Below are 57,671 nucleotides of genomic sequence, written 5' to 3' on the forward strand. Positions count from 1 at the left end.
CATGGGCCAGAAAGGCTCCCGTTGTTCTATTTCCAAAGGAATCAGCGCGGCTGCAAGTTTCGCAATATCCTGCTCCCTGTACCTCCCCCTATGGTCCTTACGTATGTAGTCCAAGGGGTTGTACTTGCAGCTCTTATGGGGATTTACGAAATCCAGTGTCAGCACCTCATATCCTTTTTGCTTGAGTTCATCCGTGAACATCCTGCACAGCTGTCCTTTGCTATCCGCCACTATCAGGCTTGAATCCTTAAGTGATTTCAGCTGGCTGTATACCAGGCTCCCTGTTTTTGACGATCCCGATGCTCCTACCACCAGATCATTATTGTTGCCCTTCGTGATGCGTGTGTCGTTGCTGACATACACACCATTTCCAAGGACCCTGTAGCCGTATCTTGAGTTTTTATTCATTTAGTTTTTACCTCCTACGATTGTTCCAAAGTTACTGGTGTCTATCACTGCAGAAGCAAGACCGAATTTTATGGCTTCCTCTGCACTGAAATAGGAATCATACTTTGTGACTTCAGAGACTTCTTCAACGGTTTTCCCCGTACGCTCAGCAATTATTGAGACAAGTCTCTCATTTGTGTGTTTAAGCTGGTTTAGCTCCTCTTCAATCTCGAAGGGCTTTAGACCACCTATCTGACGGTTTCCGAAACTGCAATCATGGATCATTATTCTTGAGCTGGGGAGCATGAACCGTTTATCCTTGTCGCAGGCCAGCAGTATTATGCTTCCCATGGATGCAGCTATGCCGGTGACCACACATGTCACAGGACTTTTCATGAGCCTTATGACATCGTAGACAGCAAGACCATCTGAGACTGAGCCACCCGGGGAATCAATGAACAGGATTATGGGCTTCGTGTTATCCTCGGATTCCATATAGACGAGCTGCTTTATTAGCCCGTTGCAGGATTCATCGTTCACCTCACCAACAAGGAACACCTTCCTGTCCCTCAGGAACACGTCATCGATAGGTACGGCTTCGAGTCCTCTTACGGACTCGAAGATTATTTTTGAATTGTGCATAGTTTTTCCTTTCTCATGCTTTGCATGACTGTATTGTTATTGTTTCGAAATATCAGCAGCTTTAAGTATCAGAGCCAAATACATCCGGGAACATGTAACGGATATCCTCCAGGGGCTTATATGGCATCCACTTCACGTATTTGTCATTATCTGCAACCAGGAGATAGGTGATACAGTCAATAAACAGGTAATTTATTGCGATATATGCTTCTGTCACATTCTGTGCGAAATAACTTATCGGTTGCATAAAACAGAACCATTCCTTTCTAGCTCGCTTTATCGCAAGTTCAATGTATTCGCCCAGAGTGAAGCTTACAGGTTCAAATCTATCCGGATATTCTTTTTTGTACATCCTGCAGTAATAGTCCCATATCTGTTCTTCAATATCTTCTATATCTGACCGATGTTTCGCATCCTCTATCGAGCTTTTCAGATAATCGATAAATGAGGTGAAGTCTATCATCCCAAGCCGTTTAAGATTCTTATTAACGGAACGGTTCATATAGTCTATAGCAAGAAAATAGCAGTGCCCCGCTGACCAGTTAGTCTTTAATGCTAATTCTCCATTTTCCTCGGGAACCTTAAAGTAATCTGCACGTCCGAGATCACCATGACCGCGTTCACTCCAGATCAGTGCCAGAATGTCACCATATGCGTATTCATTTAATTCTTCTATAGTGCGGTCAAATCCGTTTGACAGTTCATTTCTAAGGAACCATAAGTTTCGTGAATTCTCTCTTTTGTTACTTATGGTGCTGCCAAAACTCTGCGAAAGATAGTTGTCTATGACTTCGCCAATCTGAGCAGTATCAGTTATCACCCTCTGGCCTGCCTGTCTTTCGATTTCTTCAAGCATTGAACTCATTTAAGTCTCCTTCCTGCAAAAAAGACGGATATGTGATCCGTCTTTTTTGCAAATAAAAAAATTTGCAGTAACAATAATGACAATAAAAAAAGCTCCGGGCTCTGATAATGCCGCCTATGCAGTATGGGTTGTACCCATACTGCAGGGAAGTGACATTACCGAAAGGAGTGCATCGAAAGTGTTTTAGACGGGATTATCAGAACCCAGATCATAGTTACATTTTTAGATAAGACCAGGCAGAACCGCATCTGTCCGCCGAAGCGGACCCAAATGCCGCCCTCCTGGTCTTTATACCACAATTGGACCGGCGAGAGCCGGTCGGGAACACATTCTTAGAATGCTGCATATGCTCTAAGGATATAGCTGCTCCCAAAGCCAAACTTCCACTTAGTCGTGATTTCGCTAAAGGGTTTATCGCGGTACTGTCTGAGTGCATATTTCATCTCTTCAATACCCTGCTCAGTCTCTTCACTGTCTTCGTTCTTCATGAACCCCAGGCTAAAAGCCGGGGTAACACGATCGTCGTCCGAATACAGCTCGAGAGTGAAATGGACGTTATCTGGAAGCGTATTGTAAGCGCTCCAGATAGCGTATGTTGTAGGTATGTTATCTCTGTGTTTACAGGTTTTGATATTTGTAATGTTGTTTTTCATCATTTTCTATCTCCTTTACATAAATTGATTATTGATTTTCATCACTACCACAATAGAAGTGGCAAAGCCACTCACGGATCTAGGAGGAACTCCCTGGCAATTTTTTATACAGTAAAAGGTAGCTTTTACTGATTTCGTATGAATCTGGCAACCAATGTTGCCACATTTAATTAACATTAGAAGTTTTAAATAGCTTGTTATTAGATGCTTTTTTCGGTTAGGTGGTGTATAATTTTTATATCCGTTTAGAATAGTTCAAATCTTCAGTAATTATGCGGCTCAATCATGTTTCAGAGGTTAAATATGCGAAAAATTATAAATGATCCTGCCACCCACATTAAAGCAACTCTCGGAATAGAAAATTTTTTAAAATACTCTTCTTCTCCTCATGAGGATGATTTCTCTCAGGAAGATATTATTATGCATATATTATCCGGAAAGGATACTTTTGCCATTCTACAGACTGGCGGAGGAAAATCTCTTTGTTTTCAGGGAGCCGCCCTGTGCATGGAAGGACTTACTATCGTTATATCTCCTCTTGTTGCCCTGATTGCAGATCAGGTTAATGAATTCAATCAGACTACCCTAAAAACATATACAGACAGGACTATTAGTGGAAACGCCCCGGCCAAACTCTTTAAAGCAATATATCCAGGGATGTCCAACATGTCTGATGAGGCTCTTTTCGAAGAAATTCTCAATCCATCAGATCCTGATACCGAATACAAATTGCTGTATCTGACACCTGAACGTTTATCGAGTCCCATGTTCATGAGACTTCTTTCAGATAATGAAACATGTTGCCCTGAATCATCTTATCTTCACATTGACCATATAGTAATTGATGAAGTCCATTGTCTGTCACAATGGGGTTTCAGTTTCAGGGAAAGTTATCTCAGAATAATAAGTTTTATTAAACAGCGGCCTTCAAGACCCGTGATAAGTGCCTTTACTGCCACTGCAACACCGCTTGATATAGAATGTATCGAAAGACTGCTTGGATTTAACCGCCATGGTTACAGACGATTCAAAAGTACCGACATCAGAAAAAACCTGAATTTTCATATTATCAGATGCAAAGATGATTCTGAGCGTTTTGATCTTCTTTCCAAATACCTTAGCATAGTACATGCGGAAGAATCTGTCATAGTCTATTGTTCTACAACTGAGCAGGTGGACTGGCTGTATAAAAATCTCACTCAGAATAATGATTCTCTTTCAGTAAGAACTGACCGCTATCATGCAAAAATGAATGCCTCTGCCAGAGATGCCAGTCTGCACCGTTTTTTAAAACACAATAATGTAATGATAGCAACCAAGGCTTTTGGCATGGGTGTAAACAAAAAAAATATACGTGCAGTAATTCATTATGACATCCCACTAAGCCTTGAGGAATACTATCAGGAAGCAGGAAGAGCCGGGAGGGATGGAAATGAAGCCCATTGCTATTTACTTTATTCCCCAGGCAGTCCGGAAAACCCTTCAAGAGGATCCATGTATTTCAGCAAAATATGGGTTAACAGCGATGCAGAAAGCATTCTTGACCTTGAATGCAAACCTATAGAATCACGATTGTCAGTCGTTGAGAAGTTCGCAATAGTCTATCTTGCAAAATATCGTATGACTAAAGTCGCAGAGTTTTGCAATGCGCAAATGACAGAACGTGTAGATGCACAGATTTTTATCAGAAAATATCTTAACACCAAAATCAAAGACTCGGTCTTTAAAAAAATGGACCGTTTCTTTTATGTGCGTAAAAGTTTTTTAAATGCCGTTGAAAATCTTAACGACTCTGTCTCATCTGATAAAGCACAAAATGATGGAACGTACATTTTTGATATGCTCATTGATGATGTGAAGAAAAAGCTTACACTGGTAAATGACCTGCATATAAATAATACTCTCATAGCCAATACACTTAGATGGCATCCGGAATCATACTGTCTGATCAGTGATCCGGAATCTGACGAATTATCATGCAGGCTTAACATTACAGAATGGAAACGAAACAACAGAAAGATGAGGGGTGAAAATCCCATTTACAGAGAAATCCTTTCAACTGACATAGCTGTTGACTCTGTTTTTATACGTTCCGATAATCCTCTGTCTTCCGATACCATCCTAAAGATAAATAGCATTTGGGATTCAGAAAGAAAAACACACTCCTCCAATCCCGAATATCTTTTCATTGTTGACAGCGGATCTACAAACTCACAGGATACCAATATGATCCGGGTTGCGCTACGCTTTTCGGACAATGAAGGTTTATGGACAAAGTGCAGTGAGGATGATCCGATAAAAAAGAAACTGATTGATATTCCATCCACCACAAACGGCCTGTTCACCAAATTTAAATACCCTGGATGGAGAGAAATGACTCTGGAAACATTTTCAGAATCAAAGAATAAGGAAAAAACGTCTTCTCCGTTTGCTTTTATCCGTGGCAAACGTTCGCGTGATATTTCCTTTTCCATATATGCGCATGAAAAACTGTCATACTTTGATATGTGTGTTGCCGATGCAATATACTCCATAGCTTCTACAGGCAGAACAATAATATATACAAAAACCATATGGGAAGTATTATCCGGTGATGAAACAGTAAAATTCTCCCGTGCAGGTTCAAGAATTAAAACTGCCATTGAAAGCAGTATTGAAAAAATGATGCACACCTTAATTTCAATAAATGATGACAACGCTCCGGGATTTACAAAAGAACAGTTTCTTCCCTTGAAAAAGCGGGTTGACGGGCAACTTGGCTATGATTATCTATGCACTCCTCCGCTCTACAGATATGCCGAAATCATTGGCGGTGAAATAATACGTATCCCGGTATCTTTAATGGACGTGCACCGCTATAAACAAAATTGGTTTAAACCGGGAACAATACCTGATACCAGTGCTCCTAAGGGCATTGAATTTAAGGCAACCATTGAAAATTCCGTACTGTGCCATTATCTTCTTCATCGTGCATCAATAGCAAAAAATAAGAAAACAGCTCAGTTCCTGTCATTTGAAACCCTCAGGACAGTCCTTTCCGGTTATCTTGATGAAAGTCTGTTTTACGGAACCGGATTTCTATATAAACGAATAATTACTATTCTGCTATATTACAAGACTATTGGGTATCTGAAATTTGACGGATATGCTGAAAATGCATATCAGAAGAACAAAATACCAAATGCTGGTATTTATTCTATATATCAGGGTCAGTATCTGTTTGTGCGTAATGAAAAAATCATAATGGATTTAGGTTCAGATCATGATGACACTTCGCCAGCAAAAGGCAATATCGATGTCCCACATGCAAAAAAATTTGACGAAAAATTATTTTTACGGCAGGCAACAAGAATAATAGGGCAGTCAGATATCATAGAAGGTGTATGCAGGGAACTCCTGCTTTTCAAAAAGCGCCTGAGCAAGAGCAAAAAGCCCTTATCCTTTCTCTTTGTTGGACCCTGCCCTGGATTAAAAGAACGGCTTTCTATTATTATCACTCAGCGCTATAGTACAGAAAAAATTATTGCTCTTGACATGAGCCAATATATACAGCCGCCCCTTGATTATTCTCTCTGGGAGATACTATCCAAATTGTTAGAGAAAAATCCATTCTCGGTTGTCATTCTTGACTCATTTGAAAAATGTGATAAATCTATTCAGGCAATGTTTCTATCTGCTATTGAAAATGGATCTTTATCGTTCGGGAACGATCTGGTAATCGATTTTTCAAAAGCAATTGTCATTGCTACAGCGTATGTATCAGGAATAAAAAAACTCGCATCATCCAGATTTGATGAGGATAACAGTACAATGCCTATGCTTACTGAATGTTTTGATATAGACACAATCAGAAAATTCACAAAAAGATATACGTTTCACAAGATTCAGCAGGATGAGACTTTTTTTATAACACACAAAAACCCAAGAAACGAACAGTACTATGGGCTGCCACCATATATTTCATCATTAGATGGAATTAGATTCTATTGACTGTTTTAAAACATCCCCTTATACCTAGAGCATTATAAATATTTGCTCTGAAGATATAGACATGATAACGCTATCCCTGTTTCCACTTTACTATCACGAATGGAAACAGGGACATTTTTAAAGAAAAATACGCTGCTCCATTTCACATTCTTTTCTACAAATTTAGAGTCTCGTTAAAGTTTTGAACGCTAAGAATATAATTATCTCTTTGTAGCCAGCGTTTATCATTTTCAACAAAACCCGGATCAACTGGAACTTGTTGCCCCGAACTTATACTATCAAAATTACTTTTTATAGCCCGAATTCCTCTTTGTGCAACGCTCTTCATTCTCCAAAACTCTTCATGAGGAATAAACCCCCTTAAATGACAATAAAACTTCCTCGCTTCAGGAGTCCATTCATTTCCATTAATTCGCAGAAATCTCCTCATAAAGTCTTGTTTCTCAGTTGTAATATAGTCCATAAACCTTATTCTGGGAACTGCGTTATCTCTCTCTTCTTCCTCCCCCTCCATATACACATTAACAAATGCATATTCGTTTATAATAATAGGCTCATTATTATCATTTTGATATCTGTAATTACCATTATCGTCAAATCTATCTTTCTCTATCATCAAATAACTAGACCTGATGCCAGAAGACTTTACACTCACATGAATATTTCCATCAACTACAACATCATCCTTGTCCCATTGTCCAAGTGGATATACTTCAAAATCCAAATCACCTACCCTATGTTCGTTACGATATTTTTTTTCCAGATATCTCTTTACTACTATTTCCGCAAGTTTACCTCGTAAATCATCAATAAAGATCTGTTCATCCGTTCTCCCCATAATAAGATCATTATTATGATTACCACGCATATCTGTAGCAAATTTATAGCATTTCCAGACATCCTCAGGACTAACACCTACTTTTTTGTACATCGTAGCATTCACCTCCTCTTAAGATTATTCATCAATCCTTTTCTAATATCTTCTTTATTTCGGATTTCATTCCTAGTTAGAGCACACTTTCAATATCAACTAATACCTTTTTATATTGACACTTCTCTGATACAAAAATTTGATATTTGCTCGAGCTTACCCAATATAGTCAAAAGGTAAATTCTCGCGCTCAATCCATATAAAATGAAGATGGATGTTACCCTCCTGATCCTTAGATAAACGTATCCCGTTTATTCCTACTTCATTTAACCTCTTTTCGGTTAATGGCTCATAGTCTTCCAGCTGAAATACTTCTTTTAATATCCATTCCCCCAAATAGGTTTGCTTCTCAAAGGATTCAATGGCTTTACCAAAGTCCTGTGTAATAAATGACTCAATGGTTTTTCCTGATGGCTCAAACACCAAATTAAATTTTCGCAAATTTTTATCCTTAATAAGCTCATTAGTTGTCGAATTCCATATTTTTTTTGCAAAAAAATCAGGATGTTGTGTATGAAATTCACGTGAATTGGGAAGCGGTATATATAATTCTGTTTTCGGACGAAATAGTAATTTAGTTATCTCGCTCTGGAACTCATTATTACCAGACCTCTTAACTAATTCTAATATCTCTTTCCTTATCCTTACTTTTTCCAAGCGCTCATCCTTATTAGATGCTGTAGTCAATAGGTAGTCATTAAGCAAGTCTATTATCTTTCCCAATAATTCTGAACTTACTTCTCCCTCAAATTCCTCCTTAATTGAACTAATTCGTTTTTTACGCATGTCTCCAGACATTTTCGATCCCACCCCAAAAAAACTGTTAAATCCAGAAAATAATTCAACCTCGTCATTATCATTTGTTATAAGCCAAGAATATGACTCCGTTTTTTCATGATCAGTAGAGCTGGCATATTCAGATCTTTTTTCTGAACTTAATACGACCGGTTTTACTATTTCTTCTTCACTGTCATTGTATATCTTGTCAGCAAGATCTGAGAAAAAACCATATGCATCATCTACATATTTTACATCCCACTTTTCTTTGACAATATTATAATTATCGAAACTCATTAATAATTGGCTATCAGCAGAGGTAAACTTATACTTATGATTTCCATCGCTAAATTCGAAATTTGTAGGATTTTTTTCTCCTGTACACCCTAATATTTCAATATTATCAATATCTATCTGCGTATAATCTGTCTCACCTACATAAATACAAGGATCATCTCCTTTCTTTGACGGCATCAGCACATGATAAACCGCTTTAACTGAATCCCCCTCTGAAATATTAAATCCTTGAATATTAGCTTCAGAAGACTTAATACGCATGTTTCTCAGATAGGCAATCTGACGAGCAAGACTTTTATATAGTGGAGCATTGATTTTATCAACCTCTTCTTTGTTTCTTTGTTTTCCATTTTCATCCTTCGCATTTTTTCGCATCTCTTCAATAATGTTAGACCATTCATCATGATTAGCCTTAAACTGAGCTATTTTTTGATCTCCTGATGCAATTCCAAAAGTCTTAATTCCAATAAGATACTTTTCTATACTACCATCCTGATGTTGTTTGCATAATGCAGCATCATACGATGTATTACCTATATCTTCAGCTGACGCTCCAAAAGCCTTTTGAAAAACCGTTTCCTGATATTTGGAATTAATTATCGGACTCAGCATTTCTGGCTCATTATTATCCGCTTTTTGCGCAAAAGCATTCGTTAAACTCGCAAAAGCAAGAATCAATTTTTTATACTCTGCTCTCTCTTCTACAGATAAATTATTCCACATATTATTAGCCCTCCCTTGCAAAACCTTCGCTTTACTAATCACTGCATTAGATCTCACACAAAAAACCCTTTTTTATAGTAACTGTTTATATATATGCAGTAAGATTATTCATTTGATTTCTTTAATTTATTCCATTTGCTTCCACGAAATCATCATATGAATCCACTGGTCTAAATTCAATCTTATATAAACCAGCTCTCATTCTGATAATTTCTACAGAATCAATGTTTATTTCTAGCAATTTATCATATGTTAGCAACTGCCCCTCTTCCAAGTGCATTACCTCTCTCAATAACCACTCTCCCAGTGCAGAATTAGGATTAGACATTAATGCTTTTCCATTGTCCTGGCATATTTTTGCTGATAATTCCCTGCCATCAGGTAAAACAAGCCGAAAAGGCTCATCTCGTCCAGGAAAGAAATCTGGATATTTTTGCTTCACCCAACTTGGAACCGGAATATATATTTCATTTGGATTCCTTAATCTACCAGCAGCATTCCATTGATTCAGCCCGCTCTTAACCGGTACGTTTCTCCCACCCCTATCTGAAAAAAGAGGCAAGATAATACTCTCTCTTTTTTCAGGTCTTATACTATCGTTTCCATCACGTAATGATAAAAGAGCATCAAAAGGGTTATCCAGAATAGATACGTTAAACATCAATTCCGGATTAGATGTATCGAAGTTCATATACAAAGTATTCTTACTTAAATTGAACGAATACTCATGCAATCCATCCGAAAATGCAATAACTCGCGAATTACTTTTTAATTTGATATCTCTTAAAGTCTCAACAGATATAAAATCCATATCAAATTCACAAATTTTTATATATCCTTCTCCTCTAACCACACAGTGGTATATCATCTCGTTTAAGTTGTGAATATCTTTTGTTACTCTAAGCCTTTCGTTACGAAGCTTACACACCTCTTCAACTATACGGTCCTCTGTTAATCCTCTAAATCTGCCAGAATCCTTATTAAATTCAGCTATCTTTTGAGATGAATAATCATTCCCCTCCAAGAATGTCTTTACCCCAACTCCTATCTGATCCTTTTTTGCATCGACAGAGCAGTCCTCCCTTCCAAGATTCTCTGCCCCAGTTGCTAAACAAAATATATTTTCTGCAACTCTGGAATTTATATATGGACAATTACTTTCACTTGACATTCTCGAAAGCATTCCAGCTATTCTCAGATATCTTTTATAGATTTCTTCATTATTTGAATTAACTAATTTCATTTTATACTTCCTTTCTGAATAAGACTTTTTGCATAAGCTATCAATCTCTTTCTCGACTTTTTATCCATATTGCTCCAAGCCCTGATCAAAATCAGATAGTCATTATCTGTAGGATCGTACTTATCTGGTATGATTCCAAACAAATAATCAAAGGAAACTTTTTCGTATTCTTGCACCGCCGTCAGAAGCTTAATTGAAGGATTTCTATTTCCCGCTTCTACACTAGCAAGAGTAGACCTGGATATTCCCCTTATCTTAAGCTTCTCAACGAGATATTTTTCTTGTGATATCAACTCTGCTCCCGGATTTTTATCATAGTCCCCTTTGCGAAGCTCTTTTATTCTCGCTCCTATCTTTATCAACTTATGCATATCATTTCCTCCATGAAACGAGTATATATCAATCGTCTTTTTAATAGTTTTTTTGTTACATATAGTGACATTATATATCCATAAACCAGCATATATTCTATTACTTATGCCAGCATACATGCTTAATTAATCGCAATTTCGCAACAAAAAAAGCAGGACTAACTCCTGCTTTTCTACGCATGCATTAACAACTTAATATTTCTTCTATCCGTTTATTATCTGTATGATATTCATATTCTAATTCACAAAGAAAATCCTCTACGGTCATCCCTTTTTTATATATTATTTTTCCAACTGTCTCTGCTATCTTTTTCCCGCATATTAGCATAATAGGATATTGATCATCCATCACTTCAAGCTGCACATTATCCGAAAAATATGAAGTAGTAACATAAACTCCAAACCATCCTCTTTTTAATCTTGCTACTGTCCTTGCAATATGTACGCCATTAGTTGGATTATCAAGTTTCTCACATTTAGCCTGCCCTAGTATTATTATTTTTAAAGCAGATAATTGGGAACTCACATCCATTCTTGCGACAAAATCTATCCCCCGGTCACCGCTTTTACTTGTAATCCATCCGGGATAGAATTTAGCGCCAGAATCTTCAAAGATTTCTTGAGTAACCCTCATTGCTAAGAGTTCAAATATATGTTTTTTTCCAGAATAGAAGTCATATATCCTTTTTAAAGTATCCTCTTCTTTACTCCCTCTTTCAGGTATCTGCTCGCTTTTCTTTATTATTTTGGGAACAGAAATATTCCTTCTTACTTTATATAATCCAGTTGTGCCCTCTTTTATCCATTTTCTCCATGCTTTCGGTGCATATTTTAAGGTTTCTTTTGTGCTGAGATTTTTATTACGTCTTGCTTCTATCCACTCCCATGAGAAGAATTCATTTTCATCACGAATTGAGAATACACACATATTAAAAACATAATTTGAGAAATAAGGATTCGAAAGTTTAGGATCAAATTGAGTAATCAATTCTACAGATTCAATTATACCAAACCCTTCAAATTCTAAATTCCCTTTTTTCCTTCCATCAACCTCAACCCTTTTAAAGAATACTAATGGCACCGCCCTCAACATCCTTTCAGCTTCCTCAGGTGATGAATAAATAGTAAACATCTCCAAAAGAAGCTCATTTCCAGGCCACTCAGATGCCTTTTTTTCTTTATTTTTAGCATCTCCGTAATATTTTATGTGCCCATAATCTGGATCAAACACGTCTTCCCATGGCGTAATGTCTGTCCTGGCTTTATGGGGACTACTGGAAATAATAATAGCAGGAACACGTGTTGTGCCATCCTCTAACTTTACACTTTTTATCTGATGGATACCTTTTTGGAATACAATATTACTGTCACCACGATCATTTCTTGTCTCATAAAAAAAATTAGGCAATCCATCTACTATTGGTTCTATACAATCACTCTTCTGATTTGAATATCTATATACTTTACCTATTTCAAACATGTAGCTTGTCTCCTCAGAAAAACATTAGTCCAGCAAAGCGTCCATAACAGCTTCATCAATAACCTTTAGACATTGATCCAAATTGTATTTTATATCTTTGCCCCAAAATCGCAGAACAGTCCATCCCTCACCATGAAGTTTTGTATTTACCTCTTTATCTCTTTCAATATTACGTCTTATCTTCCCATACCAATATGAACTATTATTTCCATTCAATATGCGTTTTTCTAATTCAGCCCAATCTTTTCCATGGAAAAATTCTCCGTCACAAAAGATTGCTATCCTATATTTTGTAAGGACAATATCTGGTTTCCCCTCAATTCTTGCATAGTTTTTCCTATATCTATAGCCTTTTCTCCATAGCGCTTTTCTAAGGATGCATTCTATGCTTGTATCAGTCGCCTTGATTGCCTGCATATTTTTTTTTCTTTGATCTTTGGTCAAATTATCCATTTATCAGACACCAAAAATGAAAAAAATTGATACTCAAATCATCATTTGATACCTATGACATGGTTATAATATTTTATAAGCATATTTACAGCTTTTTCTATCTCTGCGACAACCATTTCATCAGTCGTATCGTTATCAATATCAATCAAATAAGAAACCTGTGCTTTCTTATAAGTTCCATCAGAAATATACTTCCTAACCTTTTGAGTATCTGTACCAAAATTTTTCAGGTCTTTAGCAGCTCTATTATTTACAAGATATACTAAACCTTTATCTAATTTCATAGAAATCAAGTCACTATGTCTTAACATCTCATCATTTGACGCATTATCTTCATCTATATCTATTGAAACGCGGTATCTAATGCCACTGCCTTCTTCAACAGCCTCACAGAAAACAGAAATACTCTCTGCAAAAGACATATGGGTTACATATTTTAACTTGCCCCAAAAATAACTTCTTATGTGACACATTGTCCCATCCAAGAAATTTTTATTTTTAAAATCCACAAGACCTGTCGTTTCTGCTAAATGATTCAAAAAAGTATTAAATTCATAATTAGCAAATTTTGCATCTTCATATAGCTGAGTCATTTCTGCTTTTTTTATTTCATCAACAATTCTTTTGGGTGACGAATAGTCCCTTGAATGATTTTTTTCGATGAAACGTGCCACATCAACAAGTTTATACCCCATAACATCCTCCTAAATATCATTTTTACATACATTATATAACAAAATCATATATAAAAATATTTGAATCTAAATTATTTGCGGCGCGCCGCGATTTTTGTTATAATCAATTTTACATAATAAATGGTGGAGGATAAGTATGTATACTGTTGCATCTTTTTTTGCCGGTGTAGGTGGCATAGATCTTGGTTTTGAGCAAACCACACATTTTAAAACAGTTTATGCCAACGAATTTGATAGTTATGCCGCCCAAACATTTGAGGCAAACTTTACTAATGTGAAAGTCGATCAGAGAGATATACATCTCGTACCTACTGAAGAAGTACCTAATACTGATGTTATTATTGGAGGATTTCCATGTCAGGCGTTTTCAATAGCTGGATATAGACAGGGATTTGATGATGAAAAGGGTCGTGGCGAACTATTTTTTGAACTTGTCAGAATGCTTGAAAACAAAAGGCCTAGAGTTGCCTTATTCGAAAATGTCAAAAATTTAGTCGGACATGATAACGGGAATACTTTCAGGGTAATATGTGAACAGCTTGATTTACTAGGCTATAAATACACATATCAAGTATTAAATGCTATGTACTATGGAAATCTCGCTCAAAATCGTGAACGCATCTATATTGTTGCCTTCAGAGATGAAGAAGATTATAAAAAATTCGTTTGGCCCTCAACTATAAAGAGAACAAATACCGTCAAAGACCTTATTGACTTTAACACAAAAGTCGATGACAAATATTACTATACCGAGGGCAAATATAAAGGTGATATATATAAACTCCTTGTAGAAGCTACAAAGGATGACGATATAAATGATCCTGCCATATATCAATGGCGCAGAAAATATGTACGTCAGAATAAAAGTGGTGTCGTTCCAACATTAACTGCTAATCAAGGAGAAGGTGGCCATAATGTTTGTATTATAAAAACTAAAACTGGCCTGCGTAAAATGACACCAAGAGAATGTTTTAATACCCAAGGCTATCCTGAACAGTATGTCTTACCTAAACAAAGTGACAGTCGGCTATATAAACAAGCTGGTAATTCTGTATGTGTACCGGTAATCAAACGAATAGCAGAGAAAATCTATGACGCTATTAGATAGTAAAACATGACTCGTCGAAACATATAAGGTTTCGGCGAGTCCTCTTATTATTTATCAACAACTCTTCTTTTACAGAATCAACTACCCATAAATTGACTATATCATTAGTTATCATATATACCCGTTCTGCACTTACTAATGTATAAGCAATGTAATATAATTCTATTTGTTACTTGTCTCATAAATTCTTATGGAGGAGACAATAAAACAATGGCTAATACTGGAGATAATTATACTATTGAGCTTAAAGAAGCTCAGCTGGATTGGGGCGGATACAGAAACACTAATACCAGGGATTATATACCTGGTGAAGCATATCTCCCCATTCCAAGACAAATTGCGCAAAAATATGATATAGTCAATAGCAATGCCACCGATCGCAAAGATATATATGGGAAGAACTTATTTAGATTTCATACTGATGATAACTTTCTCGAAGGCACCCTTAAAGCACAAGGCTGCAATAAAGCTGGCGATATTTATGCAAAACAGTTTTCAGTTAAAGGTAACTTAAAACCACTTGGGACTTGGTATGACCATATACAAGCAACCACAGGAACACGCATTCATGTTAAATGGATTGCCCCTGACGAGATAGAATTATCTGTAATATAAGAAAGTACTTTGAGGCAAGTAACACTCTTCTCGCACCAAAAATCACTTTTCTTAGGGGCATTGATTATCCAACAGAATGATATAATAATATGCTCTCATACCCTATTCTTAATGTCATTGTTTTCAACAAATTCGATAAATTCGTTGATAGCCTTTGAATTGAAGCCTTTTCCCTTCAACGCTATACGAATATTTTCTTTCTGCCGAGAAGTTAACCCTTCTTTGACCTCATCCCCCTCTTCATCCCACAAAAACCAGGTTTTTTCCATTATTTCATCTAATGTATCCTTGCCAATAGCTCGCAAATTTCTAATATTCTCTTGTCCTAAATATAAAATATCCTCAAGTGTATTAATACCATTTCTCAAAAAAGCCCTTTCTGCTCTTGTGGATAACCCCAACGATTCGATTGTTGCTATTGCTAAGTATCTGTCATACCCCATAAGCATCTCTGATAAGTTGCTATTCACCAATTTTTTTAAAGTGGTTTGTACTATCTGCCCAGCACGAGAACTTGTGAAATCATATTCTTTAGCAATTTCATCATATGTTCTACAATATAGATATCTTTCCAGCAAAATAATCCGATATCGTTTATTGGGAATACTATCCACGAGTACATTTAACCCTTTTATCTGATCTTCAGTTATTTCATCCGGCATGGTTTTCCCTGTCTTGGAGCACAACTCTCTATATAAATTTAATGGAAATGGATATGTACTGATTGATTCATTCATTATATACATTCCTAAATAACACTACAAAATAACTGCTGAATAATAAATATATTATAGCATTTGCCATGAAGGCCATATATCAAAATCAACTATTATTCCACTAAATCATAATTCCAAGAGGAACTACATCTTTAAGACATAGTTCCTTTTTATTATGATGCATCCCGCTCCACCTGAGCTTCCTCATCATATTCCTTACTACCTTTATTCTCTTTTTTCTTGTTTCCTGTAGCTTTCACCGAATACAACTTATTCCACTGCAGCCCCGGTTTCATGCGCTTGTTATATACAACAAGCATAGCTTCCGCAAATCCTAGTGATCCAGGCCGTCGTTCCTTAGCATTCTTCGTAAGCTCCTTTATAGATACAACTCCCAGCTTTTCCTTAAAGGTATTCTCCTTGATTTCATCACCAAAGCTGTTCAGGAGCCTTGCCACACCATTCATCATATTCCCAGAGAAGGATTTCTGCTCGCCTTCCCAGGTGATAATGATAAGACGAAGAACTCGATCCAGCACATCATATCCATATTTATCATAGATGCTTTCAAGAGCTCCGACTGCACATATGCCTCCAGGTCCAGCTGAGGGAAGTATTTTCAGCTCATAAGATTCCACAAGCCCCCGTATCAACAGTTCCTTATCGTTACCGGCCTCACAGTTTGCGTTGAATATCTCATAGGGCGACAAGGCTTTTACGTTTTTCATCTGATTAGCGAAGATATCCGCCTCTTCGTTGTAATCCAGGTCATCGTAAATCATGCACCATACCGGTGTTTCACGGCTTTCAGATACCAATGCTATAATCTCTGCTGTGTGCTGGCCATTAAAAACATAGTTAATACCATCTCTCCTGCTGACCTTTATTGGATTGACCTGGTTGATATCGAAGTTGGCAGCTGCTTTTCTGACATGTTGCATTGAGAGATTTCTCTGATATTCCTGATTTGACACGAGATCCTTTATCGGAATCAGCTCAAAATGCACGTTTGGCACAAATTCATTATATTCTTCACTCATATTAGCCTGTCCTTTCTTCCAGAGAACCTTTAATCTCTTTTATCGAATTATCAAGTGACAACAGTTCCTTAGATAATCTGATTCTCGCCTTGGTTGTTATTTTTGAAAAATCCGCCGTGCTGTTCACTCTTTTTATGGACGATACCCAGGATCCTATTGTCATGCATAAGCTGTTCACTTCAGAATCCGGATCATATGCCGGCATCTGCCTTATGGTTCCTGCTTTCGGTGGTCTCTTTACAACTTCCTTTTTCACTTTACTTACAGAGCTTTGATATCTGAGATAGCTCCACTTCACTTCATTTCTTATATCCTGAAGCGTCAGCTTTTCAAGCCGGTCCGTTTCTACTGCCTGCGCAATTATACGAACCTCTTCCTTTCTGAGTCTCGACAATTCCACCACGTTCTCATGGGATACTTTCACCTTACCCATCAATATTTTCTTTGCAAAATCCGCATCAGTATCAAAAATAATATCCATGGCACCTGCATATACACTGTATTTTTTCACTGTGGCAGCTGCAACACCCAGTTTGGCACTTAACTCATCACTAAGCCTTCCTTTGATCATGGCTCTTCTAAATTTATCTCTTTTCTCAATTAATTCCTTGTGATGATACAGCTCTCCTATAAGGTATTTCCTATATTCTTCGCACAAATCCGGTCTCTCCAATTCTTTGGTGCAGATATAGTAGGCAGCACTGTTTCTCCCATTAAAGCAATAGATTTTCATGGTTGCGTTTATCCCATGCTGCTGGCAAAGTTCATATCGTTCCTTATCATTAAGATGCATTTGCTTCCATACATGCACCACCCTCCCGTCTCTTTTCTCCAGGATTGATGTAAGAAGCTGCTGTTTAGCTTCTTTTGAATAAGGCTGTATATATCTCTCAAATATAGGATCTATACTATATTCCTTCAAATTGTTATCCATACATTTTCCCTTTACAGGTCATCCTGCCTTTCTATAGCTTCAGCATTTTCCAATTTAAAAATCACCACGTATCCGTTATAGCAGACTCCCGGAATCGCATAGGTAGAATCATCATCAGACCCTATCATTTTCGACAACCTCTTCACAAGTTCCTTGCTATAAAACTCGCAATCACCCTCATCGTCATAATCTATTTTCTGAACGTCCTTCATGAACTTGTGGTATTTCCTTATGGCGATAATTCCCTGTGTAGGATTCACAAGTATTTGTATATATTCAGGCTTCCCAAGGCTCCGCAGTGTCTGCTTGTGTATTCTGATTCTTCCCTTCCTCAGATCCAGCGATATCGCTATCGGCAGTGTCCTCATGAGGCGTTCCTCCCTTCTCTTCCTCATCACGGTTAATACGGAAAACTGTGTATTCATCAAAGATGCTTATCTGTACAGTATCCTGGTGCTCGGTAGCAGGGATGCCGAACTGATTCTCCCAGCTCTCCGGATATAATGCTTCTCTGGTATTAACCTCTTCTCCGGCTTTCTTTTTCCTGTAGGTCTCTGCACAGTTTAAGTCAAATACAAAAATCTGGTCTGTATCTGTTCTTATAAGTTTGCCGAGTACTTTATATTTATAATTTGAACTCCACCCCATTAGCCTTAATACTTTTGCAAAGAATATCCTGCAGGTTATCTGCTTAGGTTTCCTTTTGGAAGCATCTTCTCCAGTGGCCCATTTGAAGGAATCCTTTGTATCCTCGCTGCAGGGTTTTACTGCAAGTTTCTTTTTCTCAGGATTCACTAGAAACTGCACGTACTCTACTTCCGGTAGTTTTCTGAGGCAGGCAACATTGACATATACCTTTTCATCCTTGAACGTCACTGAAGGTTCAAACAGATGGGCAAAAAATTCGCCCCTTACAACTTCATATCCCTCATAGGAAAACTCCTCTACTGTTTCCTCATTCGGCTGTATCATCTCTGTTAGCGGTAATGTTTCCTGGTTTAGAACTGTAATCTCTTCACTCATCACTTGCTCCCATATCTCCAAGAATCTTTGTTATGTTTTTAGCTGCATCCTCCTGCGAAGTAACATTTTCTCCTGTTGCTTTAAACAGCTGTCCATCCTTGTCTACAGCCCACTCCTGTTCCTGAGGCGCCTCCTCTACAAATAAGGCCGTACTCTTGTAATAATCCTCTCCAAAACTGTCCACCCACTTTGAAGGATATGCGGCAATCTTCTTAGCCTTTTTCTTTGGCGCATCTTCATATCCATAGTCTTTTTCTGATTCTTCAGAAGTCAGCTCATCATTCTCATCAACAGCGTCCTCATCTACATATAAAACGGCCTCATTAGCGTTAAATATCAGAACCGTTTCATTTCCTTTACGGTGAAGGTGGCCGATTATCTTGTATCTGGCATCTTTCCTCCAGCCGAAGATTCTAAATAGCACCGGCAAAAAGGATGCTCCGCTTATTGGTTTTCTTACAAGCTCTCCATCTCTCTGCTTGCACCATACAAAGCGGTTATGCGTATCACTAACTGCCTTTCTTACTGCCAGCAACTTTTTACCCGGATGTACAAAAAGTTCAATATTGCTCACATTAGCCATTTTCTCTATCGCACTTTTATTGAAGGTCATATGTGATATGGTCACGGATAATATAGATTGACCGGTCTCTGTCATAAACTGCGTCCTTACAAGCTCATAACCCCTTAAATCAAAGTTGCCCTTTTTAGCCTTAACCTCAATAGGTGCCGCTGGAATTGTATACATCCCGCCATCAATACTGTCGCTCGCCATGTAGTAATCTTCTTCTGCAAAACCTGCCCATCTGGGATGAATTGACACAAAGCCTTTAAGTATTCCGGTATCTATAACCCTCATCTCAGGAAAATAACCCTTATTCCCATACTTTGCATTTCTCAGGAGCTTTTGTACCGCAAAGAAGTCCTCCCTTGTGATAATGGCCTCATGATGATTTTTATGTCTGTACTGATTTCGGTTATGTCTGTTCTTCTTACTCTTATGGTCCAGGTAATTAGGCGTATAAGTCTTTCTTGCAAGTACGTCACCACAGTACCGCTCATTTGTCAGAACCTGATAAATTACACTTGCTGACCAGGTCTGATTTCCTTTTTTGGTAAGCCTCTCAAGCTGAGTCAGCGCATCTGCTATCTGCTGCGTTGAATATCCATACAGATATGAGAAAAATATAAGTCTTACGGTCTTGGCCTCTTCTTCATTTACTATGAGATTGCCCTCCTCATCATGGTCATATCCCAGCAGTACCGGTGTCAGGAATATTCCTCTCTTAAATCTGGCTTCTATGGATGCATTTCCAATTTCAGATTTTGTATGACTCTCTTCCTGAGCAAGTGTAGCTATAAATGACAGTGCCATTTCCGAATTCTCATCCAATGTAAAAATATTCTCTGTTTCAAAAAACACTCCAACGGGAGGATCCAATGTCTTGAGCATTCTCACCTGGCTGATGCAGTCCACTATGTTCCTGGCAAATCGTGAAACACTTTTGGTAACGATAATGTCTATCTCGCCGTTATTGCAGTGCTCGATCATTCTGTTAAAACTGTCCCTGTGAAGCAGCGATGTCCCTGAGATTCCTTCATCTGCATATATATCAACCAGATCCCAGTTGGGCTTTTCATTAACCATGTCCTCATAGTGATTCTTCTGAAGTTCATAGGAAGAGGTCTGATGCGGATCATCCGTTGAAACTCTCGCATATACTGCAACTCTTTTATGTACTTCTGACTGATAGAAATCTTCTTTGGGATTGGCCGGAATAACATCGATAAGATCTTCATCTACTCCTTTATAGCGATCCCTGATTTTCTTTTTTACAAGGTCATCATTTTTGCCCTGCTTGTCATTTCCCAAAATCCATACCTCCCCACGTCTTTTTGTCCACAGCATTTAAGTCCCTGTAATATGAAAATAATGTTTTTAATATTTTTTCACCATACGCCAGAGGTTTAGATTTGCTTAACCTATAGGTTTAGTTGCAAAAAAATAAGAGGCAGCACACGGCTGCCATCTACTTGGTACTGACTATATTTACAATTGAGTCCAGGTTATCAAGAAGTATGCTCTGTTCATCAAGTGTGTATCTTGAGATTCTTTTTAGAAGTCCTGACTTCAATCCTGCAATTATGCTGTCATTGATTGCCGCAGGATATATAAAATCATTAACTGTTACCCCAAGAACTTCACCCATTTCATATAGCTTTTCAAGGCTTGGTTTCTTCACAGCTCTCTCCATTTCACTTACATAAGCTGCAGATGTGCCAATTGCAAATGCAAGATCCTCCTGAGTCAGATCAAGCTTCTCCCGAAATTCCCTTATGCGTTTTCCAACTTCTACATAATCGATTTTCATTGCGCTCTCCACTTCATCCCGTGAATAAAACTGTTATGATCGAATTCTTTGAAAAGCATATTTGCAAATCTGTTTTCAGACAATGATGTCGATTATGTATAGGAGCTGCTTTTAAATTACAGCTCCACGATAAAACTATTTTTTGTGATATCTCTCATCGTTCATTTTCTTCATGCGCTCACTTGCAGCCCTTCTTGCACTTTCAGAATTCTGAGCAGGTGAATAGAACTTCACGTACTCTTTTGGCATTCTGTAATACTTGTCTCTCCCGGTCTGCTTCATAAGTACATAGCGGTCCGGATACTTCTTACATAAGGCATCCAGTTTATCCATTACATCCTTGTCTCTGGTATAAACAACCGCAAAAGAATCCGCTCTGTTAAAGTTCACGATGGTCTCACACTCAGCCTTTAATAATCTCCCCATGGCACCTCCAGAATGCTGTTTTTTGTTTCAAAAGTGTCATCCTCAGACGACGATATTGCATCTAAAGAATTCATAGTGTATAGATATAGCTCCCCATACTCTTCGGATCAGAAATCTCATCTACAGACGAGATTTTAGATAGCCACTTCCATGTCCCTCTTATGCTTAGCTGTGTCCCTGGCATTATCTTTTGAAGATTGTTCCATAGCTGTCTTTTCAGAATGCTTCTCCATAAAGTTATGTTTCTCCTTACCGATCTCCTCAATGCCAAGTTCAGCATTGATCTCCTTTATCAGTTTTGAAGAAGTTGTTCGTATCTCTTCCATTGATGCTTTCAGTTCCTTTGTATCCTTACCCTCACTCCAGGAAGCGATATATCCGAATGAATAGTCAGAAGTATCAATTCCAAAGTGCTGGCAGACAGTAAACGCCACAGATTCTGCAATGCATTCTGAATCATTACGTGATTTCTGCTCTATGCCATTTGCAGCATTGATATCCCTGTCGTCCAGAAGACTGTGAGTAATCTCATGAATCAGAGTTTTGATAGTCTGGACTTCAGACATATTTTCATTCACGGCAATCTTCTTCTCAGCCATGTTGTAATGGCCCTTGACCTCACCCGGGATATCGTGGAATTCTACAGGGACCTTTGAAACAGCTTTCAGAGCATTTATCATTTTCTCATAGTCCTGAACATTTCCCGACAGTTCTTTCACACCTATGGTGGGAAGCTCTTTACCATCAGTATCAGAAACATCAAACACACTGGTTACTTTAAAACCGGCGTTGACATACTCAGGCTTCTTTTCCGCCTGAGCTTTTTTGTAATCCTCCATGGTCTGTCCCGGAGCAAGGATTGGGATCATGTCATCCCTCTGTGGTTCTTCCTTCTTTTTCACGACTGGCTGGATGATCCTGATACCCTTTGAACCTTTTTTTACATAACGTCCAAAGTTCCGGTTCCATGCCTGATAGCCTGCAACCAGTGTTGCATCCGGTCTCTGCATCGCAATGAGCAGAGTGTTATTGAAGCTGTAGGTATGAAACTTTGCCATGGTGCTGAGATAGGTTTTGTAATTCTCTGAATTGAAAAGGTTCCTAACGCCTTCCTCCAGTTTGTTCATCACCTGGTCCATTTTGGCTTTTTCATATTCTTCGTTCATGGCAGCGCCTCCTTTCTGTCAGAAATCAGTCTGCTGATCACACCTCAAAAGTCACATCCTCACCACTCTCATAGCTCTTAAGAATGTTCTCCTGAAGCATCTCCCTGAACTCCTTGTTTACGGGATATGCGATATCCTTGTACTGAGGCTTTCCATTTTCATCAGTTGTCTTCATCTTATAGCTGGGCATTGACATGAAAAGATTTCCTGTCTTGCTCTCCACAATGGAAATATTTCTGACAGCAAAGTTGCTGCCAAAGGTTACTGTTGCAACTCCCTTTACTCCGTTTGATGCGTTCTCAAGTGCCTTTGTTCTAATGTCTACTCTCATAGTTGTTTTCTCCCCTCAAATTGAAAAATTGTTTTTTGCTATATTGATCTGTTTTCTGTAGCTCTTTTTCTTCAGGTCATAATCCCGGGTCGACCCTTGCCCACGGCAAGGTCGCATGCAAGCAGTGCATTTGTCGGGCAAATGCGATTTCTGCTTTTACAACGAGGTCTCCGACCTCGAGCTGCGGCTCTGCTTCGCCTTCGCCTTTTCTCTCTCTTCTGCCTTCTCACGCTCCAGCAGAAGTTCGAGGTTCTTCCTTGCAATAAGGAAGTCCTTTTTCTCTTTCCGCATGCGTACATACTCCTGAAAATCAGTTTTATTGACAGCAAGGAGCTCGCCGTATTCATCGCGGAGTTCCTTCATTTTGGGAAGCTTTCCGCTGGAAACAGTATCAAAGATCTTCTTCGCTGCTTTGTGTCTTTCGATCTCATCCTCATGTTCGGCATAGAACTTTTTACTGTATCCGCACTTCCTGTATTCGGTATAAACTGACCTGGTCTTGGAATAGTCTATGATGGCTTTCTGTAATTCCTTGTTTTCCTTCATGGCAGTGTTACGGGCTTTTATCTTTTCATTCAGGACATCGATATCTGCTTCCATGGAATCCGTCTTTTTTACAAGTTCCTCATAAGAGGAAATGCCATGTTCTTCCAAAAACAGAAGCACCTTGGCACGCTGCTTTAGGTTGAACTTCCTCGCCCAGTTTTCATATCCCCTGCCTTTTCCCTCGCGCATCTTTTTCTCGATATCAACAAGGAAGCTTAGGCTGTTCTGATCAAGGGCGCGATTCCCGAAACGATGCCTTTTACTGTTTTTGTTTCTGATATTTTCTTCATATCTGCTCTGGATCACTGAGAGATTATTCTCCAGACAGAGAATGTCGGATATTCTTGAAAGTGCCAGTCCTGAATAATAAAAATTCCTGAACCTGCTTTTTCCATCGATGGATACGGAGTTGAAAACGATGTGATTATGGATATGGTGTTTATCCGTATGCGTGGCAACCATGAAAGCATGCCTTCCTTTTGTGAAGCGCATTGCGAGATCGTACCCTATCTCATTTGCCTTTTCAGGAGTGATCTCCCCCGGCTTAAATGACTGTCTTATCTGATAGGCGATAACATCTTTTTTATGCGGTCTTCTTACATTGTCCTCATAGATTTTTCTTGAAAGAAGGAATTCACCGACGATTGTTTTGGGATCACAGCCGTAGGTGCTGATATACTTTTCATCCTCAGTCTTCTTCTCATCCCTGACATAATCAATGCAGCGCTTAAGGCACTGGGCAACAGATTTTGTCTTAACATGATGAAGTGAAATAAGCCTGGTTGCTGCCATAATCGGTCCCCCTTCTTTCGTTTTCCCGGCAATAGAAAAAGCAGCCCATATTTATGAAAAATACAGACTGCCTTTATAGTCATATCCATTGTCTTCAGTTATCAGAAATCCTGGTAAAGCTCCACCGCCATCTCGATCAGATGCTCACAAAGTCCAATGGCGAGCATCGCTGCCATTACCATCATCCCTGCAATGAAGGTCATCACCACTCCAAAGATGCAGTGGTTCGCAAAGCAGTAGATGATAAGGAGTGTCCCGACAAGGAACATCATCCCTGCAACAAATCCAGAGATATTCACAAACATCTTTGCAAACATGTTTGCCGTGAGCACCATAAGGAATAACGGAAAAAGCAGAACCTTTAAAACAATTCTCATCATACCCATCGCTTTACCTCCAGTCTTTAAATCATGCCACCTGCGATTTCATAGAAAACAAGTATCCGTTCCTGATATGATAATGATAGATTTGAAAAACGTATCTGCCAAGTTTGTCATTTAGGAAGTTCTTACATATCCATGCTTTATGTCATTTATCTGATCTGAGAAAAAGCTATCATCATGTTTTTTGTATGCTCCCAGATTTCATCAAGTCTCTTTTTCAGATCTTCCATATCTGCAGCATATACATCACCGAAAGCATTTGCCTTCTTTGCATACTGGTTAAGATTGTTGGAACACATGCGAAGGAGATACACGATCTCACTAAAGTCATCCGTCTTTAATCTCACACAGTACCCGTCCAGCATCATCTTCCTGATATACATGCTCATGCTGCTGACACCGACCTCATCCATCTTGGCGATAAGTCTTGCATATTCCTCATCTGTCAATCTGACAGTAACTTTGTGCGTGCGCTCTTGCATGTCTTCTCTCCCCTGCAATCCTCTCAGCCTCTTCAGCTTTTGCCTTTGCTTCCTCATACTCCCTGGCTTTTCTTCCGGACAGCTCCGTGTCATCACCTTCCAGGATCCTGTCCAGATCTTCCAAAAATTCCAAAGCCCAGGCAGGCACAACTCTCAGATCATCCTCTTTTATTTCAGGAACCGAGTTGATCACTCCGTCAAAGTTATTGTCATTACCTTCGACTGCATCCTCCACAGTTTTGAGATAATTCTTTTTCGAATGGATAGTATGCTGTTCAAGGATGGACTCTTCTTTTTCTGTAAGTTCCTCTTCCTTGTTCAGCCTGTCGTTTGCTATATCAAGTCCGCTCATGCCAGCACTCCTTTCGCTTTTTTGTAGTTCTCCAGTTTCTGAAGAACTGATTCCCTGCCATCCTTTTTACCGTGTTTTATCAGCTGTTTCTTTTTTGCCGCTGCTTTCTTTCTGGCATCAATAACCTCACCCATCCTGAAGCTGTAGCTTGAAAGACGGTTTGAGATGATGTCCACTTTTTCCTCTGCAGTCATCGGCATTCTTACATCTGCTTCCACCATGATGATTCCCTCCTCTCATGAAAACAGCTGCAGATCAAAGCATCTGCAGCCGCATTTTTTTTCAGGACAATTCATGGATTCTTATGAATCTCTAATGGCACTGCCCTTTTAATATCCTGATTACTCTTCAGAGTCCTCATGCTCATCTGGCATACTGTCGAGTACACTCTTTTCCTCTTCCTCCTGGAAATCCTCATCAGGATCTTCCTTTTCCTTCTTTATGAACTCGTCCTTATTGGAGTAAATATAAAAGCCACCTGCACCAGCCATGAGTATCAGTATCACAATGAGAGCCGCTTTGGATCCTCCCTTCTTAGGCTCCTCAGGTTCGGGCTCAGGCTCCTCTTCTTTAGGCTCTTCCACCACAGGAGCAGGTGTGACCTCTTCATCAGTTTCACCCTTCAGTTCCTTTATCTCATCCTCATCAAGAAGTGACAGGATATCCCTCTCATCAACAAGATTAAGGAAATGAACTGTATTCTCACCCTGATCATCACGGTCGATGATGATATAAAAGATATTTCCGTTCTTCGTCGTGACAGTGATGAACTGCTTTCCGCTCTTTTCAGGACTGCCATAGTCATCAACTATGGTAAGGTTTCCCTCGGGAGTAAGAGGTCCCATCTCCTCTTCCGGTTCCTCTGCAGGCGGATCGGGTTTCTCTTCCTCAGCTTCTACAGCCTCCGGATCAGCAAAGGCTTTTGCAGTGATGTTATTGCCTGTAATACAGAACGCTGTCAGCGCAAACACCGCTGCGCCAAGTATAAGTATTTTAGTCTTCAGTTTCATCTGTGATCTCCTCCTCATCGTTATTAACTATCTCTCCCACACTCTTATCCCCGGGCATGTTCCCCTTTGTGTAGGCGATAAGCTTCTGTAATTCCGCAGGAGTGATGTCGGCTGCCTTCATCATTTCATGGACGGCAGTCTTTTCCTCCTCCTGACATTTCTTTTCAAGAGCCCTGACCTTTGCATCAGCCTCGGCTCTTTTCTCTTTGGCCTTCGCAAGTTCGGCCTTGTATCTGTCTAATCTCTCAAACATATCTCCCCCTTCTGGCAGCTTTTTTCTTCTTATGGCAAACGTCCGTAACAAAGGAAGTGATTCTGCCAGTACTTTGTATTTACCGACGCATAGGAAATGGGATTCCCGCAGTGTATCATCATGCCGTCCCCGACATAGATTCCCACGTGGCTTGCACCGGGTGTATCATAGGTTCCCTGGAAAAAAATAAGATCCCCCGGCTTTGCTTCTTCCGGTGAGATCTGTGTACAGAATTTCCTCAGTCCCTGTGCAGTTGTCCTTCCCACGTGCCATCCCGTGTGATTGAGCACCCAGCATACAAATCCCGAACAGTCAAAGCCTGTCGTGGGATTGCTGCCTCCCCAGACATACGCTCTTCCAAGATACTTTTCAGCTTCAGCTATCATCGCTGCAAACTGCTGGTCAGTGAGTGCTTCTCCCGGAACATGATACTCATCATCATCTCCGTCTCCGTAGATATCCTCAAAGAGATATTCCTTGTTACCACGGGTATACATGAGAAGTTCGTAATGCTTTTTCTGTTTATCCGTCATACCCGAGTGCTCAATGACATGATCAAGTCCCTTGTTATCGAGCTTTACCTTCAGGATCTTTACTGTGTACTGCTCATCAACCTCATAGGTATACTGCTCATAGTACCCGCCATCAGCGTGGTTTTGATCCTCCACCCACCTTAGTCCAATCTTCTGGACTTTCCTGGTCCTTGTCTCCTGTCTCTCCGAATAGGTGAGCTTGTACTGCTTTTTGAAGATCTCCTTAATGATGTTCTTCATGTCCTTCCGTTTGTAATCGTCATACTTGGCGGTAAGGAAAGCTGCAAGCTGATAGGGATCATGTCCTGTCTCATCAAGCTCGTACTCGTATTCATCATATCCGGGATAAAGCTCCGGGGTCTTTGAAATGGTATCTTCAAGATCTTCCTCGAGTTTCCGGTAATCCTTTTCAACGCCTTTGATATCCTCATCGTAGGCACTGTAGGATGATGTCGCACCACCATCGTTCATGGCAGGCATAACAAGTGCGCAGCTGGACATAAGGGTACACAGCATGATTATCATGAGCATTATGATGATTATCGCCACAAAAAGCTTGGGATTTTCCTCAACAAAGGCAACAATCGCTGCTGCAATGTCACTGAGTTTTTCTGAGATCTTCTCAGCTATCTCTTCCAGCGTTGTAAGACCGCCTCTTGCTGCCTCACGCTCCTTCTCCCTCTCATAATAGGATTTCCTTCTCTTCTTTTTCTGTGCTGCCCTGGACTTTGGATTTGACCCGTCCTTCGGATTCTGCTCGTTGGAATTCTTCCTTTCTTCCCTGTGCTCACGCTTAAGCTTCCTGCGGTATACGCTCTCATTAAACCTTCTTCCGGCTTCTTCCGTGGCCCGAATTCCTTCACGGATTGCATCATCACCTGAATTGTCATCGTCTGTTCCGTCAGGTGTACAGGCACTTCCAACAACACTTGTGGCTACAGACGCTGCAAGACCGGCTGCTCCGATAACACCATGAGATATGCCCGAGGTAGTTCTCCTCATAGCATCAAGCCTTGATCCAGGAGTGCCTGAAGTGCTCTTGCCAAATACATGGCTCGCCACAACCTCAGCCTGATATACATTGGACTTCTCAGCTTCAGATGAATTCATGAATGATATATGCTCAGCGAATTCTTTATGGGATTCGTCTGTAATCTGTGACATATTTCTGGAATAGTTATCCTCCTGTATATGTCTGTTCTCCTCAATCATCTGCGCCTTTACACCAAGAAGCTCCTCAGACTCTTTTCTTCCTTCAAGAACTTTCTTCCTATGCCTTGCACGGAGTCTTCGTTTTTTAAGGTCCTCTTTGGATATACCGGTCGCATCCATCTCGGTAATTTTGATCGGATCACCTATGATATCACCATCCTGACTCCTCTGGCCGTTACTGCCATAAATGCGCCTTGCTTTTTTCTTTTCATCGCTGTCCAGAATGTTCCTGCCATCCCTGCCGCTTTTAAGCTTTTTCCCATACTCAGCCTTCAGGGAGGACTTCGTGCGAAACTTACTCCTGTAATACTTTCTGTCATTCAAGTTTTTATGCTCCCTTCTCTTCCTTATACTGTGCAATCTCATTCGGTTTGGTTGTAAGTATTCGGTACAGCTCTATGTCTGTAGGGAAATGGTCTGCAAACGGCAGTATCACGTTTCCAAAAAATAACAGCCCTTCACCTTCACCCGCCTGGGTTACGTATGAGAGCTGATGGTCACTGATGCCAAGTTTTCTGGCAAGTATATTTCTGTCTCCTGTCGCCTGGTTCAGCATATATATGAATTCGCAGTTCTCCAGGATATTCTCTATCTCAGGAGATGACAGGAGGTCCTTGACGTTCTGCGTGATTGCTGTCGGTATTCCGCCCCACTTACGGAATCGCTTGTAGATTTCCACGCTGTAGCTTGCGGTCTGCTTCTCCCTCAGGAGTAGGTGGAACTCGTCCATATAGTAACGTGTACTCTTTCCGGATTCACGGTTTGCTGAAACCCTGCCCCAGACCTGATCCTCAACGATCAGCATTCCAAGCTTCTTAAGCTGTTTTCCAAGCTCCTTGATGTCATAGCAGATGAATCTGTTATGGATATCAACGTTTGTCCTGTGATTGAATACGTTGAGGGAACCCTTTACATAGATCTCAAGTGCAGTAGCAACATTCCTGGCTTCAGGTTCACTCTGCTTTAACAGCTCATTGTACAGATCCTCCAGAATCGGCATGTTCTCAGGCCTTGGATCCTCAAAGTATCTGTTGTATATCTTATGGACGCATCTGTCTATGACGGTTATCTCTATTGGCATGAGGCCGTCCCTTCCTCCAAGGACAAGTTCGCAGAGGGACAGGATAAACTCAGCCTTCAGTGCTATGGGATTGTCATCGTCGGAATAGTTCTGGTTGATGTCCATGGGATTGATATACTGTGTGGAATTGGCACTTATCTTGATTACCTGGCCGTTGAATTTATGGACAAGCGGGGAATACTCTCCCTCAGGATCGCATACTATAATATCATCGTCCGTTGCGAGCATGACGTTTGCCATCTCACGCTTTGCTGAGAAGGACTTTCCCGCACCCGGTGTCCCAAGGATAAGTCCGTTGGGATTCTTCAGCTTCTTTCTGTCAGCCATGATAAGGTTATTTGAAAGGGCATTAAGTCCGTAATATAGTGACTCCTCACCCTCCTGGAAAAGCTCCTGGGTCGTGAACGGGATCATGATCGCTGAGCTTGATGTTGTCATGCCGCGCTGTATCTGGATATGGTTACGTGCAAGCGGAAGGCTGCTCATAAGTCCCATCTCCTGCTGGTAATCAAGTCTTACCAGAATGCAGTTATGCTTCTGTGCTATGCTCTTTGCCTGGAAAACATTATTCTCAAGCTCCCTCTCAGTCTTACCCGTATTCATGATAAGGAAGGTTATTAGGAACATTCTCTCGTTCTGTGACTGCAGCTCGCGAAGAAGTGCCTTTGCATCCTTACCATAGGTGGCAAGATCTGAGGGAATTATGTCCATGTCATACCCGGCTCTTACAGCCTTTTTCTGCTCCTCGATCTTGTTCCTGTCTAGCTCCGTTATCTTACGCTTGACGTTCTTTATGGCCTGATTCTGGTCAATTGACTGCATGTGTATACTGAGCACCTGCGATGAATCCATTGAAAGGAAATCTGCCAGCATCTCATCATTTATCTCGGATGCCGTTATCGAAAGGAAGCTCATCGCACAGTACATGTCTCCCATCTCAAAACTCTTTTTCTTCTGGAATGCAAAGCTGCTTGGAACGATGAAGTCCTTGGGACCAAGTCCTCTTTCACTGCACCACTTCCAGTCAAACATGAACCTGTCATCATCTCCCATATGGAAAATGTCATGCATGAGCTTAAGACGCTCCTTGCCGTTTAGGGTATTTGCCATGACACCGAGATGCTTGAAGTTATTCATTATATCTATCTCGATATGGTTGAGCCTTGGCTTTGCCTCCCTTATGGATGATGCATGGATTCCGAATGTCAGGTACTTGGTCTTTGTAAGACCGTTGTTACCTTTTTCAAGCTGCCTCTTCAGTACATTTGAATACTGATCCCTTGTGACGTTGAATCCGTCCTTCCTTAAGGGTATCCTGATACTCTTTTCAAAAGCTGTTGCATCCGTACTTACGTTAAGAAATGTCAGCACGAATTCCACTGAACTGTCAAAGAAGTTCAGGAAACTGCACCACTCCTCAAACATGATTGTCTTGTCCTCATCCTGGGCGAGCTTGTAGTTGATGTCCTGGAACTGGATCGTCTTTGAATAGAAATCCCCTTCCTCCCTGCATATGCCGCTGGGAAACATCCTCTCAAAGGTCACGGATTCCTGGGCGGAGTGGGGAACATCGTCCGATTTCTTCGCATTATCAATGACCTTCTTTATCTGCTTCTTCTCCTCGGATGAGAGGCGTGCCGGAACCTTAAGGTTTCTTTTCTTTTTCTTTCTGAACAAATGAAACAACAATGTCCTCTACCTCCTCCTTTAGTTTTCTCTGCCTCATGAGGGCAGCGTAGTAATTCTCTGTCCTGTATGGTCTTATCCTGGGTCTTTTGAATCTCCAGACGATCATGTGCCGAAGGATGGTCTCACAGTTCATGCCGTCCTTTTCATAAAGAGCCACAAAAAAGAAGGGCATCATCACCGCCATCATCGCAAGTGTTGATGCACTTATGTTTTCCGTCATCTTCTTTGTAACAAAAAACAGGGGAACTCCCACGAGTGCCCCAAGCGAAAAGCATATAATCTGTCTTTTGGTAAGACCGAATACTATCTTTTCCTTGACCCTTGTAAGATCCCTGGGTACTGATACGAAATTTGCCATTTTTTCTGTTACCCCCCTACCTTGCACTGAAAATACTCTTTGAAAGGGAACTTGTTTTCAAAAGGGAAAAGCACAGAAGCACCGTATATCCCAACACTCCCCACATGGATCCGACTATGTCATCCGTAAAGGCAACAGACTGTATAAGGGCTGCGTAAATCCCCATGCACACCATGATAAGGAAACCCTGGAATCCAAGTGCGATAAGTCCCCTTAAATAATTCTGTCCAATCTGGCTCTGCTCCCTGTTGCCGAATGTAGCAAAGGGTATGGGGGCAAGGCTGATCATGAGATATATTTCCACCATTCTTCCGTAGACGACCACGAAGATGAATGCAGCAAGTATCTGCGTTGCCAGATTAACAAACAGCACCTGGAAGAACAGTCCAAATATGGCTGCCAGATCCATCGCTTCAATCGTAGCCCTCATACCAGCAAGAGCTGAATCATCAACAGCCGTCGACCCCTGTATCAGAGCACCACTACTGTTTACAACATGCTGAGCCACATCAAACACTGCCATGCTTATGTCGAAACAGTTACTGATGAGCATTACTGCTATGAATGTCTTGAAGATCCATTTAAAGAATATCCATGTCTCAAAATTTGCCAGGTTATTATGCGCTATGATGAGCTGGATCAGTTCATAGCAGGCGATGAATGTCAGTACCATACCTGCTATTGGCATGATCACGCCTTCCGACAGTTCCTTTATCAGGTTGAAGACATTTGCCTGAAACGCCGCGGGTGTTGTCGCAACCTGTGTGGTCACTTCACCCACCTGGTTATTGACACTGTCGAACATGCCCTGTAAAACGCTCATAACCCCGTCAACAAGTAAAGACTTAAGCCAGGAGGTCAGTTCTTCTATAACTCTGTCCATAGATTATGCTCCTTTGCTTATTTTTAAAGACCAGAGTCAAGACTCGGAAATGCCCTTTACCGGCATCTCCGCCTGGCTCTGTATGATTACCATATGAAATTTTCAGTCCTGCCACTTGCTATAGCGCGGCAGGCCGCGCTTTCCTGCAAATCAGAAAAGGTTTGCAAGAAGAGGAATAAGCTGGGTTCCGATGAGGGCAACACCACCGCCCGCCATGAGCTGCTTCATACCCTGAGACTTCGCGCCCGGATTGTCATTTCCGTAACCTTCAAGAAGGTTAACCACGCCCCATGCTCCAAGACCTGCACCAAGGGCAACTACTACTGTCTGTAATGATGTTACTGCGCTCTGAAAAAATTCCATTATGTTCACCGGGATCCCCTGTGACAGAACAATCGCAAAAGCTATTAATACCAGGTGATAGCCCGCTTTATAGAAAATAAGCGGATCACTTGGTCCTTCTCTGAACTGTTCTATCGGGATTCCCACGCCCGAAACCCACGCCTCGTACTCTATTTTCATAATCTCATCTTCATCCGTACCTCTTTCTTCATCTTCCTATCTTCATCCAAAAACCGCGCCGGCTTTCGGACTACTCTCCTTTCTCGATTTAAAATATGATTGATAGTTTCGTTATGCCTTCCTCCCTGTGCACCTGAATTTGGGCATAAAAACAGACCAGTAAGTACCGGACGTCTCCGGCCTTTGCTGGCCTATGTAAAATTCTATATACAACAAAAGACATCCCATATCTGGAATGCCCTTCTAACAAAAACGCTGGACCGGACAGCTTACATCTGCCTTACATCCTCATGCGGTTTGCAACGATTTACTTTGCTGATTTAATATTAACATTAAATAGGATTTTAGTCAAAAATTTAGTTTGATATCATGCGCCTCAGAAAAGTCAAAAATATCATCACCACATAAAGAATCCATCCATAATTTGAAATTTTCAGCGCTATTCTCATCTTTCTTTTCAATATTTCTGTAAAAAGTATTTGCTACAAAGTCTGCTAATTGAACAAGTTTTTCATTCTTGGAATCTGTATAATTTGCGGCAAACGAATCACAAATTGGGTTGGACATAGTCAGCTGCTGATTCAGGTATTCCTCCAAGTTATACTTTGCTCCAGTTGCAACATTCTGTTCATCAAGGAGTATCTCAATTTTACCTGATCCTGTCATATATTTGCTATGCTTTCTATAGCAACTATCTAAATATACCTGAACAAGATAATTAAATGCCCTAGCATGATTTTCAATGAATTTGTCAGTTGCATAATTATTGTCTAAAACGATTATTCCTAGCTCAAGAGTATCTTTTCCGTGTGTTAACACATGCTGATATATCTGTAATTTTTTGCTCTCAGATATATCAGATCCCTTAATCTCTTTGTTCTTAATCAGTGTCTCTTTTCTTTTGCTATCATTCTTTATTAGTTGTGAAATTTTCTTCTTAAACAGCCTACGTATTGCGGTAGGATTATCCGTAAATAGCATGGCAATAATAAAATATCTATTATTGCTTATATTTGTTTTAGTAATACTACCTGACTCATCCACATACACATAAACTGTATTTTTTACTTCTTCCATTTAGTCCTCGCAAGCGTAAAAATTCATGTCCCTAAAGTATATAATCATTCATTTATAAACTCAATACATTTTTGATAAGGCAGAATGCTACAAAGAATGATACTTCATAGCCAACTTCTGCCTCATCACTATCTTTACACCTCTACTACATCATATAAATCCTCATCCCTAAGTGACATCTTTGGAATGAGATTCTTCTCTATGTCATATTTGTTCTTGGGGTTATACTCCGCTGTCTCCTTATAGTGCGGATGCTGCGTTACATCGTATTTATCCGACAAGAACGGTCTCACACCTCTAAGTTGCAAGATGCACTTTCCACCATCCATTACTGCTATCTCATCTATGGACATGAGATCCTTACCTGTCTTCTGGTAATTCATGGAGTACGATGGATTGTTACCCTTACTCTCACCGGTGTTGTACATGTCTATAGTTTCCTTGCCAAGAATCTGGTTAAGATCTTTCAGAGTGGTCTGCTCTGTACCGCCAAGGAATAGCTGTGAATCCATATTGCCGACTATGGTATCAGCATTATCTTTGTATATAGCTTTTAGCTGTGACTTTGCCTGAAGGAACAGGCATGCGCTTATTTCACGGCTTCGAATGGTCGCCACAAGCTTCTCAAGGTGCGGTATCTGCCCGATATTCGCTGTCTCATCGATAAGACATCTCACATGAACAGGGAGTTTACCACCATAAACATCATCTGCTTTTTCACAGAGCAGATTAAACATCTGACTGTAGATCATAGCAATAAGGAAATTGAAGGTCGGATCTGTATCACTCATGATAAGAAATAGAGCTGTTTTCCTATCTCCCAACATATCAAGGTCGAGTTCATCATACCTTGTTATTTCACGAAGCTCCTCGATATCAAAAGCAGCAAGTCTTGCGCCGCAGCTTATAAGCACTGATTTCATGGTCTTGCCCGCCGCCATCTTGAACTTTTTATACTGTCTTACTGCAAAATGATTTGGCTCCTTCCGCTCAAGATCCCTGAAAAGCATATCCACCGGACTCATATAATCTTCATCGTCCTCTCTCACATCCGATGCATTAAGAAGCTCAAGCAGTGTATTGAAGTTCTGCTCCTCATAAGGAGCAACATAATAGATATAACCGATCAGAGCCGTATAGAGCAGCGTCTCCGCTTTCGTCCAGAATTCATCACCGGACTTTCCTTCACCCTTTGTATTTGAAATAAGGGTATTGACCAGCTTCAGGATATCCTTTTCGGAATGGATATAATGCAGCGGGTTATAATGCATACTCTTTTTGAAATTGATGGTATTGAACACTTTAATATCGTACCCATGCTTCTTAAGGCAGTTGCCAGTTTTGATAATGAGGTCCCCCTTGGGATCGGTTATTACATATGAACTGTGCATCTGAAGCAGATTAGGCAACAGGAAGAATCGTGTTTTACCTGAACCGGAACCTCCGACAACAAGAACATTTTTATTTCTTGCGTACTTGGGGTTCTTGGGTCTGCTCTCCATGGATAAGCGTTCAGTCTGAGTCAGTATGACATTATCCTCAAACTTTTGAGCTATATATGGCTCAATATCCTGAGCTGTTCCCCATCTTGCTGTACCATATTCAGCACCTTGTCTGTATTTCTTTGCATGCTTACTTCTGTATATCACAACCAGCTTGAAGCCTGCACCAACTGCTGCGCCAATCATCATATCAAAAGGATGAAGACTGGGCAAAAAGTTCGCCATGGCAACCGGTATTTCCTGTATCAGCGAATTGATTCTGTCAGTAGCATTTGTCCCTGAAGAAAGTCTCCAGGCTTCTCCAAGATTTGTGGCAACAAGCCCGATAAGCAGATACGGAAGATTAAGAAGGATAATACGTTTCTGTTTACGTGTCATCTGATCATCTCCTTTACTTTAACTTTGGCTTTTATGATCTGCTCCTTTGCCTTTTCCTTGTAGATGCCAAGCTGCCTTATTACGCTGGGTCTGTCTTTCTTGAATGCTCTTGTTTTTTCGAATTCATCCATGACTGCTTCAAGTGCATCCATGTCCTTTGCCTTAAAGAACGCTGTATATACAGGTGGATCAGCAAATTTATCCTTCGTTATTGCAAAATCTACCCCATATCTTTTGGCGATACGCTGAAATTCCCTTATGCCCTCATCTCCTATAACCATACTGGTGGCACCCTGATCCTGACTAAGGAGCTGCTTTACTGTCTGCTTGCCCCTGTATCTTTTGGGTCCCATCATCTGCTTTCGCCTTTTATGATTAATAAATCCCCTGACTGCCCCCACCAGACATCTCATAGAAAGTTTGCCTGTCCTGATAGCCAGGTTTACGGTTTTCTCTTCAACCGTCTCCTGCATAAAAATCTCCCCCTCTCAAACTATCAGCTGGCTTTATCCGTGGTCACAGGTGTTTTTCATGCATTCTCTTTTTCTGCCACTGATCAAGCAGCTTCACAATTGTATCCTCCATCTGTTTTGGAGTATATGACTTCGGAAAATATTTCCTTAGGACATCGTTCTTTATCGTAACTCTGTCCACATCTGACTTTTTCTCTTCTGACATGATTACATTCATAGCCTCCTGCGTTATTCCTTCTTCAAGTGCCTGCTTCTTTATGCGCTGTGCCTGAGACAGCGATGGTGTAGACTGTGAAAAGTCCATTGCTTCAAGGAGCTGGCGTTGTTGTGATTCATTCAGGAAAGAAATCTCAACTGCCGGATTGAAACCAATCTGTTTGTTATCGACCATATCCAGGATTTCCGGAAGAAGATTGGTAAGACTGATATATCTCTGTACTTGTCTTGGACTATCTTCTGAGTTTTTCGCAACAACATGGTCCGCGCGATAATTCGTGCCAATTTGGCACGAATTTTCTTTCGTAGGTCTTCCCGCTTTTCTACGCACAGCATCCAACTTCATTTTGTATGCCCACGCTTTCTCACTTGGCAAAAGCGATTCTCTTTGCAGATTGGCATCTACCATCAAAATCGTAGCGGCATCATCATCCAGGTCTCTTACAATACAGGGTATTGTTTCCTTTCCAGCAATTTCAGAAGCATGACATCTTCTATGTCCTGACACAATCTCATACCCGCCTTCACTTCTTGGTCTAACAATTGCCGGAGTGAGTACCCCGAACTCTTTGATGCTATCAACAGTTTTAGCCATCTCCTCATCATCCAGAACCTTAAAGGGATGGTTCTTAAATGGATGGAGATCCGATATAGAAATATCAACAACCTGTTCTCCCCCTTTATCAAACTGTTCTTTGGCCTTATCGTCTCCCTGGCTATTATTCAGGCCATCCCCATCCGTCTTGAAAATGTCATCATAACTCGTAAGCTGAATGTTTCCGCGCAATTTCTGCATTTTTCAGCACCTCCTTCGTTAGCTGCCTGTATGCCACAGCCACTTTTCCCTTCGGATCATGCTTATAAATACTCTTTCCAGCTGCACTTATCTCTGCAGCCCTCACTGAATGCGGAATCTCCGTAGCATAGACATTGATTTTTCCGCCATAAACATTTCTCACAAGTTCACTGATCTGTTTGGAATAATTGGTTCTCCCATCAACCATGGTAAGAAGAATGCCATCAATCTTCAGTCCCGGATTCATCTGCCTCTTCACCTTGTTTACAGTCTGAAGAAGCGCCTCCAGTCCTTTTGCTGAAAGATACTGAGCCTGCATCGGAATAATCAGTTTATCTGCAGCTGTCATGGCATTTATGGTCAGCATTCCAAGTGATGGGCTGCAGTCCAACAGAACAGCATCATAATTGTGTTTTACAGAATCGATATATTCCTTGAGGATTCTCTCCCTGCCCATGGCATTTACAAGTGACACCTCCATTCCGGCCAGAGAAATATTTGCAGGCATGAGATCCACTCCTTCTGTATGATGGATTATTCCCTCACCCGGTTCTATCGGTATTTCCTGGAGAATGTTTGCCATGATGTCTGTTATGGTCACTGGAATATCATCCGTCATTGGATATCCCAGGCTAATAGTCAGGGAGCCCTGCGGATCCATATCAACCAGCAGAACCTTCTTGCCTTCATCAGCCAGTCCGATCCCGATATTCTCTGCACTCTGGGTCTTCCCCGTTCCTCCCTTTTGGTTTACCAGGGCATATACTGTGCCTTTACTCATTTGTTTTTCTCCTAAACTAAAAATCGCCCCTGTATAAGTCATGGTTAACCTGTGACTCATAGTGGGCGTCAATCGTTAATGGTGCGTTATAAAGTGCTGCAATCAGATACTGTCTTATATTTCGAATGTCATTAGTGACGGTCTTAAGTGAATCAATCACATATGCAACATGCCTGTATTCAAGGTTTCTAAACTGATCTTTTACGAGCTCAGGTTTCTTCCTGGCTCCACCAATGATGTAATAATCAACATCATCGGATAGAACATCTACTATCAGGTTAGCCGTCTGATCAATAAGGTCTTTACTATACGGGAATCGTTGCTTAAGAGTGTCAGCATCTATTTTCTCCATAACAGACTTTTTTAATTCTGTTATATCAGACATGTTATCTTCTCTTATCTCATCGCATCGTATCTTATCTGCTTCATCCTCAGCCTTATATCCCGGAGGGTATATTCTGATGAGATTGGATGAGATAAGATTATTATTCTCAGTATTACTAAAATCAGTATTATTAATCTCAGTATTATTACATTGCGATTTTCGCATGTCTTGAGATTCGATTTTCACATCCCTAGAAGTGCGATTTTCGCATGTCTTGGAATGCGATTTTGACATGTCTGAAAGAATTTTCTTCACATAAAGAAGTGCTGCTTTGCCCTGTCCCTGATAAGTCCTGTCAACAAGTCCAATATCGACTAACTGTTTCAGGGTTTTACCGGCTTTACCATTAGCACAGCCAATAGTTTTCTCGATTTCCTCTATCGTGTAGATAATATACACTCTTCCTTTTTCATCAAACCACTTATTATCTGCAGATAGACTCATTCTATCGAGCAATAGGCCATACAGAATTTTCGCATCACTGCTTAATCTCTTAAACCTGTCATCTGTAAACAAAAGCTTTGGTACCCTTATAAAACTGAAAAGATCAGCTTCCTGTCCGTAAAAATATTCAAAATCAGCCATTTTAGATTATTTCCCCTTTTCCTCAAGCATCTTACGTGTACACCAGCCGATACACGGCTGGCCTACACTGTAAGGACAATTATCTTTGCACTTAAAACGCGGTTTCTTCCTGGGCTTCACAAGGTAATAACAGACATCCCTTGTACATTCGCCCTTATTGGTGCCCCAGTAGCAGTATTTACAGCTCAAAGGCTTATCTTCCGCGTATTTATCCATTAGAGAGCTTCGCCTCCACGATCCTTGTGAGGCTTTGATATTCCTTTGGACTTTTCCTCCTTTGAAATATCAGTTTCCTTAGCAGCTACTCTGTCCTCGAACTTCTCTGCAAGTTCAAAAACTTTCTCATCTGCATCGTAGTGATAGACATTGTCTGTGAGCTGATCTTCGATATCCACTGTTGTGGCATTAACCTCTCTGACCATGTTCTCAAGGCTCGCTGTATCGAATTTTCCATTATCAGGAATAATAAGGACCTCATGGATGCTGCTGGGCAAAATGAAAAAGCTTCCTCCGGCTCTTTCAGCAGCCTTATCCATGAAGTCCTGATAAGCAAGTACTCCTGCACCGTGAACATTTCCTTCCACGGATGCTACAAACATCTGCTCCTGTTCTGACGGGATATTGAGCCCCATCAACTCAAGGTCTTCAACACCCATCTGCTTTGCTAAAACCTCTGCCATACCCTCAATAACGAGAGGTCTGATTTCCGGTGCATTTTTAATTGCATCCTCATGAAGCTGATCTGCAGTGATACCGTAGTTCTCAAGCATCTGATTTGTCACGAGAATTGAGCTGCTTGAGCCCGAACCTGTATCCCCCAGGACAAATCTGTAAACAACTGCCATATCCTCCATATCTCTGTGAGGCACGTTCTCAAGATTTGTCTTGTTTCTCTCAGCTGATACAACCTCAATCGCCAGCGTATTCTTCATCTTGTCGTAATCTGTAATGGATGCAAGATCGAAATCTGGACGATTTTCGATAGCCTCTGCTGCAAGATCAGCAGATTTTGAAACGAGAACTCCGTAATCTGCACCATTCTCCAATTCCTTGTAGATATCTGTGAGATTAAGATTAACGCCGATGACGCTTCCCTCAGGTTTTACTGTAAGTGCCTCGTAGGTTGAATTCATCTTTTCGACTGTCCTGGCATCCACCTCGTACTCAATACCGTTTCTTCTCTCCAATGTGTCTTTTACATCGCTTGAAAAGTTTTCTTTGAAATCTTCGAAATTCATCTTTTTCCTCCTGTGAAATGAAATAGTGGTTAAACCCGATTTTCGGGCAAGAAAAAAGAGCAATTCTCCGAAGCTGGAAAATTGCTCTATGTAAAAATCACTATTAAATTCACAGGAGATCATCCTCTATTTTCGTTCACAAATTGTCTCATGAGTTCTCTGATAAAATTGGTCCGATTTTGGAGGATTTTCTCACTTTGTTAACTGATAAAACCTTTTAAATATCACAGAATATCTGATTAACGAATACACCCACGATCTAAAGTTCAATTTGAACGGGTGTAAATTGGGTGTGGTGACACCCCTCATGGTTACTGCATCCTCAGTATTTATCAATCTTTTACTTGTCTAAGCTCTTAAGTGTCGGGAAGAGCAAAACTTCCCTTATATTAGCGCTGTTCGTGAGAAGCATACAAAGTCTGTCGATGCCGTAACCGATGCCGCCGGTGGGGGGCATGCCGATTTCAAGGGCATTCAAGAAGTCTTCATCTGTGTGCTCGGCTTCTTCGTCGCCTGCTGCCGCATTGGCATCCTGCGCTGCGAAACGCTCTCTCTGATCGATAGGATCGTTGAGCTCTGAGTATGCATTGCACATCTCCCATGTATTGATGAAGAGTTCGAAACGCTCTACCTTGTCAGGATCTGAAGGCTTCTTCTTGGTAAGAGGTGATATTGCAAGAGGATGATCCATGATGAATGTAGGCTGGATCAGCTTCTCTTCGCAGAACTCCTCGAAGAAGAGGTTGATGATGTCGCCCTTTGTGTGACGATCCTCAAATTCAACTCCGCGCTCCTTAGCGATTGCCTTAGCTTCCTCGTCAGTCTTAACCTGATCAAAGTCAATGCCTGCGTACTTCTTAATAGCATCGTTCATTGTGAGGCGCTCGAAAGGCTTGCCAAGGTCGATGATGTGATCACCGTAAGGAACCTGTGTTGTGCCGCAAACCTTCTCAGCAAGATAGCGGAACATGCTCTCTGTGAGCTCCATCATTCCTTCATAATCTGTATATGCCTGATAGAGTTCCATAAGTGTGAACTCAGGGTTGTGTCTTGTGTCTGTACCTTCGTTTCTGAATACGCGACCAATCTCGTATACTCTCTCAAGTCCGCCTACGATAAGTCTCTTAAGATAGAGCTCAAGTGAGATACGAAGCTTTCTCTCCTCATCAAGTGCATTGTAGTGAGTAAGGAAAGGTCTTGCTGCTGCACCACCTGCATTCTCTACAAGCATAGGTGTCTCAACTTCCATGAAGTCTCTTGCAGACAGGAAGTTACGGATCTCCTGAATGATCTGAGATCTCTTTATGAATGTATCCTTAACCTCTTCGTTCATGATAAGGTCTACATATCTTTGTCTGAAACGGATCTCTGTATCTGTAAGGCCGTGGAATTTCTCCGGAAGAGGCTGCAGTGACTTGGACAAAAGTGTGAGCTCCTTAACGTGAACTGAGATCTCACCTGTCTTTGTGCGGAATGCAAATCCCTTAACACCGATGATGTCACCGATATCCATCTTCTTAAAAGCTGCATAAGAATCATCACCAAGGTCATTACGTGATACGTACAGCTGCATACGACCTGATTTATCCTGAAGATTTGCAAAGGAAGCTTTACCCATTACACGCTTGCTCATCATACGTCCTGCAAGAGATACAAGTTTTTCTGCAGGTATATCTGATAATTCAGGTGTTATCTGTTTTCCTTCTTCGTCTGTCTGAGGTACAACTTCAAGCTCTTCAAATCTGTCGCGGATCTCCTGTGCGTGATGTGTCTGATCATACTTTACAATCTGAAAAGGATCTTTTCCGTTTGCCTGAAGATCTGCAAGCTTTTCACGTCTTACCTTCTTAAGCTGATTGATATCTTCTGTCTTCTGATTTTTCTGGTTGTTCTGCTGATTCTCTGCCACTTCTTTTCGCCCTTCTAAATTCAATAAAAAATTAATTGTTACATAGTTATGGGGACAATAATTATGTCCCCACAAAGATAATCACTATTACTTACGAACGATCTCCAGGATCTTGTACTGGAATACGCCCATCTGTGTCTCAGCGTCTACTACGTCGCCAACCCTTGCTCCGATAAGAGCCTTACCTACGGGTGACTCGTTACTGATCTTACCCTTAAGGCTGTTAGCCTCTGAAGAACCAACGATTGAGTATTCGATTTCTTCATTTACTTCCATATCAAGGACTTTAACCTTACATCCAACGCTTACCTTGTTGAGATCTACGTCTTCGTCTACAACTACTTCTGCGTTCTTAAGGATTTTCTCAAGTTCTTCGATACGAGCTTCGATATCTCTTTGCTCATCTTTTGCTGCATCATACTCAGCATTCTCTGAAAGGTCACCCTGTTCACGGGCTTCTTTGATCTTCTCAGCTACTTCTGAACGTCTTACTACCTTGAGTTCATGAAGCTCATCTTCATAAGCCTTAAGACCTTCATATGTTAATATGTTCTTTTTCTCTTCCATTGTTGTTTACCCCTTCTCTTTGTTAAAACAGTTATCATATTATATATGCATAGAGTGCAAAAGTCAAAATTCTTATTATTCCTTGATTTTGAATATCTCCGCACATGCTTTTTTTAGCGCTTCCATATCATCCATAGTGTTGACCATAGCCCTGAATCTTGCTGATCCGGGAAGGCCTGTGGTATACCAGGATACATGTTTTCTCATCTCTCTGATGCCGATGTATTCGCCCTTATATTTGAGCTGCAGATCCGCATGCCTGATTATTGTATCATACATCTCCTGCATTGTGGGTCTTTGTACTTCTTCGCCTTCTAGATAGCCTATGACCTCTCTGAAAATCCAGGGATTTCCTTCAGCGGCCCTTCCTATCATGATGCCGTCGCACCCTGTTTCTTCCATAAGGCGCTTTGCGCTTTCTCCGTCTGTAACATCACCGTTACCAAGAACCGGAATTCCCACCGCTTCTTTGACCTTCTTTATAATACTCCAGTCTGCTTTTCCGCTGTAGTACTGTTCTCTTGTCCTTCCATGGACTGCTACGGCACTTGCGCCGCCTGCTTCTGCGGCTTTGGCACATTCAACGGCATTTACGCTGTTGTCATTAAAGCCTTTTCTAATCTTTACGGTAACCGGTCTGTCAGTCTCATTTACCATAGCTCTTACTATTTCTTCGATGAGCTGCGGATTTTTCATTAGAGCTGATCCCTCTCCGTTTCCTACAACCTTGGGAACCGGGCATCCCATGTTTATATCAAGGATGTCGTAGGGCTTATTACTTATCATCGCTGTTGCTTTTGCCATGATCTGAGGATCACATCCAAAAAGCTGCAAAGATACCGGTCTTTCCGAAGGATGTATATCCATGAGGCTGTCAGTATTCTTGTTTTTATAAGTGATAGCCTTGGCACTTACCATTTCCATGCACACAAGGCCCGCCCCGTTTTCCCTGCATAAAAGCCTAAACGGCAGGTCAGATACCCCCGCCATGGGAGCAAGTATTATATTATTCGGAAGCTCCACATCGCCTATCCTTAAGGGATGCAGATATTCGTTGTACTTCAATTTGTCATTACCAAAGGCATTTTTTGCCCTATACATCACTCATCATCCTCACTTAAAATATGGCTCATGTCTTCGTGAAGGATCATAGCTCTGTAATACATCTGAAGTGCCTCGAAGAGATCCTGTCTCTGTCTTCTGACTTCTCCTATAAGAAGACCTGCGCTTATCTCATCATAGGTGATATCCTCATCGCTGCTGTTGGTCTCCATTGTTATGGTTCCGTCATCTTCGAATTCTATTGTAAAAACGCCGCCCGCTTCCTGAGTAAAGAGAACGCAGATAATGTGAAGCTCCCTCTGAATGCTCTCGGGAATCTTTTTAAAAAGCGGATTAAAGTAGTATTTCATCTCATAAGCATTGGCGCCACAAAGGATTATCCTTCCGCCTGCAGAGATACTTCCAAGAGATCCGTCTTCTGTAACAACCTGAATATCAGAAACTTCTTCGCCTGTTTCAGCGTTTGTTATTTTTCCTGTTTCCTTATTTATGATAAGGCGTCTTCCCTGCTTGTTGGCATTTAAGGTATCTGAGTGGATTTTCTCTTCTTCGCCAACGCTACCTTCTTCGCTGTATACGTTTTCAGTGCGCTTCTCAATTTCAGGATTTTCATTTTTTTCATCAAAACTGCTCATTATAAAAACTCCAAACTAAATAATTACTCCGTATCTCCAAAGCCTTCGAGGTGAGGCTTGTTTTTTCTGTTCTTTTCATAGATGAGGCGAAGTCCGGTGAGAATGAGGTTCGGATCATACACATCTATCTCTTCGACTTCCTCACAGATTATTCTGCCAAGACCACCTGTAGCTATAACCTTCATGTCGCTATAGCCTGATTCTCTCTTCATCTCATTTATTATGTACTTGCTCTGACCTATCTGCCCGTAAACAAGTCCTGCCTGCATGGAGCTGATAGTTTCCTGGGCAAGAATGGAATCAGGTTTTTTGATCTCGATTTCGGGAAGCTTGGCTGTATCTTCCCAAAGTGCCTTTGCGGAAATCCTAATTCCGGGGCTTACAACGCCTGATGTGAATTCGCCCTTGTCATTTACCAGTACGTATGTGGTTGCTGTTCCGAAATCAACTACAAGGACCGGCCCGCCCATTATCTCGTATCCTGCAACCGCGCCTACAACAAGGTCTGGTCCTATTTCAGAAGGATTCTTTGTTTTTATCTGGATACCTGTTTTAATTCCGGGTCCTACTATGTAAGGCTTATGTCCAAGGTATTTTATCATTGAATTAACAAGTGCGTGCATGACATTGGGAACAACACTTGCGATTATAATTCCTTCTATTTCATTTTTATCGATGCCGTTGTTCCTTAGCATGGCTATAAGGTTATTACCATACTCATCCGATGTGTGCGCTGTTCTGGACATCATTCGAAAGCTGGCAACAATCTTGTCATTATTAAAAACGCCAAAATTTATATTTGTATTTCCCACATCAACTACAAGTAACATAGAAACCTCCATTTATGTGTAGCCGTAAAGTCCTCTGATACTGACTTCTCCGGCATTTATATTTTTGACCTCTCCATCATCTGATCTCACAATAAGGCATCCCTCATCGCTTATGCCTAGAGCCGTGGCCTCGTACTCTCCGAGCGGATCAAGCACGCGAACCTGCTTATTTATGTTTAGAAGCCTTTTTTCATAAGTATCCTTTAAAAGTGACAGGTTCATGGTCTTTTCATATTTTTCAAAATTATCTTCAAAGTGCTTCATGCATAAAGCTATGAGCTTTGATCTGTCAGTCTTTTTCCCTGTCTCTGAAAAAACAGATCCAGCCATGTCCTTTATTTCATCTGAAAAAAGGTCGCCCGGCTGATTAACATTTATTCCTACGCCTATAACCACGTAGTAGCTGCCGTCAGCCTCGGGATGAAGCTCTGTGAGGATTCCGCATATCTTGCGGCCATTTAACACAACGTCATTTGGCCATTTGATACCGGGCAATTTCTCGCTGTATGAAAAATCATAAAGTATATCTTCCACAGCTTCTGAAACAGATATCGCCATAACAAGCGTAAGTCCTGAGACCTTATCCATAGGTATCTGTGGTCTTATCATCAGGCTCATGAAAATGTTGTGCCCTGCAGGAGATATCCAGTTTCTTCCCCTGCTGCCTCTTCCGGCATCCTGCCTGTCTGCAACAACAAGGTATCCTGAATCTTTTCCGCTTTTTCCCGCATCATCAGCTGCGTTGTTCGTTGAGCCTATAATGTCGTGATATTCAACTTCACTTCCCATGACCTTTGTGGTCAGATATTTTTTTATCTCTTCGCTGTTCATCTTGCGGTCATTCTATTGTCGCATACATAACTGCCTTTATGGTGTGCATGCGATTTTCAGCCTCCTGAAATACGATGGACTTTTCAGACTCAAATACCTCATCGGTTACTTCCATCTCGCTAAGTCCGAATTTGTCTTTTATCTGTCTTCCTATGCCTGTTCCCTGATCGTGAAAAGCGGGGAGGCAGTGCATAAATACTGCATTTTCTCCTGCATTATCCATGACAGCTTTGGTAACTGCATAGGGCTTTAAGTCATTTATTCTCTCTTCCCAGATTTCATCGGGTTCTCCCATGGATACCCATACATCTGTGGAAATGACGTCGCAGTTCTTTGTTCCCTCATTTACATCTTCTGTGAGGTCTATAACTGCGCCTGTCTTTTTAGCAATCTCTTTGCTGGTATTTATCAGTTCCTCATTCTGCCAGTACTTCTTTGGTGCACATGTTGTAAAATGCATGCCCATCTTTGCACAGGCAACCATAAGGGAATTACCGGTGTTATATCTTGCATCACCCATATATACAAGGTGTATTCCTTCGAGCTTTCCAAAATGCTCTCTTATTGTAAGCAGATCAGCGAGCATCTGTGTAGGATGAAACTCATTGGTAAGACCGTTCCACACGGGAACCTTGGAATATTTTGCAAGCTCTTCTACGATGTCCTGTCCAAAGCCTCTGTATTCTATGCCGTCATACATGCTTGAAAGAACTCTTGCCGTATCTGCAATGCTTTCTTTTTTGCCTATCTGTGATCCGGTAGGATCAAGGTATGTTGTTCCCATACCCATGTCATGCGCTGCAACTTCAAAAGAGCATCTGGTTCTTGTACTTGTCTTTTCAAAAATAAGCGCAACATTTCTTCCCCTGAAATTGTCGTGAAGAATATGCTTTTTCTTCTCATCCTTAAGCTTTGCTGCCAGGTCCAGAAGATACGTGATCTCCTCAGGTTCAAAATCAAGTAGCTTTAAAAAATCTCTGCCCTTTAAGTTTACTGCCATAATCTATCCTCCCTTAATTGCCAAAAATACAAATACGGTGAACAATGCTGTAAAACAAATATATCCGGAAATTTACTACCTATAGAGCCTGAATAAAAAAGCAAGCCCGATTGCGGCTATAAACCACAATCAGGCTATATTTTAACATATTATTGCAAACAATCGTACCCCTTGTTATTACCAGAATACGTGTGCTCCGATAACAAGACCGTCATGGCCGCCTGCACGTCTGAAGTGAGTTGCTGTTCCGCATGTAGTCTCACCTGCAAGTGCTGCCTGCGCTGCCTGCATGCAGCTATCTGAAACGCTGCTGTTGTAAACTCTGTCAACAGTTCCGTTAAGTGCGGGAGTAAACTGTCCTGATGCATAGATAACACCGGAAATAGTGTTTGCATAAGCTCCGCTCTTAACACGGTTCATAACAACCGCACCTACTGCTACCTTACCTTCATAAGGCTGGTTTCCTGCTTCACACTGGATAAGTGCTGCAAGAAGTCTTGTCTCATCAGCGCCTGCTGCTACAGCTCCTGTATTCTTGGTGAGCTTAGCTTTCTTAGTAGCTTCTTCTGCTTTTCTCTTGGCTTCCTCTTCTTCACGAGCCTGGATCTGAGCCATTGTCTCGCCTTCATCTATGCGGAAGTCCTTATCTACATATTCAGCCTGAACATAACCTGTTTCGTCGTTATAGTCAACTTCGATCCAGCCATTGCCCAGATCTTCGATCATATCTACAAATCCATAACCGGTTATAACGCCTAAGACATCTGCGTCTTCACTTGCCTCAGCTCTTACTCTGAGAGCATCTTCCTTACTAGTTACAAGCTGAACGCCAACTTCCTGTGCGATCTCTTCAGCTTCTTCTCCAAAGTAAAGGTATTCGTCCTTGGCCCAACCGACCACTTCACCTGACTGGATCTTGGTCCAGCCATCTTCCTGCTCTAATATCTTACCGCCGCAGTCCTTGTATAAAACTCCGACCTTCTCTGCATCCTCTTCGGGAGCAATTCTGATATTCATGACCTGTGAAACATTTGCCATAACAAGAGAACTGTTATCTTCGTCCTCTGATTCATCCTCGTCATCTGCGACATCAACCTGGTTGTTGATCTCTGAAGCTACGTCAGCTGCCTTTGCAACCTCTTCATCTGATATCTCTGCAACATCTGTAGGATTAAGTATGTTACCGATTCCTACATCGTTACTGTTCAAAATGCTAGTTGTTCTCGCCTGTACCTTGATGCTACCGGAAGTTCCGAACAGAACCATCGCAAGTGCAAATGCAATAATACTGCGCATCATCGTGCCTGCTGTTTTCATATTTTTTCTTCCTTTTTTCAATTGTTACGTATTTGTTACCACAAAACATTGATTATTGTAACAAATGATTGTTATGATGTCAACTTTTGAACGGAAACGCCAAAAAATAAGGGCTTTCAAATCCTTGAAAGCCCTGCAAAATCGCCATTTTAAAATTATTGCATTTTTGTAATCTTTGTATTTTTAAAGTTCTTTGCTTCTCAAAATAGCTGCTTCAACAGCATCCATTATCGTGCCTCTGAAACCACTTTCCTCGAGAACTTTTACAGCTTCGATTGTGGTTCCGGCGGGAGAACATACCATATCCTTTAATTCCCCGGGGTGCTTGCCTGTTTCAAGGACCATCTTGGCACTTCCAAGAACTGCCTGAGCTGCAAATTCATAAGCCTGTTTTCTGGGCATTCCGCCAAGGACTGCCGCATCTGCCATAGCTTCTATGAAAAGAAATACGTATGCGGGTGATGAGCCCGAAACTCCTGTAACAACGTCCATCAAATTCTCAGTTACAACATTAGCAGTACCGCAGCTTCTGAGAATATCCAGTGCGATATTAAGGTCATCTTCGCTGCACAGATTATTGGGGCAGACTGCAGCGCAGCCCTCGCCTACAAGTGCAGGTGTATTTGGCATTACGCGGATCACCTTTACTTCTTTTTCGAATTCTTTAGCGATCCACTCAAGGCTCTTTCCTGCGGCAATGCTGATCACAAGCTTTTGGTCATCGATTTCATCCATTATGTCTGCGATAGCAACCTTAAGAAACTGAGGCTTGACCGCAAGGAGGATAATGTCCGCTTCCTTTGCAACATCTGCGTTGTTATTAAGTACCCTGATCCCGAATTTCTTTGCAGCACTCTCTCTTGCTGCCTCCATAGGATCAGATCCGATAATGTCAGCAGGATCAAAAACACCCTTTGAAATAATTCCGCCCATAAGGGCCTTTGCCATATTTCCAAGTCCGATAAAACCTATTGTCATACCTATACCTCCTTTTATTTCCTGGTTATTTCCTGTTTCTTCCAGTTATTTCGTCATATTTCTTCTTTGCCTTGCTGCCTCAAAAGTCAGGATTGCAGCTGCTGTTGCGGCGTTCATAGACTCAACCTCTCCAAGCATCGGTATAAGAAGATACTCACCTGCTGCATCCGCAGCTTCTTTTGTAAGGCCGTTCCCCTCATTTCCTATAAGAAATGCAGAGCCCCTTGTAAGCTCTACCTCATCATAGTTTTTGGTTCCCTTTAGATGAGCCGCATAGCTTACTATATTATACTTTTCATGGAGTTCTTTGACTATACCGGGGACAGAGTCAGTATAGCAAAACGGAACGCGGAAAATCGCTCCCATTGTTGATCTTACAACCTTTGGATTATACACATCAGCCATATCACTGCTCATGATTATTCCGGTTACGCCAGCGCCCTCTCCAGTTCTGAACATATTCCCCAGGTTTCCGGGGTCCTGTATATTTTCAAGGATCAAAAGAAGAGGCTCTCTTCCATCGCTCGTCTTTGCAGTCATATCATCAAGTGTCCATTTTTTCTGTCTCACAACTGCAAGTATTCCCTGGGGAGTCTGGGTGTCAGCCATCTTCTTCATGACATCATCAGAAACCTCTTCAAAAAATATGTCTTTGTTATTCATGATCTCAAAAACCAGGTCTCTGTCTTTTCCCTTTGCATTATCAAGGAAATGGGTCGTGACATACACTTCCCTGATATCAGAAAGCTTTGCCTCTCTGACCATCCTTATTCCTTCAACAAGAAAAACCTTATCTTCTCTTCTTGCCTTTACTTTTTTTGCGTATTCGCAGACCTTCTTAACGCGGGCATTATTTGTGCTTGAAATCATAAAAACAGTCCTCTTCAAAATAAAATGTGCAATATATCACAAAACCCCCTCTCGCTGCGGGCGAAGAGGGGGTCAAAAATTCACTGATCACAGTATTTTGCTTATCTCATACTGATACTCGTTGATAGACTTCTTCATTGCAAGAGCCTCATCGATATCATAATCAACAAACTGACCGTTTCTGTAAGCAACAACTCTGTTTGTCTTACCTGCTGTAAGGATATCAGCTGCATAGCATCCCATCATTGAAGCATATACACGGTCTTTACAGGTCGGGCTACCACCACGCTGCATGTAACCAAGGATAGAAGCTCTGGTCTCAAGACCTGTAGCAGCCTCGATACGGCGAGCCATAGAAGCTGAGTGGCCGATACCTTCTGCGTTAAGGATGATGTGGTGTGTCTTACCTTTCTTACGGTTATCGATGATGTTATCGATAATACGCTGTTCGTTGTAATCATACTTCTCAGGAAGAAGGATGTCGTCAGCACCGTTAGCGATTGCGCACCAAAGTGCGATATATCCTGCATGTCTGCCCATAACCTCAACGATACTTACACGCTCATGTGAAGATGAAGTATCTCTGATCTTGTCAATAGCATTCATTGCTGTGTTAATAGCTGTATCAAATCCGATAGTATAGTCAGTACAAGCAATATCAAGGTCGATAGTTCCGGGAAGTCCGATAGTATTGATTCCCTGTGCTGAAAGCTTCTGAGCACCTCTATATGAACCGTCACCGCCTATTACAACCATTCCGTCGATGCCGTGCTTTCTGCAGATCTCAGCACCCTTCTTCTGACCTTCCTCAGTTGTAAACTCCATACATCTTGCTGTTCCAAGAATTGTACCACCTCGCTGAATGATATCAGCAACGCTTCTGCGGTCCATGTCATAGATTTCTTCATTAAGAAGACCCATGTAGCCTTTTTTAATACCCTTTACTTTAAGTCCATTTGCAAGAGCCTTACGTACAACAGCACGGATAGCTGCGTTCATTCCGGGTGCATCACCACCACTTGTAAGTACTCCAATAGTTTTTATTTCCTTTGCCATAACCGGTACTACCTCGTAATCATATTTATTATCAGTTTTACGCCTACTATATTATATCAAAAAAAGTCAATCTGCAATTATGTTCGCCAATATTTTAACGATAAATTTTCGATTAGATAATTATTATCATACGATTTTTACATTTTCGGCGCCAAAAATTTCGGACAGTTTTGCGAGATTGTTGTCATCAGCATGGATTTTCATCGAAGAAGGAAGGTTTTTGACCTGCTTCGTTTCCTTGATATAGATGGCGACAATATCCCTTGCGGGAGCTGTTTTTTCAAGTCCAAGCAGCGTATCATTAAGGAGCTTTTCGTTATCTGAATAACTCTTCATATCGGAAAACTGTATCCACACTTTCCTCGGGACTTCGTCAAAGAGCTGGATCTTACTTGCAATAAGCTTGGCATCCTTGTCTTCTTCGCAGGATACGCGTCCCTGGATGAAGACTCTCGCATCTTCGCTTAGCCTTCCGGAATTGCTCTCGTAGGTCTTGGGGAAAACAATTACTTCTACGCTTCCAACAAGGTCTTCCACTGTTATAAATGCCATTACCTGGTCATTTTTCGTGTACTTTGTCTTTTTATCCGCGATAAGTCCGCCTATTGTCACGGTCTCATTGTCCTTTACAATAGGAACTCCCGATTCATTGTCCACATAAAAATCTGTGGTCTTTGCAGTGATATGCTTTTTCCAAAGTCCCTCGTATTCTTCTAGAGGGTGCCCTGAAACGTAGACACCAAGCACTTCTTTTTCAAATTCAAGAAGCATGTCCTTTGGATATTCTCCGACATCCGGAAGCTTAATATCAAACTGCTCCTTTACTTCCTTGGGCGCGAGGTCAAATAAAGATATCTGTCCTGCAAAAGTGTTTTTGTTCTGGTTGCTGATGCGGTCCATCATGGCTGCAAAAGAGCACATGAACTGCTTTCTTGTTCCCTCAAGGCTATCTAAAGCGCCAGCCTTTATAAAGCTTTCGACAGCGCGCTTATTAACGTCGCCATAGCTTTGCATTCTTGTGAGGAAATCATTAAGGTTTCTGAATTTTCCTCTCTCAGTCCTCTCTCTTACAATTGATTCTATGGCAGGTCTTCCGACACCCTTCATTGCAGTCAGCGCATAGCGTATCGCTTTTTTGCCGTCTTCTGATCTTGCAACGGAGAACCCGCCGAATCCCTCGTTTATGTCAGGCGGGAGAAGCTCTATTCCCATATTTCTGCATGACATTATATAGAAGGAAACTTTTCCCGGGTTATCTATAACAGAAGTCATAAGCGCTGCCATGAACTCAACGGGATAGTAGTATTTAAGCCAGGCTGTCTGCATGGAAACCACGGCATAGCATGCAGCATGTGACTTATTAAAAGCATACTTTGCAAAATCCATCATTGAATCATATATGTTATTGGCAACACCTGCATCTATTCCGAGGGATACGCAACCGGGAACGCCTTCGTCTGCATTACCGTTTACGAAGTTCTCCCTCTCTACCTCCATGACATGCTGCTTTTTCTTACTCATGGCACGGCGAACAAGGTCAGCTCGTCCCAGTGTATATCCGCCAAGCTGCTGAACTATCTGCATTACCTGCTCCTGATATACGATGCAGCCGTAGGTTGCAGACAAAATAGGCTCAAGCTGCGGGGCCTCATAGCTTATGTTTTTCGCGTCGGATTTTCCGGCTATATATTTAGGAATAAAGTCCATCGGGCCCGGGCGATACAGGGAAATTCCGGCTATGATGTCTTCAAGTGAATGCGGCTTTAACTCTTTCATGAAGGACTGCATCCCGCTGCTTTCAAGCTGGAATATACCTTCGCAGTGTCCGCTTCCTATCGCATCAAGGACCTTCTGATCGTCATAATCGATCTTGTCTATGTCTATGAAATTCGGATCGCCTTTTTTTGCACCTATCGTTTCGTTTGCGTATTTTACGGCATCCTTTATAACAGTAAGGGTTCTTAGTCCCAAAAAGTCCATTTTAAGAAGGCCCAGTTCTTCTATGGTAGTCATAGTAAACTGTGTCGTTATATTTCCTTCTGCGGATCGTGACAACGGAACGAGGTCTTCTGCGGGTTTCTGGCAGATAACAACGCCTGCCGCGTGGATCGATGTATGTCTTGGAAGGCCTTCGAGTTTTCTGCACATGTCGATAAGATGCCTTACCTGCGGGTCACTTTCATACTGGCCCCTTAGCTCAGCATTCATTTCAAGAGCCTTATCGAGGGTTATTCCAAGCTCTGTCGGGATCATCTTTGCAAGAGCATCGCCGTAGCTGTAGGGCAGATCAAGAACTCTTGCGACATCTCTTATTACACCCTTTGCCTGAAGCGTACCGAAGGTAATTATCTGTACGACCTTGTCTGCGCCGTATTTTTCGGTAACGTAATCAATAACTTCCTGTCTTCTCTCGTACTCGAAATCCACGTCTATATCAGGCATTGATACACGCTCGGGATTAAGGAAACGCTCAAAGAGAAGGTCATACTTAACGGGATCGATATTGGTGATGTGCATGCAATATGAAACTACAGAGCCCGCAGCAGATCCACGTCCGGGGCCTACTGCAATGTCGTTTTCCCTACAGTAGTTTATGTAATCCCATACGATAAGGAAGTAATCGACATAGCCCATCCTCTGAATAACTGAGAGCTCGTATTCAAGCTGTTTTCTTATTGTTCCGTCATCATCGGGATATCTTTCCTTCATTCCGTCGTCGCAGAGTTTGTTCAGATATGTCCATGAATCGTATCCGGGCGGCACATCGAAGTGAGGCAGTTTTGTAACACCAAACTCTATCTCGACGTTACATCTGTCCGCGATCTTCTGCGTGTTGTCGATTGCTTCCTGTGCATAGGTAAAGAGGTTTCGCATCTCCTCTTCGCTTTTTACGTAATACTGTCCGCCTTCGTAGCGCATTCTGTCTTCATCGGACACCTTCTTGCCGGTCTGGATGCACAAAAGAAGATCATGCGCCTCGGCATCATCCTCGTAGGTGTAGTGACAGTCATTCGTTGCAACAAGAGGAATATCCAGCTCTTTTGACATGGTCATGAGCGCGGCATTAACAGACCTCTGCTCCGGAATCCCGTGATCCTGAAGCTCCAGGAAAAAGTTGCCGTGACCAAAGATCTCATCATATCTTCTTGCAGCAGCTCTTGCTTCCTCAAGGTCTCCCCTCGATATCGCCTTGGGAATCTCTCCTGCAAGGCAGGCAGATAAGCAGATTAGTCCCTCGCTATATTCCTTCAAAAGCTCAAGGTCAACTCGCGGCTTGTAGTAATAGCCTTCCGTAAAACCGCGGCTTACGATATGCGATAAATTTTCATAGCCCTTGTTGTTCTCAGCAAGAAGAACCAGGTGGTAGTATCTGTTTTCGTTTACTCCTGCCTCTTTTTCGAATCTTGATCCCGGCGCAACGTATACTTCGCACCCAAGGATGGGCTTGATCCCCGCATCTCTTGCGGCTTTGTAAAAATCTATCACTCCGTACATGACGCCGTGGTCTGTTATAGCACCTGCATTCATGCCGAGTTCTTTTATTCTCTTTACATATTCTTTTATCTTATTGGAGCCATCCAGAAGTGAATATTCTGTATGAACATGTAAATGTGCAAATGACATTGTGTCTCCTTAAATTTATTGCTTCTAATATCTGTTATATACGCGAAACCACTCAGTTTCCTGCTGTTTCCTTATTCTTCCGAATCGCCAAACTGCATATTGTAGTATTTTGCATACATTCCGCCCTTTGCAAGAAGGTCCTTGTGCGTACCCTTCTCCTGTATGCCATCGCTGTCGAGAACTATTATCTCATCCGCATTCTTAATAGTAGAAAGTCTGTGAGCTATAGTGATTGTAGTTCTTCCATCGGCGAGCTTATCAAGGCTTCCCTGAATGTATCTCTCTGATTCGTTATCCAATGCACTTGTCGCTTCATCGAGTATCAGGATCGGCGGGTTCTTTAAGAAAACTCTGGCGATAGCTATTCTCTGCTTCTGACCTCCCGATAATCTCGCACCTCTTTCTCCAACCAAAGTATCATAGCCGTTTGGAAGGGAAGATATGAAATCATCCATATCCGCTTTCCTTGCAGCGTCCCTTATTTCTTCAAAGCTTGCACCCTGTTTTCCGTATGCAATGTTTTCTCTGATAGTGCCGTTAAAAAGATACACCTCTTGCTGTACGATACCAATGACACCTCGGAGCGATTTCTGAGTAAGGCTCCTTACGTCCTGTCCATCTATTTTTACAGCCCCCTTTGACACATCATAAAATCTGGGAAGGAGTGAGCAAAGAGTAGATTTTCCGCCGCCGGAAGGACCAACGATCGCAACTTTTTTTCCTGCCTGAACGTGCAGATCAATATGGCTTAGAACTCTCTCCTCGTCATCATCATAGGAAAAAGATACGTCTTCATAATCGACATTTCCAATGCAGTTTGTGAGCTCTTTTGCATCGGGCGCATCCTGTATTTCAGGCACCACATCCATCACTTCTCTAAATCGACGAAATCCTGCCATTCCCTTCTGCAGCATCTCTGTAAACTCGATAAGGACATTAACGGGAGCTATGAAAACATTGATATAAAGCGCATAAACCGCAAGGTCTTCTACAGAAAGAGAGCCCCTGGCGATGAAAAGACCGCCGGCTACAATAACTGCAATATACATCAGTCCTTCAAAAAAATTGTTGCCCGACTGGAACATAGCCATGGTAAGGTAGTTGGCTTTTTTCGAATCAAGAAATGCCTCATTTGACTTATCGAACTTGGCTTTTTCAATGTCCTCTCCGGTAAAAGATTTAACGACTCTTATTCCGCCAAGTGTATCCTGAAGAGAGGAATTAATTCCTGCTATCTTTTTCCTGTTGTCATAAAAAGTCCTGCGCATGTGCCTGTTCTGTTTATATGAAAAAAAAGCCATGCACAATACGATTGCCATAAGTATAAGTGTCATCGGCACATTTATTGTCATTAAGATAATGAAGGAACCGGTAAGCTTCACAACCGAAATAAAAATATTTTCAGGGCCGTGGTGGGCGAGCTCGGATATATCAAAAAGGTCAGATATCAGCTTACTCATCATCTCACCTGTGTTGTTTTTGTCATAATATGAGAAGGAAAATCTTTCGAACTGCTCGAAGAGATCGCGTCTCATGCCGGATTCCATCCTTGCTCCCATCATGTGTCCCTGATAGGTCACGAAATGTTTGCACAAGGATCTGACTGTATACATTATAAGAAGAATGATCGCAAGCTTTGTCACACCTGCGATGATTTTTTCCGGAGTTTCCAAAAACAAGCTCTCTCTGAGCACTCTTAAAAGCTGAGGAAAAACAAGATCGATCAAAGATAAGATCGATGCCGCCACAAGGTCAAGCAAAAACACGCCTATATAAGGTTTATAATACGGTACAAATTTTTTAAGTAAATCCATTTCTCCTCCATAAATTAAAACCTGTCTGCATTGCCAACCCCGTCATACTTTTATATATTAATATTTTTAGTGAGGTATGTAAACAATGGCTGCTGCCTATGTTTTGAATTCCACTGACCGATTAGATTCATACATTTTTATATCACAGGAAAGATATTTTTTTATATAAAAAATCCCCCATAGGCAGATTTGGCCATTTACCTTATCTGCACATGAAGGATCATATCATTTTTTCGGATCCCACTTTATATAGTAGAAAAAATATTTAGCTTACTTGAAAACAACTTTTACTTTTTTGCCGGACTTCTTAGCAAGCTTATTTGCTGCCTTTATGATCTGCTTGCCGACTTTGGATTCCTCTTTAACATTCTTAACTACAATCTTGGTTGCCTTCTTGGAGTTTACGAATGCCT

Annotated in this window: 58 protein-coding genes (2 of these 58 only partly in view); 3 read left to right on the top strand and 55 right to left on the bottom strand. The window is 41.2% G+C overall.

What is annotated here, in order from left to right; translation table 11 throughout:
- The 4 genes from T543_RS14945 to T543_RS01670 form a co-directional block, all read right to left on the bottom strand.
- Positions 1-408, bottom strand: partial view of a VirD4-like conjugal transfer protein, CD1115 family gene (locus T543_RS14945; protein WP_051638456.1) — the 5' end (the start) only. Its footprint begins 855 nt before the window's first position; the window shows 408 of its 1,263 coding nt (coding positions 1-408); its start codon is at positions 406-408; its stop codon lies beyond the left edge, outside the window.
- Positions 409-1,029 carry a ClpP family protease gene (locus T543_RS01660; protein WP_051638457.1) on the bottom strand — a complete coding sequence of 207 codons (621 nt, stop codon included), beginning with the start codon at positions 1,027-1,029 and terminating at the stop codon, positions 409-411.
- A 61-nt stretch (positions 1,030-1,090) separates the two neighbouring features.
- Complete coding sequence (locus T543_RS01665; protein ID WP_035765049.1) at positions 1,091-1,894, bottom strand: hypothetical protein; 804 nt, start codon at positions 1,892-1,894, stop codon at positions 1,091-1,093.
- 332 nt (positions 1,895-2,226) lie between these two features.
- Positions 2,227-2,550, bottom strand: a complete 324-nt coding sequence (locus T543_RS01670; protein WP_035765052.1) for a hypothetical protein — start codon at positions 2,548-2,550, stop codon at positions 2,227-2,229.
- A gap of 300 nt (positions 2,551-2,850) precedes the next feature.
- Between T543_RS01670 and T543_RS14950 the strand changes: the two genes are divergently transcribed.
- Positions 2,851-6,537: a RecQ family ATP-dependent DNA helicase gene (locus T543_RS14950; protein WP_051638458.1), complete on the top strand. Its 3,687-nt coding sequence runs from the start codon at positions 2,851-2,853 to the stop codon at positions 6,535-6,537.
- 154 nt (positions 6,538-6,691) lie between these two features.
- Here T543_RS14950 and T543_RS01680 read toward each other — a convergent pair whose 3' ends face one another.
- From T543_RS01680 to T543_RS01710, 7 genes are all read right to left on the bottom strand, one after another.
- On the bottom strand, positions 6,692-7,468 hold the full coding sequence (locus T543_RS01680) for a hypothetical protein (RefSeq protein WP_035765055.1): 777 nt from the start codon (positions 7,466-7,468) through the stop codon (positions 6,692-6,694).
- A gap of 156 nt (positions 7,469-7,624) precedes the next feature.
- Positions 7,625-9,265, bottom strand: coding sequence for a hypothetical protein (locus T543_RS01685; RefSeq protein ID WP_035765058.1), 1,641 nt, complete (start codon positions 9,263-9,265; stop codon positions 7,625-7,627).
- 121 nt (positions 9,266-9,386) lie between these two features.
- Positions 9,387-10,508 carry a phospholipase D-like domain-containing protein gene (locus tag T543_RS01690; protein WP_035765061.1) on the bottom strand — a complete coding sequence of 374 codons (1,122 nt, stop codon included), beginning with the start codon at positions 10,506-10,508 and terminating at the stop codon, positions 9,387-9,389.
- On the bottom strand, positions 10,505-10,879 hold the full coding sequence (locus T543_RS01695; RefSeq protein ID WP_035765064.1) for a helix-turn-helix domain-containing protein: 375 nt from the start codon (positions 10,877-10,879) through the stop codon (positions 10,505-10,507). The genes T543_RS01690 and T543_RS01695 overlap by 4 nt, the downstream gene beginning before the upstream one ends.
- A 184-nt stretch (positions 10,880-11,063) precedes the next feature.
- The gene (locus T543_RS01700) at positions 11,064-12,359 is read right to left on the bottom strand and encodes a restriction endonuclease (RefSeq protein ID WP_035765067.1); all 1,296 of its coding nucleotides are present in this window, start codon (positions 12,357-12,359) and stop codon (positions 11,064-11,066) included.
- A gap of 24 nt (positions 12,360-12,383) precedes the next feature.
- Positions 12,384-12,812, bottom strand: a complete 429-nt coding sequence (locus tag T543_RS01705) for a very short patch repair endonuclease (RefSeq protein ID WP_035765070.1) — start codon at positions 12,810-12,812, stop codon at positions 12,384-12,386.
- A gap of 41 nt (positions 12,813-12,853) precedes the next feature.
- Complete coding sequence (locus T543_RS01710; protein WP_035765073.1) at positions 12,854-13,507, bottom strand: hypothetical protein; 654 nt, start codon at positions 13,505-13,507, stop codon at positions 12,854-12,856.
- A gap of 136 nt (positions 13,508-13,643) precedes the next feature.
- Here T543_RS01710 and T543_RS01715 point away from each other — a divergent pair, with 136 nt between their 5' ends.
- Positions 13,644-14,615 (top strand): DNA cytosine methyltransferase, encoded by a 972-nt coding sequence (locus T543_RS01715; RefSeq protein WP_035765076.1) that lies wholly within the window; start codon positions 13,644-13,646, stop codon positions 14,613-14,615.
- 210 nt (positions 14,616-14,825) lie between these two features.
- Positions 14,826-15,230: a hypothetical protein gene (locus T543_RS01720; protein ID WP_035765079.1), complete on the top strand. Its 405-nt coding sequence runs from the start codon at positions 14,826-14,828 to the stop codon at positions 15,228-15,230.
- Positions 15,231-15,325: 95 nt separating this feature from the next.
- Here the strand turns inward: T543_RS01720 and T543_RS01725 are convergent, their stop codons facing one another.
- From T543_RS01725 to T543_RS14960, 44 genes are all read right to left on the bottom strand, one after another.
- Entirely contained in the window at positions 15,326-15,967 is a 642-nt protein-coding gene (locus tag T543_RS01725) for a DNA-directed RNA polymerase subunit alpha C-terminal domain-containing protein (protein WP_197023910.1), read from the bottom strand.
- Positions 15,968-16,119: 152 nt separating this feature from the next.
- Complete coding sequence (locus T543_RS01730) at positions 16,120-16,986, bottom strand: DUF6551 family protein (protein ID WP_035765084.1); 867 nt, start codon at positions 16,984-16,986, stop codon at positions 16,120-16,122.
- A 1-nt stretch (position 16,987) separates the two neighbouring features.
- A complete protein-coding gene (locus tag T543_RS01735) occupies positions 16,988-17,920 on the bottom strand; it encodes a hypothetical protein (protein ID WP_035765087.1) in 933 nt (310 codons plus the stop codon).
- A gap of 11 nt (positions 17,921-17,931) precedes the next feature.
- Positions 17,932-18,132, bottom strand: coding sequence for a hypothetical protein (locus T543_RS16000; RefSeq protein ID WP_035765090.1), 201 nt, complete (start codon positions 18,130-18,132; stop codon positions 17,932-17,934).
- A 64-nt stretch (positions 18,133-18,196) separates the two neighbouring features.
- Positions 18,197-18,943, bottom strand: coding sequence for a hypothetical protein (locus T543_RS01745; RefSeq protein ID WP_081829886.1), 747 nt, complete (start codon positions 18,941-18,943; stop codon positions 18,197-18,199).
- Positions 18,936-20,816 carry a recombinase family protein gene (locus T543_RS01750; protein ID WP_242839440.1) on the bottom strand — a complete coding sequence of 627 codons (1,881 nt, stop codon included), beginning with the start codon at positions 20,814-20,816 and terminating at the stop codon, positions 18,936-18,938. The genes T543_RS01745 and T543_RS01750 overlap by 8 nt, the downstream gene beginning before the upstream one ends.
- A gap of 157 nt (positions 20,817-20,973) precedes the next feature.
- Positions 20,974-21,315, bottom strand: coding sequence for a helix-turn-helix domain-containing protein (locus tag T543_RS14955; RefSeq protein ID WP_051638460.1), 342 nt, complete (start codon positions 21,313-21,315; stop codon positions 20,974-20,976).
- Between the two features lie 135 nt (positions 21,316-21,450).
- Positions 21,451-21,741, bottom strand: a complete 291-nt coding sequence (locus T543_RS01760; protein WP_035765095.1) for a hypothetical protein — start codon at positions 21,739-21,741, stop codon at positions 21,451-21,453.
- A 134-nt stretch (positions 21,742-21,875) separates the two neighbouring features.
- Positions 21,876-22,907 carry an ArdC-like ssDNA-binding domain-containing protein gene (locus T543_RS01765; RefSeq protein ID WP_051638461.1) on the bottom strand — a complete coding sequence of 344 codons (1,032 nt, stop codon included), beginning with the start codon at positions 22,905-22,907 and terminating at the stop codon, positions 21,876-21,878.
- Positions 22,908-22,944: 37 nt separating this feature from the next.
- Positions 22,945-23,238: a SpoVG family protein gene (locus tag T543_RS01770; RefSeq protein WP_035765096.1), complete on the bottom strand. Its 294-nt coding sequence runs from the start codon at positions 23,236-23,238 to the stop codon at positions 22,945-22,947.
- A 156-nt stretch (positions 23,239-23,394) separates the two neighbouring features.
- The gene (locus tag T543_RS01775; protein WP_035765098.1) at positions 23,395-24,576 is read right to left on the bottom strand and encodes a relaxase/mobilization nuclease domain-containing protein; all 1,182 of its coding nucleotides are present in this window, start codon (positions 24,574-24,576) and stop codon (positions 23,395-23,397) included.
- Positions 24,577-24,677: 101 nt separating this feature from the next.
- The gene (locus T543_RS01780; RefSeq protein ID WP_035765100.1) at positions 24,678-24,962 is read right to left on the bottom strand and encodes a hypothetical protein; all 285 of its coding nucleotides are present in this window, start codon (positions 24,960-24,962) and stop codon (positions 24,678-24,680) included.
- 146 nt (positions 24,963-25,108) lie between these two features.
- Positions 25,109-25,441, bottom strand: a complete 333-nt coding sequence (locus T543_RS01785) for a plasmid mobilization protein (RefSeq protein WP_026491460.1) — start codon at positions 25,439-25,441, stop codon at positions 25,109-25,111.
- Positions 25,398-25,793, bottom strand: a complete 396-nt coding sequence (locus tag T543_RS01790) for a DUF4316 domain-containing protein (RefSeq protein ID WP_026491461.1) — start codon at positions 25,791-25,793, stop codon at positions 25,398-25,400. The genes T543_RS01785 and T543_RS01790 overlap by 44 nt, the downstream gene beginning before the upstream one ends.
- Positions 25,790-26,014, bottom strand: coding sequence for a hypothetical protein (locus T543_RS01795; RefSeq protein WP_035765103.1), 225 nt, complete (start codon positions 26,012-26,014; stop codon positions 25,790-25,792). The genes T543_RS01790 and T543_RS01795 overlap by 4 nt, the downstream gene beginning before the upstream one ends.
- Positions 26,015-26,134: 120 nt before the next feature.
- A complete protein-coding gene (locus tag T543_RS01800; protein ID WP_035765104.1) occupies positions 26,135-26,803 on the bottom strand; it encodes a DUF4366 domain-containing protein in 669 nt (222 codons plus the stop codon).
- Positions 26,787-27,056 (bottom strand): DUF4315 family protein, encoded by a 270-nt coding sequence (locus tag T543_RS01805; protein ID WP_035765106.1) that lies wholly within the window; start codon positions 27,054-27,056, stop codon positions 26,787-26,789. The genes T543_RS01800 and T543_RS01805 overlap by 17 nt, the downstream gene beginning before the upstream one ends.
- A gap of 29 nt (positions 27,057-27,085) precedes the next feature.
- On the bottom strand, positions 27,086-29,125 hold the full coding sequence (locus T543_RS01810) for a C40 family peptidase (protein ID WP_051638462.1): 2,040 nt from the start codon (positions 29,123-29,125) through the stop codon (positions 27,086-27,088).
- A gap of 4 nt (positions 29,126-29,129) precedes the next feature.
- Entirely contained in the window at positions 29,130-31,490 is a 2,361-nt protein-coding gene (locus T543_RS01815) for a VirB4-like conjugal transfer ATPase, CD1110 family (RefSeq protein WP_442855753.1), read from the bottom strand.
- Positions 31,491-31,527: 37 nt separating this feature from the next.
- A complete protein-coding gene (locus tag T543_RS01820) occupies positions 31,528-31,929 on the bottom strand; it encodes a PrgI family protein (RefSeq protein ID WP_026495905.1) in 402 nt (133 codons plus the stop codon).
- Positions 31,930-31,945: 16 nt separating this feature from the next.
- A complete protein-coding gene (locus T543_RS01825; RefSeq protein WP_026491466.1) occupies positions 31,946-32,812 on the bottom strand; it encodes a VirB6/TrbL-like conjugal transfer protein, CD1112 family in 867 nt (288 codons plus the stop codon).
- 150 nt (positions 32,813-32,962) lie between these two features.
- Positions 32,963-33,175 (bottom strand): Maff2 family mobile element protein, encoded by a 213-nt coding sequence (locus T543_RS01830; protein WP_026491467.1) that lies wholly within the window; start codon positions 33,173-33,175, stop codon positions 32,963-32,965.
- A 507-nt stretch (positions 33,176-33,682) separates the two neighbouring features.
- A complete protein-coding gene (locus tag T543_RS01835; protein ID WP_035765110.1) occupies positions 33,683-34,411 on the bottom strand; it encodes a DUF3800 domain-containing protein in 729 nt (242 codons plus the stop codon).
- 134 nt (positions 34,412-34,545) lie between these two features.
- Positions 34,546-36,291 (bottom strand): VirD4-like conjugal transfer protein, CD1115 family, encoded by a 1,746-nt coding sequence (locus tag T543_RS01840; protein WP_035765112.1) that lies wholly within the window; start codon positions 36,289-36,291, stop codon positions 34,546-34,548.
- On the bottom strand, positions 36,288-36,764 hold the full coding sequence (locus tag T543_RS01845) for a PcfB family protein (RefSeq protein WP_035765114.1): 477 nt from the start codon (positions 36,762-36,764) through the stop codon (positions 36,288-36,290). The genes T543_RS01840 and T543_RS01845 overlap by 4 nt, the downstream gene beginning before the upstream one ends.
- A gap of 43 nt (positions 36,765-36,807) precedes the next feature.
- Complete coding sequence (locus T543_RS01850; protein WP_035765115.1) at positions 36,808-37,776, bottom strand: ParB/RepB/Spo0J family partition protein; 969 nt, start codon at positions 37,774-37,776, stop codon at positions 36,808-36,810.
- Positions 37,736-38,557, bottom strand: a complete 822-nt coding sequence (locus T543_RS01855) for a ParA family protein (RefSeq protein WP_026491472.1) — start codon at positions 38,555-38,557, stop codon at positions 37,736-37,738. Before T543_RS01855 ends, T543_RS01850 begins: the two co-directional genes overlap by 41 nt.
- Before the next feature lie 16 nt (positions 38,558-38,573).
- Positions 38,574-39,527, bottom strand: coding sequence for a replication initiator protein A (locus tag T543_RS01860; protein ID WP_035765117.1), 954 nt, complete (start codon positions 39,525-39,527; stop codon positions 38,574-38,576).
- Between the two features lie 6 nt (positions 39,528-39,533).
- A complete protein-coding gene (locus T543_RS01865; RefSeq protein ID WP_035765119.1) occupies positions 39,534-39,743 on the bottom strand; it encodes a hypothetical protein in 210 nt (69 codons plus the stop codon).
- Positions 39,743-40,765, bottom strand: a complete 1,023-nt coding sequence (locus T543_RS01870; protein ID WP_035765121.1) for a DUF5688 family protein — start codon at positions 40,763-40,765, stop codon at positions 39,743-39,745. The genes T543_RS01865 and T543_RS01870 overlap by 1 nt, the downstream gene beginning before the upstream one ends.
- Before the next feature lie 340 nt (positions 40,766-41,105).
- Positions 41,106-42,674, bottom strand: coding sequence for a lysine--tRNA ligase (gene lysS, locus T543_RS01875; protein WP_035765123.1), 1,569 nt, complete (start codon positions 42,672-42,674; stop codon positions 41,106-41,108).
- Positions 42,675-42,761: 87 nt separating this feature from the next.
- Positions 42,762-43,241, bottom strand: coding sequence for a transcription elongation factor GreA (gene greA, locus T543_RS01880; protein ID WP_035765126.1), 480 nt, complete (start codon positions 43,239-43,241; stop codon positions 42,762-42,764).
- A gap of 75 nt (positions 43,242-43,316) precedes the next feature.
- A complete protein-coding gene (gene dusB, locus T543_RS01885) occupies positions 43,317-44,342 on the bottom strand; it encodes a tRNA dihydrouridine synthase DusB (RefSeq protein ID WP_081829888.1) in 1,026 nt (341 codons plus the stop codon).
- Positions 44,342-44,938 (bottom strand): DUF6145 family protein, encoded by a 597-nt coding sequence (locus T543_RS16165; protein WP_242839441.1) that lies wholly within the window; start codon positions 44,936-44,938, stop codon positions 44,342-44,344. The genes dusB and T543_RS16165 overlap by 1 nt, the downstream gene beginning before the upstream one ends.
- A 23-nt stretch (positions 44,939-44,961) precedes the next feature.
- A complete protein-coding gene (locus tag T543_RS01895; protein WP_035765128.1) occupies positions 44,962-45,768 on the bottom strand; it encodes a type III pantothenate kinase in 807 nt (268 codons plus the stop codon).
- Positions 45,769-45,780: 12 nt separating this feature from the next.
- Entirely contained in the window at positions 45,781-46,599 is an 819-nt protein-coding gene (locus T543_RS01900) for a biotin--[acetyl-CoA-carboxylase] ligase (protein ID WP_035765131.1), read from the bottom strand.
- A 7-nt stretch (positions 46,600-46,606) separates the two neighbouring features.
- The gene (gene argF / locus T543_RS01905; protein WP_035765133.1) at positions 46,607-47,599 is read right to left on the bottom strand and encodes an ornithine carbamoyltransferase; all 993 of its coding nucleotides are present in this window, start codon (positions 47,597-47,599) and stop codon (positions 46,607-46,609) included.
- A gap of 177 nt (positions 47,600-47,776) precedes the next feature.
- Complete coding sequence (locus T543_RS01910; RefSeq protein WP_035765136.1) at positions 47,777-48,916, bottom strand: cell wall hydrolase; 1,140 nt, start codon at positions 48,914-48,916, stop codon at positions 47,777-47,779.
- Positions 48,917-49,099: 183 nt separating this feature from the next.
- Entirely contained in the window at positions 49,100-49,894 is a 795-nt protein-coding gene (gene proC, locus T543_RS01915) for a pyrroline-5-carboxylate reductase (RefSeq protein ID WP_035765139.1), read from the bottom strand.
- 45 nt (positions 49,895-49,939) lie between these two features.
- Positions 49,940-50,764 (bottom strand): TrmH family RNA methyltransferase, encoded by an 825-nt coding sequence (locus tag T543_RS01920; RefSeq protein ID WP_035765140.1) that lies wholly within the window; start codon positions 50,762-50,764, stop codon positions 49,940-49,942.
- Between the two features lie 87 nt (positions 50,765-50,851).
- A complete protein-coding gene (gene pfkA, locus T543_RS01925) occupies positions 50,852-51,820 on the bottom strand; it encodes a 6-phosphofructokinase (protein ID WP_035765141.1) in 969 nt (322 codons plus the stop codon).
- Positions 51,821-51,946: 126 nt separating this feature from the next.
- On the bottom strand, positions 51,947-55,444 hold the full coding sequence (locus T543_RS01930; protein WP_035765142.1) for a DNA polymerase III subunit alpha: 3,498 nt from the start codon (positions 55,442-55,444) through the stop codon (positions 51,947-51,949).
- 71 nt (positions 55,445-55,515) lie between these two features.
- Positions 55,516-57,258 carry an ABC transporter ATP-binding protein gene (locus T543_RS01935; protein ID WP_035765143.1) on the bottom strand — a complete coding sequence of 581 codons (1,743 nt, stop codon included), beginning with the start codon at positions 57,256-57,258 and terminating at the stop codon, positions 55,516-55,518.
- 270 nt (positions 57,259-57,528) lie between these two features.
- Positions 57,529-57,671: the end of an endo-beta-N-acetylglucosaminidase gene (locus T543_RS14960; protein ID WP_197023911.1), read on the bottom strand. 4,621 nt of this gene lie beyond the right edge of the window; 143 of the gene's 4,764 nt are visible here — the last part of the coding sequence; its start codon lies beyond the right edge, outside the window — the gene reads right to left on this strand; its stop codon occupies positions 57,529-57,531.

The sequence above is a fragment of the Butyrivibrio sp. NC2002 genome, from assembly GCF_000702265.1.
Lineage (GTDB): Bacteria > Bacillota > Clostridia > Lachnospirales > Lachnospiraceae > Butyrivibrio.

Coding starts and splice junctions, on each gene's coding strand:
- T543_RS01840 (WP_035765112.1), bottom strand. CDS start 36,291: ATGACACGTAAACAGAAACGTATTATCCTTCTTAATCTTCCGTATCTG.
- T543_RS16165 (WP_242839441.1), bottom strand. CDS start 44,938: ATGAGCAGTTTTGATGAAAAAAATGAAAATCCTGAAATTGAGAAGCGC.
- T543_RS01790 (WP_026491461.1), bottom strand. CDS start 25,793: ATGAGCGGACTTGATATAGCAAACGACAGGCTGAACAAGGAAGAGGAA.
- T543_RS01860 (WP_035765117.1), bottom strand. CDS start 39,527: ATGGCTGATTTTGAATATTTTTACGGACAGGAAGCTGATCTTTTCAGT.
- greA (WP_035765126.1), bottom strand. CDS start 43,241: ATGGAAGAGAAAAAGAACATATTAACATATGAAGGTCTTAAGGCTTAT.
- T543_RS01835 (WP_035765110.1), bottom strand. CDS start 34,411: ATGGAAGAAGTAAAAAATACAGTTTATGTGTATGTGGATGAGTCAGGT.
- T543_RS01770 (WP_035765096.1), bottom strand. CDS start 23,238: ATGAGAGTAGACATTAGAACAAAGGCACTTGAGAACGCATCAAACGGA.
- pfkA (WP_035765141.1), bottom strand. CDS start 51,820: ATGGCAAAGGAAATAAAAACTATTGGAGTACTTACAAGTGGTGGTGAT.
- T543_RS01670 (WP_035765052.1), bottom strand. CDS start 2,550: ATGATGAAAAACAACATTACAAATATCAAAACCTGTAAACACAGAGAT.
- T543_RS01685 (WP_035765058.1), bottom strand. CDS start 9,265: ATGTGGAATAATTTATCTGTAGAAGAGAGAGCAGAGTATAAAAAATTG.
- T543_RS01805 (WP_035765106.1), bottom strand. CDS start 27,056: ATGTTTGAGAGATTAGACAGATACAAGGCCGAACTTGCGAAGGCCAAA.
- T543_RS01870 (WP_035765121.1), bottom strand. CDS start 40,765: ATGAATTTCGAAGATTTCAAAGAAAACTTTTCAAGCGATGTAAAAGAC.
- T543_RS01695 (WP_035765064.1), bottom strand. CDS start 10,879: ATGCATAAGTTGATAAAGATAGGAGCGAGAATAAAAGAGCTTCGCAAA.
- T543_RS01785 (WP_026491460.1), bottom strand. CDS start 25,441: ATGCAAGAGCGCACGCACAAAGTTACTGTCAGATTGACAGATGAGGAA.
- T543_RS01855 (WP_026491472.1), bottom strand. CDS start 38,557: ATGAGTAAAGGCACAGTATATGCCCTGGTAAACCAAAAGGGAGGAACG.
- T543_RS01935 (WP_035765143.1), bottom strand. CDS start 57,258: ATGGATTTACTTAAAAAATTTGTACCGTATTATAAACCTTATATAGGC.
- T543_RS14950 (WP_051638458.1), top strand. CDS start 2,851: ATGCGAAAAATTATAAATGATCCTGCCACCCACATTAAAGCAACTCTC.
- T543_RS16000 (WP_035765090.1), bottom strand. CDS start 18,132: ATGAAGGACGTTCAGAAAATAGATTATGACGATGAGGGTGATTGCGAG.
- T543_RS01780 (WP_035765100.1), bottom strand. CDS start 24,962: ATGGGTATGATGAGAATTGTTTTAAAGGTTCTGCTTTTTCCGTTATTC.
- T543_RS01920 (WP_035765140.1), bottom strand. CDS start 50,764: ATGATTTCAAGCACAAATAATGCCCGCGTTAAGAAGGTCTGCGAATAC.
- T543_RS01795 (WP_035765103.1), bottom strand. CDS start 26,014: ATGGTGGAAGCAGATGTAAGAATGCCGATGACTGCAGAGGAAAAAGTG.
- T543_RS01850 (WP_035765115.1), bottom strand. CDS start 37,776: ATGCAGAAATTGCGCGGAAACATTCAGCTTACGAGTTATGATGACATT.
- T543_RS01715 (WP_035765076.1), top strand. CDS start 13,644: ATGTATACTGTTGCATCTTTTTTTGCCGGTGTAGGTGGCATAGATCTT.
- T543_RS01680 (WP_035765055.1), bottom strand. CDS start 7,468: ATGTACAAAAAAGTAGGTGTTAGTCCTGAGGATGTCTGGAAATGCTAT.
- T543_RS01930 (WP_035765142.1), bottom strand. CDS start 55,444: ATGTCATTTGCACATTTACATGTTCATACAGAATATTCACTTCTGGAT.
- T543_RS01665 (WP_035765049.1), bottom strand. CDS start 1,894: ATGAGTTCAATGCTTGAAGAAATCGAAAGACAGGCAGGCCAGAGGGTG.
- T543_RS01830 (WP_026491467.1), bottom strand. CDS start 33,175: ATGGAATTTTTTCAGAGCGCAGTAACATCATTACAGACAGTAGTAGTT.
- T543_RS01845 (WP_035765114.1), bottom strand. CDS start 36,764: ATGCAGGAGACGGTTGAAGAGAAAACCGTAAACCTGGCTATCAGGACA.
- T543_RS01660 (WP_051638457.1), bottom strand. CDS start 1,029: ATGCACAATTCAAAAATAATCTTCGAGTCCGTAAGAGGACTCGAAGCC.
- T543_RS01710 (WP_035765073.1), bottom strand. CDS start 13,507: ATGGGGTATAAACTTGTTGATGTGGCACGTTTCATCGAAAAAAATCAT.
- T543_RS01690 (WP_035765061.1), bottom strand. CDS start 10,508: ATGAAATTAGTTAATTCAAATAATGAAGAAATCTATAAAAGATATCTG.
- T543_RS01700 (WP_035765067.1), bottom strand. CDS start 12,359: ATGTTTGAAATAGGTAAAGTATATAGATATTCAAATCAGAAGAGTGAT.
- T543_RS01800 (WP_035765104.1), bottom strand. CDS start 26,803: ATGAAACTGAAGACTAAAATACTTATACTTGGCGCAGCGGTGTTTGCG.
- T543_RS01865 (WP_035765119.1), bottom strand. CDS start 39,743: ATGGATAAATACGCGGAAGATAAGCCTTTGAGCTGTAAATACTGCTAC.
- T543_RS01825 (WP_026491466.1), bottom strand. CDS start 32,812: ATGGACAGAGTTATAGAAGAACTGACCTCCTGGCTTAAGTCTTTACTT.
- T543_RS01775 (WP_035765098.1), bottom strand. CDS start 24,576: ATGGCAGCAACCAGGCTTATTTCACTTCATCATGTTAAGACAAAATCT.
- T543_RS01760 (WP_035765095.1), bottom strand. CDS start 21,741: ATGGGGAGATTATTAAAGGCTGAGTGTGAGACCATCGTGAACTTTAAC.
- T543_RS01730 (WP_035765084.1), bottom strand. CDS start 16,986: ATGAGTGAAGAATATAATGAATTTGTGCCAAACGTGCATTTTGAGCTG.
- T543_RS01765 (WP_051638461.1), bottom strand. CDS start 22,907: ATGAACGAAGAATATGAAAAAGCCAAAATGGACCAGGTGATGAACAAA.
- proC (WP_035765139.1), bottom strand. CDS start 49,894: ATGACAATAGGTTTTATCGGACTTGGAAATATGGCAAAGGCCCTTATG.
- T543_RS01820 (WP_026495905.1), bottom strand. CDS start 31,929: ATGGCAAATTTCGTATCAGTACCCAGGGATCTTACAAGGGTCAAGGAA.
- T543_RS01900 (WP_035765131.1), bottom strand. CDS start 46,599: ATGAACAGCGAAGAGATAAAAAAATATCTGACCACAAAGGTCATGGGA.
- dusB (WP_081829888.1), bottom strand. CDS start 44,342: ATGTATAGGGCAAAAAATGCCTTTGGTAATGACAAATTGAAGTACAAC.
- T543_RS01895 (WP_035765128.1), bottom strand. CDS start 45,768: ATGTTACTTGTAGTTGATGTGGGAAATACAAATATAAATTTTGGCGTT.
- T543_RS01735 (WP_035765087.1), bottom strand. CDS start 17,920: ATGGATAACAATTTGAAGGAATATAGTATAGATCCTATATTTGAGAGA.
- T543_RS01910 (WP_035765136.1), bottom strand. CDS start 48,916: ATGAAAACAGCAGGCACGATGATGCGCAGTATTATTGCATTTGCACTT.
- T543_RS14955 (WP_051638460.1), bottom strand. CDS start 21,315: ATGAAAATCGATTATGTAGAAGTTGGAAAACGCATAAGGGAATTTCGG.
- T543_RS01745 (WP_081829886.1), bottom strand. CDS start 18,943: ATGAGTGAAGAGATTACAGTTCTAAACCAGGAAACATTACCGCTAACA.
- T543_RS01705 (WP_035765070.1), bottom strand. CDS start 12,812: ATGGATAATTTGACCAAAGATCAAAGAAAAAAAAATATGCAGGCAATC.
- T543_RS01720 (WP_035765079.1), top strand. CDS start 14,826: ATGGCTAATACTGGAGATAATTATACTATTGAGCTTAAAGAAGCTCAG.
- argF (WP_035765133.1), bottom strand. CDS start 47,599: ATGGCAGTAAACTTAAAGGGCAGAGATTTTTTAAAGCTACTTGATTTT.
- T543_RS01725 (WP_197023910.1), bottom strand. CDS start 15,967: ATGAATGAATCAATCAGTACATATCCATTTCCATTAAATTTATATAGA.